We start from the raw sequence: 56013 nt of genomic DNA on the forward strand, positions 1-56013 counted from the left end.
GAAACAATCAAACTGACTTGAATCAATAAAAAATTTCAAAGGAATCCGCCACAAAACAACAAACAACCCACCACCCAAGATCGAAGACCAAGGGCAGGAGAGTCATCCAATGCCTGTGAACGGGGATAAAACAAATTTCGGCATTGACTTTCGGCACGCTGTTGAGTTCTCAAGAATCGGACGCACACCGCATCCCGACCTTTCGGCCAAGGATTCCGGGGCAACCTGCGTTACTCTACCGGAGCAGATCCACCGAGTCAAGACCCGATTTTTCTGGCCCTCCACCCATGTGACAGCCACCGGCCCGAGTCAGACAACGCGGTTCGGCTCAGCTAGCCTTGGGGGGTTCGGAGCGACCGGCCGCTTTCGCGTCCCGCGCCTCGCTCCAACAAGAAGAACATTACGTGGCTTCGAGGTGGCCGGTCAAATCGGTTCCCGGTGGGCAGGATCACACGGTTGTAATTTGCTCTCGGCATCCACTTTGTGGGAGTGCGGCGGGAGGCGCTGAGGCACCTCCCACACGCCGGCAGTCCCACGGCACCGGCAAGGTCAGCTACCCGCCGACGACGCCAGAACCCCTGCAAACGAACGCTTTCCGCGTCGCAGCACCAGCACTCCACCCGGCAGCAGGTCGTCGGACCCCGGTACGTACTCGGCGTCCTTCACCTTCTCGTTGTTGAGGTACCCACCGCCTTCGGCGACCGTCCTGCGCGCGGCCGACTTGCTGGCGACCAGACCGGCCTTCACGAGCAGGTCGCCGTACGTCGGCATCGGTTCGCCGGCGCCTAGTTCGACATGGGGTGCTTCGCGGAGCGCGGCGACCAGTGTGGAGCCGTCGAGGGATGCGAGCTCCCCCTGGCCGAAGAGCGCCTTCGACGCCTCCTGCACACTCCTGGTCTCCTGCTCGCCGTGCACCAGCGTGGTGATGTCCTCAGCGAGCAGCCTCTGGGCCTCACGTGCGTGTGGTCGTTCCGCGGTCGCCTGCGCGAGTGCGGCGATCTCCTCCGCTGTCCGGAAGGTGTAGAAGCGCACCAGCTGCATCACGTCGCGGTCGTCGGTGTTGAACCAGAACTGGTAGAAGGCGTACGGCGATGTCAGCTCCCGATCCAGCCACACCGTGCCGGACTCCGTCTTGCCGAACTTGGTGCCGTCTGCCTTGGTCACCAGTGGTGTGGCCAGTGCGTGTGCTTTACCGGCATCGGCACGACGAATGAGCTCCACACCGGCCGTGAGATTGCCCCACTGGTCGCTGCCGCCCGTCTGCAGTGTGCAGTTGTGCCGGCGGTAGAGCTCCAGATAGTCCAGTGACTGCAGTAGTACGTAGCTGAACTCGGTGTAGCTGATCCCCTGCTCCAGCCGGGCCTTCACCACCTCGCGCCCGAGCATCCGGTTCACCGGGAAGTGCTTGCCGATGTCGCGGAGGAAATCGAGGGTGTTGAGGTCCTTGGTCCAGTCGTAGTTGTTGACGATGCGACCGGGGTTGGGCAGGGCCGCGTCGAAGTCGATGAACCTCTCCACCTGGCCGCGAACCCTCTCGACCCACTGCTGGACGACGTCCTTCGGGTTCAGCACCCGCTCGGAGCTCTCCTTGGGGTCGCCGATCAGACCGGTGGCGCCACCGACGAGGCCGATGGGGTTGTGGCCGGCCAATTGGAGCCGGCGCAGGGTCAGCAACTGCAGCAGGTTGCCCATGTGCAGGCTGGGCGCGGTGGGGTCGAAGCCGACATAGGAGGTGATCGGTCCGGCCGCCATCGCGGCCCGCAGGGCGTCTGGATCGGTGGAGTGCGCGATCAGGCCGCGGCTCCCCAGGTCGTCGAGTACCTGGGTGCGGCGTTCGGTCCCGCTGTCGGTCACTTGTCTCTCCTCGAGTACGTCGGTCAGCTACAAGTGTCCTGTATCGACGGGCGGCGAGGGCGACGCGGGGTGGGCCGAGCCTAGGTAGGGTCCGGCCGGGTCAGGACGGCTTGGAGCTGAGGACGCAGCGCATGGCCGTCGGGCGCATGGACCGTGGCGGCAGTCGGACGGTGCGGGTCGTGAGCGCCCGGGTCCGTGTTGGGGACCGGGAGACCGTGCGACAGCACCTGCTCGGCCGGGGTGAGCTGGCGGATGCCGATGGCCCGGACGTGATCCGGGTGGGTCTGTGCGAAGTCGCCGTACAGCTGTGGGTCGTGCTGGCCGTCGTCACCGATCAGTACCCATCGGACGTTCGGGAACTCGGCCGCGAGGCGGCGAAGCGCCGAGCGCTTGTGCTCCTGCCCGCTGCGAAACCACCCGGTGTTGGTCGGCCCCCAGTCCGTGAGCAGCAACGGCCCGGCCGGGTACCCGTGCCGCGCCAGGAAACGGGTGAGCGTGGGTGCGGTGTTCCAGGCCCCCGTGGAGAGGTAGAAGATCGGCGCACCCGGGTGGTCTGCGAGGAGCTCGGCGTACATCTCTGCCATGCCTGGTACGACGCGACGCGCCTGCTCGTCGCGGACGAACGTGTTCCACGCAGCGATCATCGGACGCGGCAGCATCGTCAGCATGACCGTGTCATCGATGTCGCTGACCAATCCGAGGGCGGCGTCCGGGTCCGGGACGTAGACGCGGGCGCGGGCCTGTCGCTCGCCGTGCACGCCCAGGTTGACCTCGTGCCAGCCCGGAGGCAGCACCACCGGTACGGAGAGGTCGACGAAGCCGCCGCGGTCGGTCAGCGCCTCGAACGTCTGCCCGCTCACGGTGACAGTGACCTTCACCTTGGTCGCCGGCGCGGTGACGAAGACGCGCCAGCCGCGCACCACCTGGTCCTCGTCGAACCGGGGCTGGTTGCGCGGATCCCTGCTCAGTACGACGCGCGCGAGCACGCGGACGAACTGAGTGGTGCCGTAGCCGACGTGCGGGATGATCCGTTCCCGCCAGCCGCGACGCCGCAGGATCGCCTGCACCCCGATGTTGAACCAGTCCTCGAGACGGGACGCATAGTGCGGACGGGCCATAGTCCGAAACCTACCCGGAGCCGGGGCCGATACGCCTGCTGAACCGCTGCCTGGGAACACCTTTACCGAACTGCCGGAACTCCCTTTGAGAACTGTCGGCGGCGACCTCTACGGTCTTCGCATGACACAGACCTCTGCCGCTCTCGGGATGTGCTTCCCGCGGACCTACCCCGCTGCCCTGGTGACCGACGTGGCCCGCCGCCTGGACCAAGGCGGCGCGGACGAGCTGTGGATCATCGAGGACTGCTTCTACACCGCCGGTCCGTCGCTCGTGTCCGCCGCCCTGACGTCGACCGAGCAACTCACGGTCGGCGTCGGCATCCTGCCGGCGGTCGCCCGGACCGCGGCCGTCACCGCGATGGAGTTCGCCACCCTGGACGCGCTCGCGCCCGGCCGGTTCCTGCCCGGTATCGGCCACGGCGTACAGGAGTGGATGGGCCAAATGGGTGTCCGGCCCAAGTCGCCGCTCACCGCACTGGAGGAGGTCACCACCGCCGTCACCAGGCTGCTCGCCGGTGAGACCGTGAGCGTCGAGGGCAAGACGGTCTACCTGCAGGACGTGAAGCTGGACGCGCCGCCGGTCGAGCCGCCGCCGATCCTGCTCGGGGTCATGGGTCCGAAGTCGATGGCACTGGCCGGGCGGGTCGGAGGCGGGCTCGTCCTCGCCGAGCCGGCCACTCCGTCGTACGTGCGGCAGTCGGTTGAGTACGCCGGTTCGCCGGAGGGCTTCGTGGTCGCGGTGTTCAGCGCGTTCTGTGTGCGGAGCGACCGCAAGACGGCGTACGAGTGGACCGCACCGTGGCTCGGGTGGCGGATCGATGACAACCACCCAGGTTTGAAGGCGCTGCCGTTCTTCGACGACCTGAAGAAGCTGTACGACGAGTCCGGTACCGAAGGTCTGGTCGGGATGCCGGTCGACTGGTGGACCGAGATCGGCGCGGTCGGCACGCTCGATGACGCGGCGGCACACATCGAGGCGCTGGAGGCCGCCGGCGTGCACCACATCGGCCTGTTCCCGGACCCTGAGGTGGAGCACGGGCTCCCACAGCTCGACCACGTGCTGGAGCTGGCCAACCGCTGATCGAGGCCGCGGCCGAGGAGCGCGTTCAGCTGCGGCGTTTGGGGACGTGCGGGCGGTACGGCGAGACGGTCGGATCATCCGGGATCCAGAAGCGCCATGGACGGTCGGCGGCCTCGCGAAGGCCGACCCGTGGTCCGGTGGACGGTTCGCCGTCGAAGCCGGGGCCGGGCAGCAGTTGGACGTGGGAGGTCCTGGACAGCAGGTCGACGCCGTTGTCGTCCCGGCCGATGCCGAGGGCAACGCACATGCGGGCCGGACCGCGAGCGAGATCGCGGTCCGGATTCCCGTTCGGCCGCTTGGCGACAGGACCCAGCAGCACGCTGGCCGACTGAGCCCCAGCCGACTGAGCCCCGCCCGATCGCGCGCCGGTTGACCGCACTTCGGCCGACCGAGTCGTACCCCCGGACTGGTTGAACTTGCCTTCCGGGAGGCTGGGTAGGCGGCGGACACGGGCCAGCTCGAGACCTTCGACGATCTCGCCGGCCCGAAGCAGGACGGCCGAGGGGCGTCCGTCCGGGCCGGCGCTGATGTTCATGCAGAAGTGCATGCCGTAGGTGAAGTACACGTAGAGGAACCCGGGCGGGCCGAACATCACCGCGTTGCGGGGTGTCTGGCCGCGGTACGCGTGCGAGCCGGGGTCGGACGGGCCGTCGTACGCCTCGACCTCGGTGAGGCGGACCGCGACCGTGCCCTCGTCCGTGGTGCTGCGCAGGACCATGCCGAGAACCTTCGGAGCCACGTCGAGGACGGGGCCCGCGAGCAGCGAGCGGCGTACAGGCATGCGCAGCACCCTAGGCGAACAGCCGTCAGGCGAGGCGAGCAGTGTGCGCGGCGGCCCGCCCCCGGAGCTCGGCGAGCTGCTCAGTCACGCGCTCCCCTGCCGTACCGCCCCGGGTGTTGCGGGACGCCAGCGAGCCCTCGACCGTCAGCACTGAGCGAACGTCCGGAGTCAGCGACGGCGAGATCGCGGCCAGGTCGGAGTCGGTGAGGTCCCACAGCTCGATCCCGCGCTTCTCGCACTCCTGGACGCACGCGCCGGCGACCTCGTGAGCGACCCGGAACGGCACCTTCTGCCGGACCAGCCACTCGGCGATGTCGGTGGCGAGGGAGAACCCCTGCGGCGCCAACTCCTCCAACCGCGCCGTGTTGAAGCGCAGCGTCCGGATCATCCCGCTGAACGCGGGCAGCAGCACCTCGAGGGTGTCGATGGAGTCGAAGACCGGCTCCTTGTCCTCCTGCAGGTCCCGGTTGTACGCGAGCGGCTGCGCTTTCAGCGTCGCCAGCAGGCCGCTGAGGTTGCCGATCAGCCGGCCGGCCTTGCCGCGCGCGAGCTCGGCGATGTCCGGGTTCTTCTTCTGCGGCATGATGCTCGACCCGGTCGAGAACGCGTCGTCCAGCTCGACGAACCCGAACTCCTTCGTCGCCCAGATGATCACCTCTTCGGCCTGCCGGGACAGGTCGACACCGATCTGCGCGGTGACGAACGCGAACTCCGCCACGAAGTCGCGCGCCGCGGTCCCGTCGATCGAGTTCGCCGAGGAGTCGGTGAAGCCGAGCTCGGTCGCGACGTACTGCGGGTCGAGGCCGAGCGAACTGCCGGCCAGGGCACCCGATCCGTACGGCGAGTCAGCGGCCACGCGGGCGTCCCAGTCGGCGAGCCGGTCGAGATCGCGGATCAGCGGCCAGGCGTGAGCGAGCAGGTGGTGTGAGAGCAGGACCGGCTGCGCGTGCTGCAGGTGGGTCCGGCCAGGCATTGCGACACCGAGGTGCTTCTCCGCCTGCTCGGCCAGCGTGTTCACCTGGTCCAGCACGAGCCGGCTGATGATGCGGCCATGCTCGCGCAGGTAGCCCTTGAACAGTGTGGCGACCTGGTCGTTGCGGGACCGGCCGGCCCGGAGACGTCCGCCGAGCTCGGCACCGAGCCGATCGAGCAGACCGCGCTCCAGCGCCGTGTGCACGTCCTCGTCGTCCTCGGCCGGCAGGAACTTCCCGGCCAGTACGTCGTCCAGCAGCCCGTCCAACCCGGCCAGCATCGCGGACAGGTCCTCGTCGGTCAGCAGCCCCGCTCGGTGCAGCACCTTCGCATGCGCCTTCGAACCGGCGATGTCGTACGGCGCCAGTCGCCAATCGAACTGTGTCGACTTGCTCAGCGCCGCCAGGGCATCCGCCGGTCCGCCTGTGAACCGGCTACCCCACAGGCTCGCACTCTCACCAGAACTCACACCAACATCCTCTCAGTCACTTGCTCAAAGCCGTCCGCCAGGTCGCGGCGGTCCTTGCGTCATACGTGCGGCTGAACCCGCAGCCCCACGCGATGGGGCCCTTCCAGGGCGCGCTGGATCCACTGAGCGACTCTCCGGAGATCAGCAGCCGGCTGCCGATCCAGTAGCGCTGCCCCGACTCGCTGGTCGGGTCGTCAGAGCCGGCGGCCGGCGCCATCCACATCCGGATCTTCACCTGATCGCCGCCGGTCGGACGGAACCACTCGTGCACCTGGAAGGTCACCGTGTAGGTCTCTGGGGCACCGGTCCTCGGGTCCTTCACGGCGGACAGCACGGTGCCGTCGAAGGCGAAGGCCCGGTTGCGCAGCTCGGCCGCCGAGTAGCCGACGACGCAGGAGGCCGCGCCCTGCTCGAGCGGGCGACTGGTCGAGGGCGCGCCGCCGACCCGGGTCGGCGTAGTGCTCGGGCCGGCGGCTGGGACTGGGGTGGAGCCGGTCTGGTAGATGGCGACTGCGCCGACGACCACGGACGCTGTGCCTGCTGCCGCGAGTACGGAGACCACGAGACGGCGCCGATGGGTGCGGTGTGACTTGGCGGCGACCGTGTCGAGTTGGCGCCTGGCGTGGGCGAGGACTTCGGGTGACGGGGGTGGGACCTGGCCGGCGGCCTTCAGGTCGTCCCAGTGGTCGGTGCTCATCGGTCGGCCTCCTGTCGGTTGGGTTCGTCCTGTGCTTGGGGCGAACCGGAGAGGCGTTCGTCCATGCGTTGCCGTGCGCGGTGCAGCCGGGAGCGGGCGGTGCCGGCCGGGATGCCCAGGACCTGCGCGGCCTCGGTCGGCGTCAGGTTCTCCCAGGCGACGAGGAGAAGCAGCTCGCGTTCGACGGCCGGCAACTCCCGGAGTCCCTGCGTGAGCTGCGGAGCCAGCGCGGCCGCGTCCAGGCGGGCGTCGACTGCCGCGGTCTCGTCGAGCGGGCGATCGATGCCGACAGCGCGGGCCACGGCGGTTCGGAGGCGGTGCTTGCGGTAGTAGCCGTGCAGAACATGCCGGGCGACTCCGAACAGCCAGGCCCGCGCGGAGCCGAGGTCGGGGTCGAACCCGGACCGGCCGGAATACGCCGCCACCCACACGTCACCGAGCAGATCGTCCGCGATCCCGTCTATCGTTCGCCGGCTCAGGTAGGCGTGGATATCCGCGCCGTGCTGCTCGACCTGTGCCACGAACCAGTCGTCCATGCCCGCTCCCCTCCGCCGACTGCCGTCGTCTCCTACTTGGCGGCAGTGGTCCCGAGCGTTCGGCCTACTTGGGTTCGGAGCGGGCGGCGAGCGACAGGAACCGCGTGGCCAGGGCCGGGCCGCCGGTCGGGTTCCGGGAGACGACCATCACGGTGTCGTCGCCTGCGATGGTGCCGAGTACGTCGTCCAGTCCCACGTGGTCGATCGCCGACGCGAAGTACTGGGCCGCACCCGGCGGGGTTCGCAGGATCACCAGGTTGGCACTACCTTCCGCCGAAACGAGCAGCTCCGACGCAACCCGGGCCAGCCGGGCCTCGAAGGCGGCGGCTTCACCGGCTCGCGGCGTACGGTCACCGCCTTCACCTGGTACGGCGTACACGAGCTGCCCGCTCGAGTCGCGGACCTTCACCGCACCGATCTCGACCAGGTCGCGCGAGAGTGTCGCCTGCCCGACGACGAGCCCGGACGCTGCGAGCAGATCGGCGAGCTCGGTCTGCGACCGGACCGGCTGCCGCCCGAGCAGATCCACGATCCGCTGCTGGCGAGCCGTCTTCGTTGTCGGTACGGCGAGACTCATGAGCCGAAACTCCTTGCCAGCAGCCACGACATCAGCGCCTTCTGGGCGTGCAGCCGGTTCTCCGCCTCGTCCCAGACGACCGACTGCGGGCCGTCGATCACGGCCGCCTCGATCTCCTTGCCCCGGTACGCCGGCAGGCAGTGCAGGACGATCGCGTCGGCGCTTGCCTTCGACATCAGTTGCTCGGTCACCGCATACGGGACGAACGGTGCCTCCCGCAACGATGCCTCGCCCTCCTGGCCCATCGACACCCAGGTGTCGGTGGCCACGACATCCGCGCCGTCGACGGCCGCGTAAGGATCCGCGGTCCAGGCGGCGGATCCGCCGGTCTGCGAGGCGATCTCAGCGGCCCGGGCCACCACGGCGGGATCCGGCTGATACTCGGCAGGCGACCCCACGACCACATGCATCCCGGCCGTGACACCGCCGAGCAGGTACGAGTGCGCCATGTTGTTCGCCCCGTCGCCGAGATACACCAGCTTCAGCCCGGCCGTGGGCCCCTTGTGCTGCCGCACGGTGAGCAGGTCGGCGAGGATCTGGCACGGGTGGAACTCGTCGGTCAGCGCGTTGATCACCGGCACCTTCGAGGCCGCGGCCATCTCCTCGATCCGGGTCTGCGCGAACGTCCGCCACACGATCGCCGCGACCTGCCGGTCGAGCACCCGCGCGGTGTCCGCGATCGGCTCGCCACGGCCCATCTGCGACGTCTGCGCGTCGATGATCAGCGGTGCGCCGCCCAGCTCGGCGATCCCGACCGCGAACGAGATCCGGGTCCGGGTCGACGTCTTGTCGAAGATCACCGCGACCGTCTTCGGTCCGGCCAGCGGCTGATGCCCGAACCGGTCCCCGGCCAACTGCAGCCCCAGCGTCAGAACCTCGTCCTGCTCGACCGGGCTCAGGTCGTCATCCCGCAGGAAATGTCTCGTCATCCCGCCCCCACTTGGTCGAGCAGCCCGGGGAGGGCCGCGACGAAACTGTCGGCATCAGCCTTGCTCAGGATGTACGGCGGCGCCAGCCGCAACGCGTTGGGGATCGGGTTGTTCACCACGAACCCGGCCTCCAGCGCGAGGGCCGCCACCTGGTCGGACACCGGCTGGGTGAGCTCGATCGCGAGCAGCAACCCGCGGCCGCGGACACCGGCGATCAGCGGATGGTCGAGGGCGATGATCGACGACGCGAGGTGGTTGCCGACAGCATTCACGTTGGCCAGCAGCCCGTCCCGCTCGATCACGGTCAGGACGGCGAGCCCGGCGATCGCGGCGACCGGGTTGCCGCCGAACGTCGTCCCGTGGTTGCCCGGCTGCAGCAGGTCCGCGGCCGGGCCCAGCCCGATGCAGGCACCGATCGGGATCCCCGCGCCGAGGCCCTTCGCCACCGTCACCAGGTCCGGCGTGATCCCGTCGGCCTCGTAGGCGAACCACGTCCCGGTCCGCCCGATCCCGGTCTGGATCTCGTCGATCCACAGCAGCGCGCCGTGCTCGGAGGTGATCCGCCGGGCCGCCTGCAGGTATCCGGCCGGCGGTACGACGACGCCGTTCTCCCCCTGGATCGGCTCCAGGATGACGGCCGCCGTCTCGTCGTCGACCGCGGCGGCCAAGGCGTCGGCATCGCCGTACGGGACGAACTCCACGTCACCCGGAAGCGGCTCGAACAGCTCCCGGTACGCCGGCTTCCACGTCACGGCGAGCGCGCCCATCGTCCGGCCGTGGAAGGCGCCGACGGTGGAGACGATCTTGGTCCGGCCGGTACGACGGGTGATCTTGAACGCGGCCTCGTTCGCCTCGGTGCCCGAGTTGGTGAAGAACACCTTGCCGGGCACATCGAAGAGCCCGAGTAGCTTCTCGGCCAGCGCGATCTGCGGCGCGGAGGCGAAGAAGTTCGACACGTGCCCGAGGGTGGCCAGCTGACTGGTCACCGCGGACACCACGAACGGGTGCGCATGGCCGAGACAGTTGACCGCGAGCCCACCGAGCAGGTCGAGGTACTTGTTGCCGTCGGCATCCCACAGGTACGCGCCCTCACCGCGGACGAGCACCCGCTTCGGAGCGCCGAAGGTGTTCATCAGCGCGCCGGTGTAGCGCTCGGTCAGCGCGGCCTGACTGCCGTCGACGGTTACCAGTTCGGTCATGACGGAATCACCTGTGTCCCGCTTCCGGCGTCGGTGAAGATTTCTAGGAGCAGTGAGTGCGGCACCCGGCCGTCGATCACGGTTGCCCGGGACACGCCCGACTCGACCGCGCGCAGGCAGGCCTCCATCTTCGGCACCATTCCGGACGCCAGCGACGGCAGCAATTCGGCCAGTTCCGCGGCGTCGATCTGAGTGATGATCTCGTCGCTCTCCGGCCAGTTCCGGTAGACCCCGGCCACGTCGGTCAGGACGACGAGCTTCTCGGCACCGAGCGCCACCGCGAGGGCGGCCGCGGCGGTGTCCGCGTTGACGTTGTGCGCCTGGCCGTCCTCGTCCGGCGCGATCGTCGACACCACCGGGATCCGGCCCGCGTCGATCAGGTCGACGACCGCCTCCGGCCGTACGTCGACCACGTCGCCGACCAGCCCGATGTCGACCGACTCGCCGTCCACCATCGCCGTACGGCGCTCAGCGGTGAACAAACCGGCGTCCTCGCCGGACATGCCGACCGCGAACGGACCATGCGCGTTCAGCAGGCCGACCAACTCGCGGCCGACCTTGCCGACCAGGACCATGCCGACGACATCCATCGCCTCGGGTGTGGTGACCCGCAGCCCGCCGCGGAACTCGCTGTCGATGCCGAGCCGGCCGAGCATGTCGCTGATCTGCGGCCCACCGCCGTGCACGACGACGACGCGGACCCCGGCGTACCGGAGAAAGACGATGTCCTCGGCGAACGCCTGCTTGAGTTCCTCGTCCACCATCGCGTTACCGCCGTACTTCACCACGACGGTCTTGCCATGGAACTGCTTCAGCCAAGGCAGCGCCTCGGTCAGAACAGCAGCCTTCTCAACCGCCTGGGCGTGACTTGCGGTAAGGCTCATGACGAGTACGCCGAGTTCTCTTCGACGTACGCGTGCGACAGGTCGGTGGTGAGCACGGTCGCCGAGGCCGGGCCGGCGTGCAGGTCGATCACGACGTCGATCTCGAGACCGCTCAGGTCGGCCTCGGACCGGTCGACACCCTTACCGCCGGCCACGCAGATCGGTGCACCGTTCAAGGTGATGTCGAGGAGCGACGGGTCGAATGCGGTGGGCGCGTTACCGACCGCCATCGCGATCCGGCCCCAGTTCGGGTCGGAGGCGAAGAACGCGGTCTTGCACAGGTTGTCCTCGGCAACGATCTTCGCGGCGGCGACCGCCTCGGACTCGGTGGCCGCACCGCGCACTGTGATGCTGACGTGCTTGGTGACACCTTCCGCGTCGGCCTGCAACTGCTTCACCAGGTCAGCAGCCAGAGTCGTGAGCGCGGCTTCGAAGGCCTCAGGTGTGACCGTGACCCCGGATGCGCCCGAACTGAGCAACAGAACGGTGTCGTTGGTCGACGTACCGCCGTCGACGTCGAGCCGGTTGAATGTCTTGCCGACCGCGTTCCGCAGCGCGTGGTCGAGGTGCGGCTGGTCCAGTACGGCGTCGGTCGTGAGGACGCTGAGCATCGTCGCCATGTTCGGCGCGCACATGCCGGCACCCTTGGCGAACCCGCCGATGCTCCAGCCGTCGGCGTGTTTCAGCACAGCCTGTTTCGGCACGTTGTCGGTCGTCATGACCGCCGTTGCGGCCGCCAGCCCGTGCTCGGGGCCGTTGCCCAAAGCATCCACCGCGGAGGAGATCCCGGGAATGAGCTTGTCCATCGGCAGCCGCTCGCCGATCAGACCGGTCGAGCAGACGCCGATCTCGGCCGCGCCGACACCGAGCACCTCGGCCAGCTTCTCGGCGGTCTTGTGGGTGTCCTGGAAACCTTCCGGGCCGGTGCAGGCGTTGGCGCCGCCGGAGTTCAGCACGACGGCCTTCAACTTACCGGCGGTCAGAACCTGCTGGGACCACAGGACCGGCGCCGCCTTCACCTTGTTGGTGGTGAAGACGCCGGCGGCGACGTCGTACGGGCCGTCGTTGACGACGACGGTGAGATCCGGCGTGCCGGCCGGTTTGATCCCGGCGATCACCCCGGCCGCACGGAAGCCGGCCGGCGCGGTGACCCCGGCGTCCCGATCGACTTGAGTGTCCGAGGTGACTGCAACGGTCACGGTGCGACTCCGATGAGGGGAAGGGCCAGGGTCTCGTCGAGCCCGGTGGCCAGGTTCATGCACTGCACGGCTCCGCCGGCGGTGCCCTTGGTGAGGTTGTCCATCGCGGCCACGATGACGGCGCGGCCGGTGCGCTGGTCGAGGGCGAGCTGCAGTTGCACGGTGTTCGCGCCGAGGGTGGCCTGCGTCTGCGGCCACTGCCCCTCGGGCAGCACCTGCACGAACGGCTCGTTGCGGTAGGCGTCCTCGTAGGCCTTTCGCAGCACGGCCAGGTCGGTGCCGTCGGCAATCGGTGCGCTGCAGGTGGCGAGGATGCCGCGGGACATCGGCACCAGGACCGGGGTGAACGAGACGCTCACCGGCTGGTCGGCGTACGGCGTGAGGTTCTGCTCGATCTCCGGGGTGTGCCGGTGGACGCCGCCGACGCCGTACGCGGTGGCCGAACCCATCACCTCGGCGCCAAGCAGATGCGGCTTCGGTGCCTTGCCGGCGCCCGACGTACCGCTGACCGCGACCACCACCAGCTGGCCGGGATCAACGAGACCGTTCTGTACGGCGGGCAGCAGGGCGAGCGTGGAGACGGTGGGGTAACAGCCTGGTACGGCGACCCGGTTCGTACCGCGGAGTTTCTCACGCTGACCGGGGAGCTCCGGGAGCCCGTACGGCCAGGAGCCGGCGTGCTCGCCGCCGTAGAACTCGGTCCACACCTCGGCCTCGGTCAAGCGGAAGTCCGCGCCGCAGTCGATCACGGTGACGTCCTCGCCGAGTTGCTCGGCGATTCCGGCGGACTGTCCGTGCGGAAGGGCCAGGAACACCACGTCGTGACCGGCGAGATTCTCCGCCGTGGTCTCGACCAGGGTGCGCCCGGCCAGTGGCACAAGGTGTGGATGGTGCTGCCCGAGCGCCGTACCGGCGTTCCCTCCGGCGGTGAGCGCGCCGACCTCGACGTCGGGATGCGCACTCAGCAGCCGAAGCAGCTCACCCCCCGCATATCCGCTGGCCCCGGCCACCGCCACCTTCACACTCATATGAATGAGTATGCCATGAGGTGGATGAGTATTCAAGAACGACCCCCGCGCTGCAGATCATCTACCCACTCTGGCCAGCTAGAACCTGCTGTGATCCAGGTCATGTCACACGTCGGGTGTTGGGGCGTGTCCGAGAGGGGGACGACGAACGGTAGGAGGTTGTGATGGCTCGGATCACGCTGGAGCACAAGCGGACCTGGTTTGTCCGGCTTTCGGAGTGGGGCAGCCGGCGGAAGTTCGGGAAGGTGCTGGACCCGGGGCAGGCGGCGATGCACAACCGGCGGGTGCTGGTGTCGATGATGCTGATGGAGGGGTCGGCCACCCGCTGGAACAAGCTCGACCCGACCCTCAAGGCGCTCGCGGTGATGGTGTCGTCGGCGCAGATCGGGTGCACCTGGTGCATGGATTTCGGCTATTGGGAGTTCCACCACCAGGGTGTCGATCCGAAGAAGCTGCGCGATGTGCCAGGGTGGCGGGACAGTGACGCCTACACGGATCTGGAGCGCGCGGTGATGGAGTACACCGAGGCCATGACGGCGACCCCGCCGCAGGTCACCGACGAGCAGGTCGAGCGACTGCGCCATGACCTGACCGACGAGCAACTGGTCGAGCTGACCGCATGGGTCTCGCTGGAGAACTACCGCTCCCGCACCAACGCCGCGCTCGGCCTGACCAGCCAGGGCTTCAAGGAGTTGTGCGAGCTGAGGCCGGCGTGACCGGTGAGGCAGACGAGCAGCTCGCGCAGGAGTTCGACGAGCACCGGGCGGTGCTCGTCGGTGCGGCGTACCGGGTGGTCGGCAGTGTCACCGACGCTGAGGACGTGGTCCAGGAGGCGTGGCTGCGCTGGGCCACGGTCGACCACGCGGAGGTGCGCGATCCGCGCGCGTACCTGATCCGGATCACCACCCGGCTCGCACTCAACCGGCTGCGCCAGCAGAAGGCACGGCGGGAGGAGTACGTCGGTCCGTGGCTGCCCGAGCCGATCCCGGCGACGTCCGACGACCCGGCTGACGCCGTGGAGCTGGCGGACTCGGTGAGTATGGCGATGCTCGTCGTACTCGAGACGCTGTCACCGCTCGAGCGGGCGACATTCGTGCTGCGCGAGGTGTTCGACCTGCCGTACGACGAGATCGCGGACACGCTCGGCCGGTCGGAGAGCGCCGTACGGCAGCTGGCGCACCGAGCCCGCGAGCACGTGCACGCGCGGCAGCCTCGGCACCGGGTGGACAAGGAGCGGCACAACGAGCTGACGATGCGGTTCATGGCCGCGGCGGGGTCCGGCGACTTCGACCAGGTCGTGTCGCTGCTGGCACCGGACGCGGTGCTGATCAGCGATGGCGGCGGCAAGAAGAAGGCTGCGCTGCGCCCGATCCAGGGTGCGGAGAAGATCGCCCGCTGGATGTTCGCGGTGATGGCGGACAACCCGAACTTCGAGATCCGGCTGGCCACGCTGAACGACGAGACCGCGTTCATCGCGTACTTCGACGACCAGCCGGACACGGTCACCTTCTTCCAGACCACCGACGGCCTGATCACCGACCTCTACCTGATCCGCAACCCGGACAAGCTGCACACGGTCCCAACGCTCCACGAACTCAGCTGAGTCGTGCTCTCTCCGGCAGCCGGTACGCCGGTACGGCGACTGTGGGGTCGTGTGCTCCGGTGAGACGAGATGTGGATGCGGTGCTTCGGGCTGCTTGATCGTGGTGGCGTGCGTCAGGGGCGCATCACCGGGACCTAAGACAAGAAGCCGTGGGCCAGGACAGGCTATTTACTGTCTCAACCCACCACAGGGTGTCTCAGCCACCCGAACCGCCCCGCAACCACACCCACCGACCGGAGCACCCCCAACCACAGGCCGCCGTAGACTAGATGCAACTCAGTCGCAGGTGGAGGTGTTGTGAAGTACCTGGTGGTGGAGGCGGACGAGGTGCTCGAGCCGGGGTTGCGGGCGGATCTGCTGGACACGTGGATCGCGGCGACCGACGCGGGTGGTGCAGTGGGGTTCACGGCACCGGCTCCGGTGGAGTTGGTGGCGGAGACGCTCGACGAAGCGCTGGGGCGGGTCGCGGCCGGGCTGGATCTGCTTGGCGTGCTGCACAACGGTGAGCGTTACGTGGGCATGGGCCTGCTCGTGAGTCGGGGCAGCGCGTTGCAGGCTCACTGGCGCACGGTGCTGCGGCTGATGGTCCACCCGAAGTACCAGGGCGGCGGCGCCGGGCGGATGCTGATGGAGGGGTTGCGCGGTTCGGCGGTCGACCTCGGGCTGGAGCAGTTGCAACTCACGATCCGCGACGGTCTCGGCCTGGAAAAGTTCTACGAGCCGCTCGGCTACCGGGTTGTCGGCCGTCATCCGCGTGCGGTCCGTGCCGCGGCGGACGACTACCGCGATGAGGTCATGCTCGTCCAGGACCTCTAACGGACGGATCATGGACCCGCCCCGTCCTCTGGTCAGCTCCAGCACCCGGTCGAGCGGGACGAATTCACGGATCGCTGACGGACGAGGTCATGGACCCGCTAGCGAGACCGGCGGCGCGAGATCGCGGCGAGCGTCGCACCGAGGGCGGTCAGCAGCGCGCCGAGCGTCAGCAGGATGGGTGGCGGACCACCGGTCGCCGGGATCTGGGCCCGGTTGACCGATCGCAGATCCGCGGCCGGCTGAGCACCGACCGTGAACTTCACCGGCGCCGCAACCGTGCCGCCGGTGGCATCGGTCTGCTGGTAGATCGCCTTGGCGTTGCCGGTGAACCCGGCGGCCGGTGCGAGGCTGATGGTCCCGTCTTGCGCGACGGACCAGGTGCCCGTCGCATCGGTGAGCCGCTTCGAGCAGGTGGCCGGTCCCGTGCGCAGGCAGACCGTACTCGGATCAGGTGCACCACTGTCGTTCAGCAGCGGGTTGACCGCGACCGGACTCCCCGGAGTACCGGTCGCGGTGTCGGTCGTCGCCTTGGCCAGGATCGGACCGGCGACGGTGACCTCGACCAGCGCGGAGTTCGAGGTGCCATTGGCGTCGGTGACCCGGTAGGCGACGGTTCGCGTCGTACCGATGAAGTCCTTCGCTGGGGTGAAGGTGATCGTGCCGTCCGCGCCGGCCATGAAACCGCCCTCGTCCGGAACGGTCACCGACTTCTTGTCCTTACCGTCCGCCGGATCCCGCAGTACGACGGACGCCGGCACGAGCGGCGCAGACGCGTCGCCCGGCTTGTCGTTGCCCAGCACGGAGACGACGACCGGCTTGCCGAAGCCTGTCCGGGCGCTGTCGTCGGCAGTGACCGGACGCACCGGCGCCACCGTCACGGTGATCGTCGCGCGGGCGGCATTCCGGTTGCCGTCCTTGACGACGTACGCCGCCGGCCGGGCCGTCCCGGTGAACCTCGCCACCGGACTGAACGTCACCTTGCCCTTAGCCACAACCCAGTCGCCTTCGCCCGCGACTGTCACCTGGCCGACCAGAGCTGCGTCCGGACCGATCAGGAGCAGTGTCTCCGGATCCAGCGACGCTCCCGGGCCGGGCTTGTCGTTGGCCAAGGGATCCACCGTCACCGGCACGTGTTGCTTCGTCCGGGCCGCATCCGGTGCCGCCACCGGTCGCGCCTGGACCGTGACCGTCAACAAAGCCGACCTGACCGTCCCGTTGCGGTCGGCAACCTGGTACCCGACCGGCGTCGCCGCGCCGACGAAGCCGTCCACCGGTGCGAACCGGATGCCGCCGTCAGGCTGCACCACGAACGTCCCCTGACCCGGGACATCCAGCGACGGGACCGCATCACCGGTCGCCGGATCGATCAGTCGCACCTCGCCCAGCGGCGCCGACGCATCACCCGGTTTGTCGTTCTTCAGCACGGCCACGGTCACGGCGGTGTCGTATGGCGTCGCGATCGCGTCGTCCGCCGCCACCGGCACGATCGGCTGGACCGTCACCGCGATCGTCGACGCGGCCGTGTTCCGGCTCGTGTCCGTCACCCGGTAGGCGATCGAGGTGACACCGCGGTACGTCGGCGCCGGGTCGAACGTGATCCGCCCGGTCACCTCGTTCACCGTGAACACACCCTGCCCGGGGATCGTCGCCGTCCGCCCCCAGCTCCGCGCCATCACGCCGTACAACTGGACCGACGTCATCTCGAGCTGCGCATCGGTCCCCGGCTCGTCGTTGGCGAGTGGGTCCACCGTCGTCGTGACGTTCTGCTTCGTCGTGGCGGTGTCGGCGGCGGCCTGCGGCCCCGTACCGACGGTCAGGAAGAGCAGCCCTTCGGCGGTCGCCCCGTTGTCGTCGGTGATCCGGTACGTCGCCGGCGTCGTCACACCCTGGTAGTCCTTCAGCGGCGTGAAGGTGATCGACCCGTCGTGGGCCGCGGTGTACGTGCCTTCACCTGGTTGGGTGACGGTCTTGCCGTACCCGCCGGCCGAGGACTTCAGCACCAGGCTCGACCGGACCAGCGGCGCGGACGGGTCACCGGCCTTGTCGTTGGCCAGCACGTTCACCGTGATCGCCTGGTTGTACGACGTGATCGCCGAGTCGTCCACAGTCACCGGCCAGATCGGCGTGACGTTCAGGGTCAGCGTCGAGGCGGCGATGTTCTGGTTCGAGTCGGCGACGCGGTAGTTGATCGCGAGCGTCTTCCCGCGGAAGGCCGGCAGCGGATCGAAGACCACGCCACCGCTCGGCTGGACCGTGTACGTGCCCTGCCCTGCGACCGTCACCTTCTTCAGGTAGCCGGCCGTCCGGGCGGCCGGATCGAGCAGGCCGACCGACGACGGGTCGAGCTTCGCATCGGTGCCCGGGCTGTCGTTCGACAGCAGGTTCACGGTGACGCTGACGTCCTGCAGCGTCGACGCGGTGTCGGCGACCGCGACCGGCGGCAGCCCGACGGTGATCCACAGCTTGGCCGTGGTCAGCGTTCCGTTGCTGTCGGCCACTTGATAGGTCAGCTGGGTGCCGGGACCGCGGAAGGTCGCACCCGGATCGAAGGTGACCACTCCCCCGGCGGCGGTGTAGACACCTTCGTTGGGGATCGTGACCGTTGCCTTGAGCAATCCGTCGGCCGGGTCGGTGAGCAGCAGACTGCCCGGCATCAGCGGTGCCGACTTGTCCCCCGGCTCGTCATTCGTCAGCACCTTCACCGCGACGGTCTTCTCGTACGGCGTCTTCGCGACGTCGTCGGCCGCTACCGGAGTGACCGGCGTGATCGTGACGGTGATCGTCGACCGCGTCGCCTGGTCGAACCAGTCCGACACCCGGTAGGTCAGCGTGGCCGCCGTACCGGTGAAGCCCGGCAGCGGGTCGAAGATGACCGTGCCCTCCGGGTTCACCTGGTAGCTGCCCTGGCCCGGGACCTTCACCAGCTTCTTCATCGATCCGTCGGCCGGGTCGATCAGCACCAGGCTGACCGGATCGAGCCCGGTGCCCTGACCGGCTGTGTCGTTGGCGAGCGGATCGAGCAGCAGCCGCACATTCTGCTTGCTCGTGCCCGTGTCGGGCTTGGCGGTCGGCGCCGGCGGCTTCGCGATGGTGACGGTCAGCGTTGCGGTGGCGAGTGTGCCGTTCACGTCGGACACGCTGTAGGTGATCGGCGCCGCGACGCCGGTGTACGTCGACAGCGGGTCGACCTCGATCTTCCCGTCCGGTTTCACCAGGTACGACGCCTCGCCGTCGACGACGACCGCCGTCTTGGGCTCTTGAGTCTTCGGGTCGAGCACCCGCACACTGCTCGGGACCAGCGGCACGGCCGGGTCGCCCGCGCTGTCGTTCGTCAGCACCGCCACGGTCACGTTGGCGTCGTACGCCGTACCGGCCGTGTCGTCCGACGCATCCGGCTGCACCTTGGTCACCTTGACCGCGAGGGTCGACCGGCCGACCGCACCGTTGCCATCAGCAACCTGGTAGGTCACCGGCTTCGCCGTACCACTGAAGACCGGGACCGGTTCGAAGAGGATCTTGCCGTCCGGCTTCGCGGTGTACTTGCCCTGACCAGCCACGATCAGCGTTGCGACTGGCTCACCACGCGTCGGCGGGATCAGCCGAACGCTGTCCGGTACGAGCGCCGACCCAGTCGGCCCAGCCTTGTCGTTGTCCAGTACGGCGACCACGACCGAGCCACCCTGGAGCGTCGTGATTGCGTCCGGGTTCGCCACCGGCGGACCGGGCGCGTCGACGGACACGGTGAGCTCGGCCCGCGCAGGCGTGCCGTTCTTGTCGAGCACCTGATAGGTCAGCGGCGTACCAACACCGTTGAACCCACGCGCCGGCTGGAAGGTCACCTTGCCGCTGGCAACCAGGTACGACCCCTGTCGCGCGGCAGTCACCTTGTCGACCAGCTTGTTGCTGACCGGATCGACCAGCCGGAGACTGGCCGGATCCAGCGGAGCATCGGGCGACCCGGGCAGGTCGTTCTCCAGCACTGGTACGACGACATCCGTGTCGAACGCGGTCGACACCGAGTCGCCGTTCGCGGTCGGCGTGACCGGTGTGACCGTGACGGTCAGCGTGGACTCGGCGGTCTGCTTCGTGCTGTCGGTGACGCGGTAGCCGAGTTGGGTGCCGACGCCGGTGAAGCGAGGCAGCGGCACGAAGTCAACGCTGCCGTTCGGCTTGACGACGTACTGCCCCTCGCCCGCGATGACGACCTTCTTCTTGAAGGTGGCGTCGGCCGGGTCGCGGAGGACGACCGAGGCGGGGACCAGCTTCACGCCGGGTGCCGGGCGGTCGTTGCCGAGCGGCTTGAGCGCGAGGCTGACGTTCTGCGGGGTGGTCGCGGTGTCCGGGGTGGCGACCGGCCGGGCCGGGAGGGCGACGGTGAGGGTGAGCTTCGCGGTCGCCGTCGTCCCGTTGCTGTCGGCAACACGGTAGGTGACCGGCTTGGCCGGACCGAAGAATCCGGGCACCGGTTCGATGTCGATCTTGCCGTCCGGCTTGGCGACGTACTTGGCCTGGCCGACCACGTTCACCATCACCACGCACGTGCCCTCGTCGACGAGACACAGTGAGCCGGGCTTGAGCGGCGTCCCCGGATCGCCGGGCTGGTCGTTGCCGAGCACATCGACCGTGAGACCGGTGTTGAACGCGGCCGTCGCCTTGTCGTCGAGCAGGATCGGCGGAGGCGGCGGCGCGATCAGGATCGGGTGGTCCTCGGCCTCACCGGAGTCGGCCGCACCGGTCGGTTTGTCGATCTGGGCGTTGTTGTAGCCGACCCGCACCCGGGCGTACGACGCTCCGGCGGTCGGGCGGGCGTACTTGGCCCAGTTGAGAGTGACGGCGCTCTGGCCGGAGGCGAAGGTAGCGCAGGCGCGTTCGGCCGGCTCGAAGGTCCCGTCGCGGTCGAGGTCGATCCAGGCACACGCCCGGCCGGCCTTCGACGCACCGGCCAGGGCCAACTCGGCGGAGTACGACGTGGAGTTGGTTCGCAGCGGTTTGAAGGTGACGCCGTCGTCGGCCTGGTCGGGAGTCGTCGGGCCGGTGGTGCCGTTCGCGACGGTCGCGTTGTCCTCGGTGACGTCTTTGCCGAGCCGTACGTCGGTGAGCACCGACCAGGCCGCGCCGTACGACGCCGGGGCATCGCCGAAGTCTTCGCCGGTGGACGCGAGGACGGAGAAGGTTTCACCGGAGGACTCGGTGTTGAACGCCGGGAGCTTCGGGTGCTTGGTGAAGAGCGCGGTGATGTCGAAGGTGATCTTCGTGGCGACACCGTTCACCCGGACCGAGCCGCAGGCGGCCGTCGCCGAGGCGTCGGGGCCGGTGCCGGTCTTGTTGTTGACGCAGTTCGGGCCCGCGTCGTGGTTGGTGGCGGTGACGGTGTCGCTGGTGACGGTGAGGTTGTTGCCCGCACCGACCTTTGTGAGGCTGAGGCCGGCGGTGGTGAGCTTGAGAACCGAGTGCAGCTCGGACTGAGCGATGGGTTTGCCGCTGACCGTCTGGGTGACGGCACCGCCGATGCCGGCGAAGTGCAGGACCGGGTTGCGCACCGGCTGGCTGAACGCGATCGTCACCGTGCCGCGATCGCCGCAGCCCCCGGTCGAGGCGCAGGTCCCGGTGTTGACCAGGAGATCCTGCGCGGGCGTCGTACGCGCGATCGGAGGCGCGTAGGTCGTCGGGCCGGTGCCCCGGACGCCCGCGGTGGTTGCGTCGAGCAACTCGGTCTGGCCGGTCACGGTGATGGTCTGCTTGAGCCCGGACCCCGGCATGGTCGCCGTCGCGGTGTCGCCCTGGGTGAAAGGTGCCGAGGGCACCTGATAGGCCGTCGCATCGAGGGTGGTGAGCGAGACCAGGCCGGCAGCCAGCACGATGGACAGGCTCGGTCGTGTTGCCCGCATGTAGCCGCCCTCCCGAGCATTCACGTCGTGCGCGTGCGTCGGCCACGGGGCGGGCGGGCCAGCGTAGAGGTAACGGTCTACGCCGACTCGATGTTACGGGGTAATCACTCTCCGAGGTCGTAGATCCGGACCTTGCCGACGCTGTGTCGCAGCTCGGCCAGCCGGTCCAGCGCCGGTGACACGGTCCCGTCGCGTGCGTCGGCGTACAGCCAACGCACGTGATACAGCTGCCGGAGCCACCGCAGCAGGTCCGGCGTCGGCGCGGCGAGGACCTCGTTCGTCAGCGCGACCCGCTCCGGCCACGGCGACGGCTGCTCGGTGTACCGCCGCCCGCCGACACCCTGCTGGGCCATCGCCTCGTTCGTGTAGGCCCACCCCTCGATCAACGTCCGGCGACCGGCGAACCCACTCACGATGTAGCCGCGCGCGTCACATCCGGACGTCTGCTTTCCGGCTGGACGGCACCAGGTGTTCGCGGCGACGACATCGGTCGGCGCGGAGTTCTTCCCGAGCCACAGCGCCGCCGACACCTCGTCCGGATACACCCACCACCGGGGAGACGTGAACCTCTGCGCCCGCTCGCTGTCACCATGGACGACGCTCTGCCCGAAGGACTTGATCGGCACAACAGCCAGCAGAGCCAGTACGACGACCAGCCCTGCGCCAGACCGTTGTCGCAGCAACCACCAGAGCCCGGCCAGCACGAGTATCACCAGCAACGGCCGAGCGACCAGGAGCAGTTGGTGCCGCTGGGAACCGACCGGCTTCGCATCGGCGACCAGCATCAGCCCCGCGCAGACCGTGCCGAGCACCAGCGCGCTGACCAGCGAACGTGTCCTGGTGCGCGCTGGAAGGTCGCGAACCAGCGTCGCGGCCAGCCACCCAGCCGCGGCCAGACCGAACGGGATGGCGGTATAGATGAAATAGGACTCGCTCACCGACGGATGGTCGATCAGCAGGTACCCCGCCCACCCCGCGATCAGCCCACCGATCAGGAACCAGGCGACCGGCTCCCGCCGATGCTTCCCGAGTGCTCCGAACCCGACCAGGGCAGTTGCCTGATGAATCAGCAGCACACAGAGCAGCACCAGCGTTCCGACCACCGCGCCCTGCGCCAGCGCCGGCACAATCAGACCGCCCTCCCCGGCCGGCGTCCTGTCACCGGTCGCGGCCGCGTAGTCGCCGCTCGACTTCAAGATGGCGAGGAACTGCAGGCCCGAGCCACTGGTGCTCCCGGCAACCGTCAGCATCGTCGCGGCCCCGATCGCCACCAGCAGCGCCCCGGCCACGACCACCCGCGCCGGCACCCGCCGCGTCTGCACCAGCAACACCACCGAAGCCAACCCCACCGCCCCGACCAGAACCGGCAACACCGTCGGCTTCGACCCACCCCCCAGCACAACCACCGCGAAGGCGACGACCCACAACCAGCCCCGCGCACCCTTGAACAGCAACTCGATCAGGAACACCGCCGCCGCGACGCACGCGACCATGCCGAAGGTCTGCGACGGACTGAGGAAACTCAACGGTGCGGACAGGTTCACACTCGTGTCGAAGAACAGGTGCAGCTGGGGCGCAGCCAACGCGCCGGCCGCGAGTACGCCGGTCCACCACGTGCGACTCACAGTCCGCGCGAGCGTCGCGGACACCAGCAACGCGACCACGAGCCACGGCAGCAGCCACAGCCGGAAGAGCACGATGATCGGCGTCAGCCGAGTGATGTCCACCGCCGCAGCCATGTCAGCGTTGGCGAACCAGTGGTACTCCAGCCGCTCCCCCGCCACCTGCGGCAGCTCCGGAGGCACTGTCCGCATGAGCTCGTTCACCATCGACAGGTGGTAGAGCAAGTCCTGGTAGTACGCCGATCCCTGCGGCGGCGGCTCGTGATATGCCATCACGCCCAGCGTGGTCGCACCTAGCACCACCGTCGACGCGACCGCGAGTCCCCACGTCCAGGCGACGGGCAAGGGCGTCGGCTGCGTGATCCGCCAGTTGCTGCGCAAGCGTCGTACCGAGGCGAAGGCGACGAGCACCAGCGCGGGCCAGACGATGAGCCAGCGCTGCCAGCCGAGCGCGGTGAACACGGCCCAACCGATCAGCTGCCAGGTCGCGCCGACGACGGAGCCGAGCCCAAGATCCTCGGCCCAGTTGCCCGTGCTGCGCCAGGCCGCGCGCAGGAGGAGCGTGCCCGGGAGGGCGATCGCGAGCGCGAAGTAGACGCAGTACTTGACGATGGGTCCAGGCGGTACGTCGATCGCGATGAGCCCCAGCGCCGCCACCACCAACGGCAGCAGCCACGGAAGGGACCGCCTCATCGGTGGTGAACCGGTTCCTGATGCCCTTGGTCTTCGAGGCTGTCGTAGCCGACGAGGAACTGCGGCCGGCGCTGACTCGATTGGAAGAGCCGCGCGACGTACTCACCCAGCAGGCCGAGACAAAACAGCTGGATCGCGCCGATCACGCTCACGGCCAGCACGGTCGACGTCCAGCCCGGGATGCTGCGACCGGTCAGTTTGACGATCAGCGCACCGACGACGAACAGCCCGGACGTGACGCCACCGAGCAGACCGAGCCAGGTCGCCAACCGCAGCGGCGCGGCCGAGAATGCGGTCACGCTGTCGAAGGCCAGCCGGAGCATCTTGGAGAGGTTGTACTTCGTCGTACCGGCAGCGCGCTCAGCCCGGACGTACTTCACCTCGGTGCTCGGGAAGCCGAGCCACGGGATGACGAGCCGGAAGACCCGGCCGTCCTCGGGCAGAGCGTTGACCGCGTCGACCACGCGGCGCGAGACGAGCCGGAAGTCGGCCGCGTCGAACGGGATGTCCTTGCCGACCAGCCGGCACATCAGCCGGTAGTAGAGCCGGGCCGTCGTCCGCTTCGCCCACGAATCGCTCGACCGGTCCGACCGCACGCCGTACACGACATCGACATCCTCGTCGCGCGCCGTCGTCAGGAAGTCCGCGATGACCTCCGGCGGGTCCTGCAGATCGGCGTCGATCGTGACGACGTACCGGCCGCGGGCCCGGCGGAAACCGGCCGACTGCGCCGCCTGGTGACCGCTGTTCCGCAGCAGGCGGACGACGCGCAACTGCGGCCAATCCTTGGCGACCTCGAGCAGCAATGCGGCCGTCTGGTCCCGGCTGCCGTCGTCGACGACCAGCAGCTCGTAGGTGATCCCGAGGCCGTCGAGCAGTGGGTGCATCCGCTCGAAGAAGATCGGCAGCACTTGCTCCTCGTCGTACATCGGTACGACGACGGAGAGCTCGGGGTCCGTGTCCCGCATGCTGCAGACCTCCAGTTCAGGGCGTCGAGGGGATGACCTTACTAACGACGCAGTCGGTTGATGGGCACGATCAGAGTGGCGGCGAGATCGCGACGGCTCCGGTACGCCGTGGATCCCCGACCGCGACCAGGCCGTCGGCCGGATCCCAGATGGCGGCCGCGACTCCACCGAAGTACATCGAATGCGGCGGCATCGGACGGGTCGGCAGCGCGGTCGAGCCGGAGACCGGCAGCTCGTCCTCGTAGTCGACCACCACGTCCTGCCGGACCCGCACGTGCAGCCGCGGATGCTCGACCGCCTCCGCCAGCGGCAGCCCGCCGTGCGTATAGAGCGCATAGACCTGTGCCAACGCGGTCGGGATCCGGTCCGATCCGGGCGAGCTGATCGCGAGCACCGCGCCGTCGCTCTCCCGGCGGGCGACGCTCGGCGCCATGTTCGAGGTCAGCCGCGTGCCCGGCGCCAGGCTGTGCGGCCCGCCGTGGAGCAGCTCCTGCTCGCCGAGCGCGTTGTTCAGCCAGATCCCGGTGCCTGGTGTCAGCACGCCCGAGCCGTAGCCGGACGACACGGTGATCGCGCAGGCGTCGCCCTCGTCGTCCACCACCGAGACAGTCGCCGTACTCGGTGAGCTCAGCGCGCGCAGATCACCGGACGCGGCAAGGTCGAGCAGTCTCTTGCCCTCCAACTGCCGCTGATCCTCCCCGTCCAGCTCAGCCAACCGCTGCCCGAGTACGGCGTGCTGCACCTCGATGAGCCGCTCGAGTTCCGGCTGGGTCCAACTGCCGTCAGCCGGTACGCCGTCCAGCAGCGCGAGCATCGCGGCCACGGCGACTCCCCCGACCGCGGGCGGCGGGTTGGTCGCGAGGCGCCAGCCGTTCTGCCGGACGATCAGGGCCGGGCGTACGACGGCCTCGTACGCAGCGAGGTCCTCGGCGGTGAGAATGCCTTCGTTCTCGGCCATGTCACGGATGAGCAGCTCGGCCAGCTGGCCGGTGTACATCGTCTCGGCGCCGTCGCGGGCGATCAGTTCGAGCGCCTCGGCCAGCTCGGGGATGACGACCGTACTGCCGGCCTTGATCACCGAGCCGTCGTCGGCGTGCACGACCTGATGGCTCGGCTGGTGCCAGCCGAAGATGATCTCGTGGGTGTACCCGAGGTAGTAGCCCGACGTCCGGCTCAGTGGGAAACCGTACCGGGCGACGTCGATCGCGGGCTGGACCACCTCACGCCACGGCGCCTTGCCGGATCGCCGGTGCGCGAGGTCGAGTGCCTTCATCCCGCCAGGAGTGGCGACCGAGCCGTGGCCGACCGTGGTCGTCGTCCCGCCGCCGTAGTCGGTGGTGATGTCCCAGACGCCGCGGCCGAACCGATCGGTCGACAGGCCGCGGCCGGGCATCTCGACCCAGCCGTCGATGGTGACGGCCTCGCCGCCGGCCACCTGCAGCGTGACGAAACCGCCCGAGGCCGGCGACACCACGCCGATCTCGTTCACCATCGTCACCAACGTGGCCGCGATCGCGGCATCGACCGCGTTCCCGCCCTCGGCCGCGACCCGGACGCCCGCCTCGGCCGCCGCCGCGTTGGGCGCCGCGACCGCCACCCGCGGGTGACCGCCGGTCATTGGGCTACCCGACCCGTTGGACGGCGCCGAAGCGCTCGACCGCGACCTGGACCGCGGCCTGCCGCGCGTCCGCCACCTCGTTCTCCTTCAAGGTGCGGTCCGGCGCCCGGAAGCGGAGCGCGAACGCGAGCGACTTCTTGCCCGCCCCGATCTGCTCGCCGGTGTAGAGGTCGAACAGCCGGATCGACTCCAGCAACTCGCCCGCACCCTCGACCAGCGCCGCCTCGACCTCCGCCGCGGCCACGTCGGCCGGGACGATCAGCGCCACGTCCTCCTTGGCCACCGGGTACGACGAGAACGGCGTGGCCGCGATCGACGCCGGACCGGCCGCGATCAGCGCGTCCAGGTCGAGCTCGACCGCACCGGACCGCGCGGGCAGCCCGAACGCCTGGCACACCTTCGGATGCAGCTCACCAGCGTGACCGACCACCGTGCCGTCGATCGAGAACTCCGCGCACCGGCCCGGGTGCCACGGCGCCAGCTCGACGTTCCGCAGGACCGGCTCGACACCGACCGCAGACGCCACAAAGCGGCCGATCTGGACGGCGTCCGACCAACTGGTCGGCTGACCCTTGCCCCACCAGCCGGTCTCCGTCCGCGCACCGGTCAGCACCGCACCGAGGTGAAGCGGCTGGTCCGGCAAAGCGTCGTACAAGGACTGGATTTCGGCGTCGCTCGGGCGCTGCGCCACGGACAGCAGCGGCGCGGACTTGGACTCCGACTTGGGCTGGAAGACCAGGCCGGTCTGGAAGATCGCCAGGTCGGTGTTGCCGCGGCCGACGTTGCGCTCGGCGGTCCGGAGCAGCGTCGCGAGCAGGGTGGTCTGCATCGAAGGCTCTTCGTCGGACAACGGGTTCACGAGCTTGACCGTCGTACGGCGTGAGTCGTCGGCGGGCAGGCCCATCGCGTCGAAGTCGGCGTCGCCGGTGAACGGGTACGAAACGACCTCGGTCAGGCCCGCACCGACCAGCGCGGTCGCGATCCGGCGGCGGCGCGTCTGCGAGACGGTCAGGCCCTGACCACCCGGCGCCGACGGCAGGACCGACGGCACGTTGTCGAAGCCGAACAGCCGGATGACCTCTTCGGCGAAGTCGTTCGGGTCGCGCAGGTCCGGCCGCCACGACGGCGGCGTCACCGTCAGCAGGTCGTCGCCCGCCAGCGTCGAGGTCTCCCCGGCAACCAGGGCCGGCGCGTGGGCCCCGGCAGCCAGCGGAGCCGGGGTCGCGTCGGACGCGGCCGGCTCGACCTTGCAGCCGACCGACTCGAGGTGACGGACGGTCTCCTCGATCGAGATCGGCGCACCGGCGACCCGGGCGGCGTGGTCGGCCCGGAACGTCACCGGCTCCGGCAGCGGGTGCACGTCGATGAAGGTCTCGGCCGTCTCGATGGTGCCACCGGCCAGGTCGCGGAGCAGGTTCGCCACCCGCTGCGCGGCGTACCGCGGCAGTCTCGGGTCGACGGACCGCTCCCAGCGCTTCGAACCCTCGGTGGACAGCTTGTGCCGGCGCGAGGTCCGGGCGATCACGATCGGGTCGAAGTGCGCCGCCTCGATCACCACGTCGCGCGTGGTCGGCGACAGCTCGGTGGTCGCGCCGCCCATCACCCCGGCCAGGCCGATCGGGCCGGAGCCGTCGGTGATGAGCAGGTCCTCGGGGTCGAGCTCGCGGGTCTGGTCGTCGAGCGTGACCAGCTTCTCCCCCGGCTGCGCACGCCGTACCACGATCTCGCCGGACAGCAGGTTCTGGTCGTAGCCGTGGATCGGGTTGCCCAGCTCGAGCATCACGTAGTTGGTGATGTCGACCGCGATCGAGATCGGCCGCATCCCCGACGCGAGCAGCCGCTTCTGCATCCAGCGCGGCGACGTCGCGTCCGGGTCGATGCCGGTGACGGTCCGGGTGACGAAGGTGGAGCAGCCGTGCTCGTCCTCGATCCGGACCGGGTAGCCGCCCTTCTGGTCCCCGTCGAGCTCCAAGTCGGCCGGGTCCTTGAGCGGTACGCCGTACGCCGTCGCGGCCTCGCGCGCGACACCACGGATGGACAGACAGTAGCCACGATCCGGGGTGACCGCGATGTCCAGTACGTCGTCGTGCAGCGAGAGCAGCTCGATCGCGTCGTCACCCGGCACGGCCTCACCCGGCTCCAGGACGACGATGCCATGCGAGCCGTCGTCGCCCAGGCCGAGCTCCGAGCTGGAGCAGATCATGCCGTTGGAGACGTGGCCGTAGGTCGTCCGCGCGGAGATCGCGAAGCCACCCGGCAGGACCGCGCCCGGCAGTACGACGACGACCAGGTCGCCGACCTCGAAGTTGTGCGCACCGCAGACAACCCACTGCGGCTCGTCCTTGCCGATGTCGAGCGAACACCAGCGGATGGTCTTGCCGTTCTTCTGCGGCTCGTTCTCGTACGTGAGCACCTTGCCGACCACCAGCGGGCCGGTCAGGTCCGACTCCTCGACGGTCTCCACCTCGAGGCCGGCCCGGATCAGCTTCTCCCCGACCTCGCGACCGCTCACACCGGCCGGGAGGTCGACGTACTCACGAAGCCATGACAGTGGGACCCGCATCAGATCTCCATCCCGAACTGGCGGCTGAACCGCACATCACCCTCGACCATGTCGCGCATGTCCTCGACCCCGTTGCGGAACATCAGCGTCCGCTCCAGGCCCATGCCGAAGGCGAAACCCGAGTACCGGTCGGTGTCGATGCCGCAGGCCTGCAGGACGCGCGGGTTCACCACGCCGCAGCCGCCCCACTCGATCCAGCCCTCGCTGCCACAGGTGCGGCACGGGCGGTCCGGGTTGCCGACGGACGCGCCGCGGCAGACGAAGCACTTGAGGTCCACCTCGGCCGACGGCTCGGTGAACGGGAAGAAGTTCGGCCGCAGCCGGGCCTCGAGGCCCTCGCCGAACATCGAGACGACGAAGTGGTCGAGGGTGCCCTTCAGGTGCGCGAGCGTGATCCCTTCGTCCACGACCAAGCCCTCGACCTGGTAGAAGACCGGCGTGTGGGTCGCGTCCAGCTCGTCGGTGCGGAACACGCGGCCCGGGCAGATCACGTAGATCGGCGGCTTGCGGGTCAGCATCGAGCGCGCCTGCACCGGCGAGGTGTGGGTCCGCAGCACGGCGCCGGAACCGGCCGGCTCGACGAAGAAGGTGTCCTGCATCTGCCGGGCCGGGTGGTCCGGCTGGAAGTTCAGGGCGTCGAAGTTCAGCCACTCGGCCTCGATCTCCGGGCCTTCGGCGACGTCCCAGCCGAGCGCGGTGAACACATCCGCGACCTGCTCGGAGATCAGCGACAGCGGGTGCCGGGCGCCGAGCTCGGGCGTGGGCCAGGGCAGCGTCACGTCGACCCGCTCGGTGGCGAGCATCCGCTCCTCGTGCTCGGCCTCGAGCACCGCGAGCCGGGCCGCGAAGGCCTCGTTGATCGCCTTCCGGGCCGAGCCAATCCGCTGACCGGCCTCCTTGCGGCCCTGCGGCGGCAGCGCGCCGATCTCGCGGTTGGCCAGCGCGATCGGCGACTTCTCCCCCAGATGCGCGACCTTCGCCTCCTGCAGGGCGGCCAGATCGGCCGCCTCGGCAAAGGCCTTCAGCGCCTCGTCCCGGGTCCGCTCCACCTCTTCGGCATGCAACGGCGTCACTTCGACCGGGTCGTAATCAGTGTTGGGACCGGACATGGCTCGCTCTCGGGGTTCGGAACTTCTGCGGAAGCAGTCTAGGAACCTCGGCCGCCTAACCGTGAATCGGCTATCCACAGCCCGACCCGTGACCACTCCGCTCACCGTAGGCAACCACCCGAACCCGATCGAGTCGCGGACCACACGCAGCCACTCCCGGCGCACCCCTGCCCGGCCCAACCCCCAACCCCAGCGGCCAACCCCCAACCCCAGCGGCCAACCCCCAACCCCAGCGGCCAACCCCCAACCTCAGGGGGCAACCCCCAACCTCAGTGGTCAACCCCTGAGCTGGAGGGTTGCCCCCTCGGAATGTGAGGGGGCAACCCTCCAGCTGCGTGGGCAAGCGCCAGGCACCAGGCGTCAGGCGTCATGCACCAGGCGTCAGGCGTCGGAGGTGGTGGCGAGTTCGGGCTCGGGGACCGGGTCCGACTTGCGGCGGGGCAGGGCGATGATGGCGACCAGGGCTCCGGCCAGGGCACCGACCAGGCCGGCGGTCATCGCGATCGACATGGCGTCGGTGAAGGCGCTCCGGGCGGCGGCGACGAAGTCCGGGCCGAGGGCGAGCGTCTCGGCGATGGAGTTCCGGGCGACTTCCGGAACCGAGTCCGGTAGAGACGAGGAGTACGCCGCGGCAAGGACGCTCCCCAGGACGGCGACCGACAGAGCGGCACCGGTCTGCTGGACGGTGTCGTTCATCGCCGAGCCAACGCCGCGGTGTTCGGCCGGCACCGACTGCATCAGCAGGGTGTACGCCGCTGGGCCGGCCAGCCCACCGCCGATACCCATCACCAGCAGCCCGATGATCAGCAGGCCGTAGCCGGACGTCGTACTGACCTGAGTGAGGATCCCGAAGCCCGCCGCGATCACCACCAAGCCGGTCGCGATCAGCGTCCGGTCGGCCAGCTTCTTACCCAGCGTCGCGCCGAGACCGTTGAACAGCATCGCCGAAGCGGCGTACGGGATCAGGGCCAGGCCGGCCTTCAACGGGCTGTACCCGAGCACGAATTGCAGGTACTGCGTCAGCGCCAGCAGCAAGCCACCAGCGGTGAACGACAGCAGCACGATCGAGAAGCTGGTGCCGCTGAAGTTCCGGTCGCGGAACAACGCGAGCGGCACCATCGGGTGCGCACTCCGCTTCTCCCACAACGCGAACCCGGTCAGCGCGACCACACCGACGGCCAGACCGCCGAGCACCTTCGCGGAGCCCAACCCGTCGGCAGGGATGGAGATGATCGCCCACACCACCGCGGTCATGCCAACCATCGACAGCACCGCGCCACCCGGGTCGATCGCCCGCGCCGGTCCACGGGACTCCGGGATCAGCGCGAGCGCACCGATGATCGCCAGTACCGCGATCGGCACGTTCAGCAGGAAGATCGAGCCCCACCAGTAGTGCTCGAGCAGGACGCCGCCGACCGTCGGACCGGCGATGACGCCGACCATCGCGACGGTCGACCAGCCGGCCATCGCCTTGCGCTGCTCCTCCGGCGGGAACACGGTGAACAGCAGCGACAGTGTGCTCGGCATCAGCAGCGCTCCGCCGACGCCCATCAGCGCCCGGCATGCGATCAACTGCTCCGGGTTGGTCGCCAGCGTGGCCAGCAGGGACGCCAGCCCGAACAGCACCAGCCCGATGATCAGAATCTTCCGCCGGCCGAACCGGTCGGACAGGCTGCCCGCGGTCAGCAGTAGGCCGGCGAACGCCAGGATGTAGGCGTCGATGATCCACTGCACGTCGGCAGGAGTGGCATCCAGGTCGCGCATCAGCGACGGGATGGCCAGGTTGAGCACGGTGTTGTCGACGACCAGCACCATCAGTGCCAGGCAGAGGATCAACAGGATCCACCAGCGTCGCGGATGACCGGTCGCTGAGGCGGACTCGAACGGTGTACTAGTCACTCGCACACTGTACGACAAACTCGTACGGTGTGCGAGTCCGGCGTAGGATGACCCCATGAAGGAATCGATCTGGACCCGGACCCGGGCCGCCGCACCCGTCCGGGAGACGCTGAGCCGGGAGCAGATCGTGCAGGCCGCGATAGAGACCCTGGACGCCGAGGGCGTGGCCGGGCTGAGCATGCGCAAGCTGGCCGCCAAGCTCGACGCGGGGGCGACCAGCCTCTATTGGCACGTCCCGACCAAGGACGATCTCATCGACCTGGTCATCGACGAGACGTACGGCGAGGTCGACGTACCGGAGCCGGAGCTGGCCGGCTGGCGCGCCGGTGCGCTGCTGTTCGGGCACAGCTTGCGCGCGATGGTCCTGCGCCACCCGTGGCTGCCCGAGGTCATCTACACCCGGCCGAGCATCGGTCCGAACGCCACCTCACTCGGCTCGCGAGGGCTCGTGCTGTTCGGTGCCGCCGGCTTCGCCGACCGCGACGTCGACTTCGCGATGGGCAGTGTGATGTCGTACGTGTTCGGTACGGCGAACGCCGAGGTCGCCGTCCACACGGCGATCAGGAACTCGGGCCGGTCGACTGATGAGTGGGTCGGCGACGTGCTGGAACAGGCCCGCGTCGCCACCGCGAACGACCCGCAGATGCAGGAGTCCCTGCGACGCCGCTCGAACCGGGATCTCGCCACGATGCACACCGAGTCCTTCGTCTTCGGCCTCGACGCTCTCCTCGACGGCCTTGCAACCCGGGTGAAGAAGTGACTCAGTCGGTACGACGCTGGGCTCGGGCCGACGCGTAGAGGCAGATAGCGGCAGCCGTGGCCAGGTTGAGGGACTCGGCCCGGCCGTAGATGGGGACCTTGACCGAGTGGTCGACGATGGCGTCGTACCCGTCGGGGAGGCCGTGAGCCTCGTTGCCGAAGAGCCAGACCGTCGGCTTGGCGAGCGTGCCGTCGTCGATGCAACTGTCGAGGTCGGTGGCGCCGTACCCGTCGGCCGCGAGGACCTGCAGGCCTTGGTCGCGCCACGACTTGGCGGCCCCGGCGACGTCCACGTCGACGGAGATCGGCAGGTGGAAGACGCTTCCGACGCTGGCACGGACCGCCTTCGGGTTGTGCGGGTCGACGGACTCGGATGACAGTACGACGGCATCCGCGCCGGCGGCGTCGGCCGTACGGATGAGGGTTCCGACGTTGCCGGGATCACGGACCTGGACGCCGACCGCGACCAGTCGGGCAGTACGTCGTACCGCTTCGTCCAATCCGACATCGACCAGCGAGCAGATGGCGACCACACCTTGGGAGGTGACGGTCTCGCTCAACGCCTCGATCGCCGCGCGATTGACCTCGAACCACGACACCTCGGCGGCGCGCGCCAGGTCGCGGAGATCGCGATGGCGGGTGGCGACGTCGGGTTCGGCGTACACCTCGAGGACGCGTTCACGGTGCTCGAGGGCTTCCCGGACGGCCTGTGGGCCTTCGACCAGGAAGCGTCCGGACTTGCGCCGGAACGCACGAGTGGCGAGCCGCCGGGCCTGCTTGATCCGCACGGATTGCGGGGTCAGCAGACCAGGGCTCGCCACTTCGTGTGTGCTACTTGGAAGGTCTTGCTCAGGCCGCGGCGTCGCTCTTGGGCGCGTTCACGTCAGCCGGCAGCGCCGCCTTGGCGACCTGGACCAGCGCGGAGAACGCGGCCGGGTCGTTGACGGCCAGGTCGGCGAGGATCTTGCGGTCGACCTCGACCTCGGCCAGCCGCAGACCCTGGATGAACCGGTTGTAGGTCAGGTCCTCGGCGCGGACCGCGGCGTTGATGCGCTGGATCCACAGCTTGCGGAAGTCGCCCTTGCGCGCCTTGCGGTCCCGGTAGGCGTAGACGAGCGAGTGGGTGACCTGCTCCTTGGCCTTGCGGTACAGCCGCGAGCGCTGACCGCGGTAGCCGCTGGCCTGCTCGAGTACGACCCGGCGCTTCTTGTGGGCGTTGACTGCCCGCTTCACGCGTGCCATGAGGTGTTACTCCTTGTATTTCTGCGCCGGAGACAGATGGTGCCCACTCGGCGGGGGTGTTCGGGGGAAGGGATGGGAGGAAGATCCAGCACTACGGGTGCCGAAAATCCAGCACTCAGAGGCCGAGAAGCTTCTTGGCCTTCTTCACGTGCGACGGCGCGACCTCGACGGTGCCGGACAGGCGACGCTTGCGCTTGGTCGGCTTCGCCTCGGCGAGGTGACGCTTACCGGTCTGCTCGCGGCGCAGCTTGCCCGAGCCCGTGATCCGGACGCGCTTCTTCATCCCCGAGTGGGTCTTCATCTTCGGCATGGCTGTTGTGCTCCTGATTATCTTTCGTTGACTCGATCTTCGGTTGACGGTGCTCCGGCCTCACGACCGGAGCGATTCGTCACTCCGGGTCGAGGTTGTCTGCCGGACCCTTCGGCTTCTTCGTGGAGCCGGCGGCGCGTTCGGCCTCGTGAGCCTGCACCTGCTCGGCGCGCTCGGCGCGCTCCGCCTCGTGCTCGGCGTCACGCTCGGCCTGCTTCTTCGCCTTCTCGGCCTCCACGTCCACGCGCGCCTCGGACTTCTTCTTGTGCGGTCCGAGCACCATGATCATGTTCCGGCCGTCCTGGCGCGGCGAGGACTCGACGAAGCCGAGCTCGCTCACGTCCTCGGCCAGCCGCTGCAGCAGCCGGAAGCCGAGCTCCGGGCGGGACTGCTCACGTCCGCGGAACATGATGGTGATCTTGACCTTGTCCCCGGCACGCAGGAACCGGACGACGTGACCCTTTTTGGTCTCGTAGTCGTGCGGGTCGATCTTCGGCCGCAGCTTCATCTCTTTGATGACCGTGTTGGTCTGGTTCCGGCGGGACTCGCGCGCCTTCTGCGCGGTCTCGTACTTGTACTTGCCGAAATCCATCAGCTTGCAGACCGGAGGGCGGGCGGTTGCCGCGACCTCGACCAGGTCGAGATCGGCCTCCTGTGCCAGCCGAAGTGCATCTTCGATCCGGACGATGCCTACCTGCTCACCGTTCGGTCCGACCAGTCGCACCTCGGGAACGCGGATGCGCTCGTTGACGCGCAGTTCAATGGTGATGGGTCCTCCTGGGTTGTGCTCGTTTTCGTGCCACCTCGCGTCCGCCGCGGACCTCCGGGAATGACAAAGGCCCTCGTGCGATCACACGAAGGCCCAATTCCCAGATCGACGGCGCTCCAACCCTTGCGGGAGGTACGCCGTACGATCGCCGAGACACCCGGAAGGCTTCCGGAATCTCAGCGTGACCGGGACCCGCCGACTGTGCATCGACTGGGTGGGAGGTGGCCCTCCGCTTAGACCAGAACCGTTGGCGTCCCTCGAGTATTCCTCTCAGGGGGCACCACCGGACCAGGTCGGTCGCCGTGTAAGAGTAGCAGCATGACCGACGAACTCTCCACTTCGCAGTCCGAGCCCACCGCCAACCGGCCGGACCCGATGTCCACGGTGTCCCGCGACATCGCCGACGTACCCAGCGTGGAGATCATCTCGACCGCGGCACTGCACCTGATGAGCGCGGCCGCGGTCAATCTCGGTCTGGCCGAGGACCTGCCCGAGCACAAGGACCTGGACGAGGCCCGCTCCCTCATCGACGCCCTGGCCGGCCTCCTCGACGCCTCCGCCGCATCCCTCGGCCACCACCACGCGGCCCCCTTGCGCGACGGCCTCCGCTCCCTCCAACTCGCCTTCAAGGAGTCGTCGACGATCCCCGACGAACCCGGCCAGGGCCCGGGCGAGAAGTACACCGGCGCAGTCCACCCCTCCGCCGCCCGGAGGTGAATCCTTAGACCGATTGGGTGTCGGCCGGCGAGTTGCCGGCGGTGGCTGATTCGTCGTCGATCCATTCGAGGAGGTCGCCGGGTTGGCATTCGAGGACTCGGCACATGGCTTCCAGGGTGCTGAAGCGGACGGCTTTGGCGCGGCCGTTCTTCAGGACCGCGACGTTGGCCGGGGTCAGGCCGATCTTCTCGGCGAACTCGCCGACGCCCATCTTGCGCTTCGCCAGTTCGACGTCGATGCGCACCACGATGGGCATCAGATCACCGCTTCCATGTCGGCGGCCAGCGTGGTCGCCTGCCGGAGCAGGGCGCGCATGACGACCATGAGCAGCACGAGCACGCCGCCGACCAGAACCATCCCGAACATCAGGATCGGCAGCCCGGGGTCGTTGGCCAGGAAGCCGAGGTAGAGGAACACACCGAGGAACAGCACCCAGCCGACGCCGAGGGCCCAGATGATCGCGTCGACCCAGGCGAATGCTTCCTCGCTGAAGATCCGGTCGGAGGCGACCAGGGTGAGCAGCTTCCAGGTGCAGACGATGACGACCTGGATGCAGAGCAGCTCGAGGATCGACCAGATCGTCAGCGGCCAGCGCAGGTACGCCATGTCGGGCTCTTCCCGCGCCATGTATGCGAACTGACCCGGCATGCTCATCACCTGCGCCACCACCAGCCCGGCGAACAGCATCACCAGCAGGACCCGGAGCGGCACGACCACCCGATGCACCAGATTCATGCATCGACTATCGACCGCCATCTATCGAAAGTCAATAGACGCTAGCCTTTGACGGCACCCTCCTCGACGCCCTTGAAGAAGAACCGTTGCAGTGTCGCGAACACGATCACGATCGGGATGAAGGCGATCATCGTGCCCGCGGCGATGAGCCGGGGGTTGTTGCTGAAGGTGCCGGACAGGTACTGCAGGCCGACGGTCAACGTGTACTTGTCCGGGTCGGTGAGCACGATCAACGGCCAGAGGAAGTCGTCCCACGCACCGATGAACGCGAAGATCGCCACCACGCTGATGGTCCCCCGCACCGACGGCAGGCCGATGTAGACGAACCGCTGCCAGGCGTTCGCGCCGTCCACGATCGCAGCCTGGTCCACCTCGACCGGCAGCGACCGGAACGCGTTGTACATCAGCAGCACATTCAACGCGCCGATCATGCCCGGCAGCGCCACACCGAACAGCGTGTTCGCCAACCCGAACTCCCGCACCGTCACGTACTGCGAGATGATCGTGACCTCACCCGGCAGCACCAGCGTGGCCAGGAACAGCCCGAGCACCAGCCGACGCCCGCGGAACTGCAACCGGGACAACGCGAACCCTGCCAGCGACGCCCCGAGGACGTTGCCGCCGACAACCAGTACGGCGACCACCAGAGAGTTCTTCGCGTAGTCCCAGACCGGGATCGTGTCGGCCACCGCACCGTAGTGGTCGAACGTCGGCTCGGCCGGCAGCAGCCGCGGGATCCGGGTGTAGATGTCCTCCCCGGATCCCTTCAGCGACGTGGACAGCTGCCACAGGAACGGCCCGATCGTGATCAGCAGGACGAACACCAGCAGTACGTACCGGACCACCTTCTCGCGCCGCGAGACAGTGTTGAACCCAAAAGATCCACGCCGGCGATCAGGCGGCGTACCAGGCTGAGTTGGTACGGCGACCGGCCGCGCCGGATCGGTGACGACACTCATGCTTCCGCTCCTCTCCGGTTCAGCCGGGCCAGCACCAGCATGGGTACGACGGTCACGAAGAACAGCACGATCGACAGCGCCGACGCGTACCCGAGGTTGCCCTCGAAGCCCTGGCTGTATTGCTGGATCAGCATCACGACCGAGTTGTCGCGGCCGCCGGGACCACCCTTGCCGCCGGTCAGGATGAACAGCTCGGAGAAGACCCGCAGGGCCGACACCGAGATCAGGATCGAGATCAGGATCATCGTCCCGCGGACCCCCGGCACGGTGATGTGCACGAACCGCCGGAACGGCCCGGCCCCGTCGACCGCGGCCGCCTCGTGCAGCTCGCGCCCGACGTTCCCGAGGGCGGCCAGGTAGATGATCATGTAGTACCCGAGCCCCTTCCAGATCGTCAGACTGATGGCGCTGAGCAACAACAGCCACTGGTCGCTGAGGAACGGCAGCGGCCCGGAGATGACGCCGAGCTTCTCGGCCAGGCCGTTGACCAGACCGCGGTCGTCCAGGATCCACTGCCAGATCAGCGCCACCACCACGGCCGAGGCCACCACCGGGGTGTAGAACGCGGTCCGGAAGAAGGTGATCCCGGGCAGCTTCTTCTCCACCAGTACGGCGAGCAGCAGCGGCAGGACGGTCAGGAACGGCAGGCAGACGACCATGTAGATGACGCTGTTCAGCAAGGCCCAGCGCAACTGCTCGTCGTGCAGCAGGGTCTCGAAGTTCTTCAGCCCGACGAATGTGCCGCCGCCCAACGGCTTGGCGTTGGTGAACGACAGGATGACGGTGTTGATCGACGGCCAGAGGTTGAAGACCAGCAACCACGTGAGTGCTGGAATGACCAGCACCCACGGGGTGAACCAGCGTTGGTAACGCATCACTGGGTAAGAAGCTGGTTGGCCTTCGCCACCGCTGCGTCAAGAGCCTGCTGGGACGAGATCTTGCCGGAGATCGCGAGTGAGATCTGCTGCCCGATGAAGTCGTTGGTGGCGCCGCTGATCACCGGCGGCTGCAGCACCTTGGCCTTGGCCAGCGACTCGAAGGCGAGCACCTTCGCGTCACTTTCCGGCGTACCGTCGCTCTTGGAGAAGTACGGGTCGCTCGCGGACGCCTTGGTGGACGGGAAGATGTTGACGATCTTGGCGAACGCGGCCTGGTTCTCCGCGTTGGTGACGAACCGGGCCAGTGCGATCGCGGCCGCCTGGTTCTTGGTCTTGGCCGACACCGACAGGCCCTGCACGTACAGCGGCGGGGTGTCCAGCGCGGGCGACGGGACGACCTTGCCCTTCAGCGACGGGTTGTCCTTGACGAAGTCCTGGATCGCGTTGCCGCCGCCGGTGGTCCAGGCGACCTTGCTCTGGGTGAAGAGCTTGGAATTGCCCAGGTACTCCTGGGTCAGGATGTCGCGCGGCAGGTAGCCGGCCTTGTACGCGTCGCGGTACTTGTCCAGCAGCGCGGCGGCCTCGGGAGTGTTGAAGACGAACTTCTTGCCGTCGTCGGACAGGATCTTCACGCCGGCGTTGGTGAAGTCACCGATACCGGGCAGCCGGCTCATCAGGTACTCCTTGCCGGCGGTCTTGTCGTGCATCACCTTGGCGGCCGCGAGCAGCTCGTCGAAGGTCTTCGGCGGGTTCTTCACATCCAGGCCGGCCGCGGCGAACTTGTCGGAGTTCCAGTAGTCGATGTCGGTGTTCAGGTACCACGGATAGCCGAAGGTGCCATTGAGGCCCTGGTACTGGTACGCCTGCACACCGCCCTCGACGTACTCCTCGTTGATCTTCGGGTCCGCGGCGCCGACGTCGAGCAGCATGCTCTGCTTGGCCAGCGAGAGGGCGAAGTCCGGCGGCAGGTTCGTCACGTCGGGCAGCTGACCGGCCGAGGCCTGGCTCAGCACCTTCTTGTCGTAGCCGTCGCCGGGCTGGTCCAGCCAGGTCACCTTGGTGCCCGGGTACTTCGCCTCGAAGGCCTTGATGACGCCCTCGACGTACGAGGTGAACTTCGGCTTCAGCGCCCAGGTCTGGAAGCTGACCTCACCGGTCACGGCTGCGTTCGCATCGACGGTCGGCGTGGCGCCGCTGCCAGAATCCTCGGTCGAACCGAGGCCGCAACCAGCAAGGGTGAGAGCCGCGGCGGCCAGAGCTGCCACCGCTGCCGGACGACGTCTACGCATGGAAATCTCCTGGGTTGATAAACCGGTATAGCTCCTGCACTATCCGGGATCGTAGAATCCGCTGTCAAGGGAAGAGGGTGTATGGGAACTCTGCGCCGGGGCGAGCAGGCGCTCGGCGGAGTGCAGCGCAAGGCCGAGGACAAGGCTCGGAGTGGGTTTCTCCGTGCCTTGTCCTCCAACGCGGCGCTGTGCCCGCCGAGCGCCGCGCAGTAGGCGCAGAGTTCCCATACACCCTCTGAAGGGAGGTACCAGTGGCGAGACCGACGATCGCCGACATCGCGAACCGGGCCGGTGTGTCCAAGGGCGCGGTGTCGTTCGCGCTGAACGGGCGGCCCGGGGTCAGCGACGCGACCCGGGAGCGGATCCTGCGGATCGCCGAGCAGATGAGCTGGCGGCCGCACAGTGCCGCCCGCGCGCTCGGCGCGTCCCGGGTCGACTCGGTCGGGATGGTGATCGCCCGGCCGGCCCGCACCCTCGGCGTGGAGCCGTTCTTCGCCCACCTGCTGTCCGGCGTGCAGTCCGGGCTGTCCGCGGAGTCGATCTCGCTGCAACTGCTGATCGTCGAGGACTCCGCGGCCGAGATCGAGGTGTACCGCCGGTGGACCTCGGAGCACCGGGTCGACGGCGTGATCCTGGTCGACCTGACCGTCAAGGACCCGCGGGTCGACGAGCTGAAGGCGCTCGAGCTGCCGGCCGTGGTGATCGGCGGCCGCGGCGGTAAGGGCGCACTGCCCTCGGTCTGGGCCGACGACCGTGAGGCGATGCTGTCGATCGTGGAGTACCTGGCCGCCCTGGGTCACCGCCGGATCGCCCACGTCGCTGGTACGCCGAACTTCCAGCACACCCAGCGCCGGATCCGGGCACTCCGCGACGCCGCTCCCCGGCTGGGCCTCGCTGACTCGCCGTCGCTGACGACCGACTTCAGCGACGCGGAGGGGGCCGCGATCACGCGCAAACTGCTGTCGCAGTCGCAGCGTCCGACCGCGATCGTGTACGACAGCGACGTGATGGCGGTGGCCGGGCTCGGGGTCGCGATGGAGATGGGCGTCTCGGTGCCGGGCGACCTGTCGATCGTTGCCTTCGACGACTCGATCCTGACCCAGCTGATGCACCCGGCACTGACCGCGCTGTCCCGCGACACCTTCGACTTCGGCCGCCAGGCCGCCGAGGTGCTGCTCGAGGTCATCGCCGACCCCACCCAGATCATCAACCGCCGCACCCCCGACCCGGTCCTCACCGTCCGCGAGTCCACCGCACCCCCCGCCTGAGGGGTTGCCCACTCAGCTGGGGGGGTTGCCCACTGAGAATCTCGGTGGGCAACCCCCGCTCCGAGGGGGCAGCCGCAGAAGTTGCCCGGATTCCTAAACCGTTTTAGCATCGTCGGCATGCATCCCGTCACGCCCCGGTTCGGCGCGAACTACGTCCCCTCGGCCGGCTGGTTCTACAGCTGGCTCGACTACGACGGCGCCGCGGTACGACGGGACTTCGCCGACCTGGCCGGGATGGGCCTGGACCACGTCCGGGTGTTCCCGGTCTGGCCGTGGATCCAGCCGAACCGGGCGATCATCCGCGAGCGCGCGATCGAGGACCTGCTGGACACCATCGACGCCGCCGCCGAGCACGGGCTGTCCGTCGCGGTCGACCTGATCCAGGGCCACCTCTCCAGCTTCGACTTCCTGCCGTCCTGGGTGCTCACCTGGCACAAGACCAGCCTGTTCGAGGACCCGACGGTCCGCGACGGCCTGACGTCGTACGTCGAGACCGTCGCGCGCGCCCTGGCGGAGAAGCCGAACGTCTTCGCGATCACGCTCGGGAACGAGGTGAACAACCTCTGGCCGGACAGCGCGACCAGCGCCGAGAGCTCGACGAGCTGGGCACAGGAGCTGCTGACCACGGTCAAGAACGCGGCGCCCGACGTACTGGCCCTGCACTCGGTGTTCGACGACGCCTGGTACAAGGTGGACCATCCGTTCCATCCGGTGGACGTGGTGGATCTGGGGGATCTGAGCACTGTCCACTCGTGGGTATTCAACGGGGTCTCACGGGTGGACGGTCCACTTGGTCCAGCGACGCTCAGCCATGCGGACTACCTGGTCGAGCTGGCCGCGGCGGCGTCGCTGGATCCGGCGCGGCCGGTGTGGCTGCAGGAGATCGGCGTACCGGGGCCTGACATTCCGGTGGACCTGCAGGCGGAGTTCACCCGGCGGACGGTCGAGCTGGTGCTGGCCAACCCGGCGTTGTGGGGTGTCACCTGGTGGTCGTCGCACGACATCGACCGGCGGTTGCTGGACTTCCCGGATCGTGAGTACGACCTTGGGTTGTTCACTGTCGATCACCAGCGCAAGCCGGCCGCGCAGGCGTTGGCCGACGTGATCGCCGAGGTCCGGTCCACCGGGATCAGCCCTCAGCCGGCGACCACGCTCACGTGTCCCGTCGACCTGCGGACCGAGCCGCACCGTCGGCCGGAAGTTGCCCCCGGCAGCGAATTTCACCTGCAGTGGGTCGCCGCCCGCGCCGCAGGCCCGGTCCGGATCGTTCTGCCTGGCTAGAGCTCGATCAACTTCTGCAGGCCGTCGAGGATGCGGGTGAGACCGAAGTCCAGATCGTCGTCGACCTCATCCTCGTACTCCTGGTTTGTGTAGAGGGCGGCCACCATCTCGAAGCCGGCCTCCCGGAGTCGCGGCACCAGGAATGCGCCGACGGCCGGCGCCTGGACCGGTACGTCGACATTGGCGGTCAGCTCGCGCACCATCGCCGAGTAGCTGCGGGCGTAGCCGGACAGCAGCACCGCACAGCCGAGTGCGTCGTGCTGACTGAGCGACGTCTCCGCCAGCACCCGGAGCAGCACCTCCAGCCAGTGCAGCTGGTTCGGCGTCGTCGGCGCACCCCGGATGGGTACGTCGAGCAGCCAGGGACGCTCGGCGTACCGGTCGACGGCCGCGTGCACCCACGCCTCGGAACCCGCCCGCCAGCCACCGGCCGCGAGGATCGAGTCCGGTGCGCGACCGAGCGCCTTGTCCTGGACCAGGACGATCAGCTCATCCTTGGACCGGACGTAGCGGTACATCGCGTTCGTGGTGACGCCGAGGTGCGCCGCGATCCGCTGCAGTGAGATCGCCTCGAACCCGTACCGATCGCCGAACTCGATCCCGGTGTCGACGATCTGTTCCACCGACAACCCCGGCTTGGGCCCACGCCGCTGCACCGGCTGCACACCCCACGACAGGGCCAGCCCCGGCGGCAGTCCCCCGCGGTCCTCGGTCATGACTCCCATCCTCGCGTACGGCGGCCGACAGGGGTGCTAGCACCACCCACAGATCGGGTCCTCGGCACCCTGTGGCGAAACTGTTCAATCCTTACGCTATTTCATCAAGAGCCCGAGAACACGCCCTCCGGGGCGCCTGAGCAGAAAGCAGGTACTCCTGATGAACACCGTCTTCGACCCGCTGTTGATGCCCGACCAGGTCTGCCTCTCCGACACCGACCGGCAGACCGCCGCCGCCAAGCTGGACCACGCCGTCCGGTACGGCACCCTCACTCCGCCGCAGGCCGTCGTCCGCCGGGACCTCCTGCACACCGCCCGCAACCGCGGCGAGCTCCGCCAGGTCTTCGACGGGGTCGACGGCGCTGTCCCGTCCGACGGTCTCACTGTCGCGTTGCGCGTGGTCACTGCCGTCTGGCTGGTGACGTGCGTGGTGCAGTTCGTCGTCTGGCTGACGATGGCGGCCTTCGGGAACCTCGACTGGCCGTGGTGGCTGTTCTCCGATGCCGGACTCGGTCTCGTCGTCGGCATCCTCTGGTGGACCCACGAGTCGTACCACCGCAAGACCGACGTACAGGTGGAGCGGTGAACGCGGCGGTCCAGCTCACCGAGGTCAGCAAGGTCTACGGCACCGGTCCCGGCTCGGTCACCGCGTTGGACGGTGTCACCCACGGCTTCGCCGAGGGCACGTTCACCGCGGTGATGGGCCCGTCCGGGTCCGGCAAGAGCACGCTGCTGCACTGCGCCGCCGGACTTGATTCGCCGACGTCCGGCGACGTACAACTGGTCGGCCGGTCCCTGCGTGGACTTAACGAGACCGCGTTGACCGAGTTGCGCCGTGAGCACGTGGCTTTCGTGTTCCAGTCGTTCAATCTGATGCCGACGCTGACGGTGCGGCAGAACGTCGTACTGCCGCTCACGTTGGCAGGGAAGTCGCCGGACCGGGCGTGGGTCTCCGAGGTGATCCAGCGTGTCGGGCTCGGCGACCGGGTCCGGCATCGGCCGAGTGAGCTGTCAGGTGGTCAGCAACAACGAGTGGCGATCGCGCGGGCGTTGGCAGCGCGGACGGCGATCACGTTCGCCGACGAGCCGACCGGAGCGCTGGACACGGCCACCGCTCTTGAGGTGCTGTCACTGCTCCGGGACCAGTCGCGGGCTCAGGGCCAGACGATCGTGATGGTCACCCATGACCCGGTCGCGGCGTCGTACGCCGATCGCGTGGTCTTCCTGGTCGACGGCCGGATCGTCTCCGAAGCCGCCCGGCCGACGCCCGAGTCTGTCGCGGCACAACTTGCCCAGCTCTCGTCCCGATCGAAGGTCTCGCCATGATCCGCCTCGCCTTCTCCAGCCTCCGCCACCGGGCGGCGGCGTTCCTCGCGATCCTTGTCGCGGTGACCCTCGGCAGCGCTCTGCTCTGCGCCGCCGGCGGCCTCCTCGAAACCGGACTCCGGCTCAACGCACCGCCACAGCGACTCGCCGCCGCACCGATCGTCGTCACCGGCGACCCGGCGTACCACCCACCCAACGGCTCCGGCTCCGTCGCCTTCCCCGAACGGCACCGCGTGGACGCAGCCCTCGTCACCAAGCTCGCCGGTACGACGGGAGTCGCACAGGTGATCCCGGATCGTTCCTTCCCGGCCATGGTTGCTGGGAGCAAGGACGTGATCGGTGGGCATGGGTGGAGCTCGGCCGCGTTGGCGCTGTACCAGCTGATCGCGGGCCACACGCCGGCGAGCGGCGAGGTAGTGGTCGACGCCAAGCTCGGTCCTCAGTTGGGTGATCGGATCAGCGTGATCGTCAACGGAGAGCCGCAGGCTGTCACCGTCGCCGGAGTTGCGGCGGCCAAGGTGGACCTGCCCTCGGTCTTCTTCGCCGACGCGGATGCCGCCCGGCTGGCTCCGCGGGGGTTCGACGCGGTCGGAGTGTTCCCGGCACCGGGGGTTTCGGCTCGTGAGCTGGTACGACGACTGGAGCTGCCGGACGGCGTAGCGGCGTACATCGGGGATGACCGGGGCGTCGCGGAGTACACCGGGATCGCGACGAGTCTGCCGCTGATCATCATGTCCGGCGTCTTCGGTGGGATGGTGGCCGTGGTGATGGCACTGGTCGTGTCGGCCACGATCGGGCTGTCGGTGCGCCAGCGACGGCGTGAACTGGCGTTGCTCAGGGCCAGCGGCGCGACCCCGCGACAGGTCCGCCGGATGGTGGTCACAGAGACGATGGTGGTCGGCGTGATCGGCCTGGCGCTCGGACTGTTGTCCGGCCGGGTCGCGGGCGACTGGATCTTCGGGATGTTGACCGGCAACGGGATCGTGCCGTCGCAGTTGCGGTTCGACCAAGGGCCGTTGCCGTTCGCGGGCGCCGCGCTGCTGACGTTCGTGGTGTTGCGGACAACGGTCGGCTTCGCGGCCGGACGGGCGGCGCGGATCCGGCCGATCCAGGCGCTGGCAGAGGCCGCCGTACCGGCTGGGGTGATCGGCCGGCCGCGGCTCATTGTCGGGGCCGTGTTCGCGATCGGGACCGGGTGCATCGCGGTCTCGACCATGTTCATGAGTCCGGTGAACGCGGCGGCGATCGGTGGGCCGGCCGGGCTGACCGGTTCGATCGCGGTCGCGATCCTCGGACCGCTGGTGATCCGGTCGGCACTGGTGCCGCGGGTGACGGCGCTGCTCGAGAAGCGTGGCTCCAGCGGGTTTCTCGCCGTGATCAACCTTCGGGTGCGGGCGGCGCAGTTCACCGCGATCCTGGTGCCGATCACACTCGCCTCGGCGATCGCGCTGGGCAACATCTACGCCCAGACCACTCAGCAGAAGGCAGCGGTCGAGGCGTACACTGACAACCTCTCCGCCAACGTCGTCGTGACGAGCCCCGCAGGCGTCACGCCCGGACAGTTCGAGGAGCTGCGATCGCTGCCGGGAGTCACCGCAGCATCCGAACTGGTCCGCAGCAAAGGTTGGATCGAGGAGCCGTACGACACCTCGCACACCAGCGATCCATGGCCGCTACTGGGTCTCAACGGACCGGTCTACAAGGGCAAAGTGAAGGCGGGATCGCTCGAAGACCTCACCGGCTCGACCGTCGCGTTGCCGCCGGACGCCGCTCGCAAGCTGAAGGTGGGCGTCGGTTCCGAGCTCGGCCTCCGCCTAGGCGACAACGCGCTGGTGAAGGTCAAGGTGGTCGCGCTCGCCGAGGGTCCCGACGGCTATGAGTCACTGTTGTTGCCCTCGGCGCTGCTGGCCGCGCACACCACGACCGGACTGCCCGCACAGGTGTTGTTGCGGGCTGAGCACCCCGATCAGGTGATCGCGGCGGCCGAGTTGCCTGGGGCAACCGTCGGCGGGCGCGACGTGCTCGGGGCCGGGTACGACGCGGGGCTCGGGATCGACGCCTGGATCGGGTACCTGCTGGCCGGGATCGCGATCGCGTACACGGCGATCGCCTCGATCAACACGATCGCGGTCGCTGTCCTCGACCGGCGGCGGGAGTTCGGTCTTCAACGGCTGACGGGCTCGACCCGGCGGCAGGTGAAGGCGATGCTCTACCTGGAGCACCTGGTGATCGCAGCACTCGGCCTGGTCCTCGGTGTCCTGGCCGCGGCCTGCGCGGTGCTCCCGATCGCGGTCGCGACGCGCGGCTGGCCGATCCCCTCCGGCTCGCCCTGGGTCCTGCTCGGCTGGATCGCCGTCGTACTGCTGCTGGTCCTGCCCACCACCGCCGTCACCGCGCGACTCGCCATGCGCCCCAAGCCAATGGATGCGCTCAGCTCACCGATCGGGTGAGGTTTCCGGAAGAAAGGTGCTCTGTGACGCCTAGGTTCCGGAAAGCGGAGGTGGTTCGATCCACGCGTAGCCGCCGTCTTCCAGGCGGATCACCTGGAGGCCGGCGGCGAGGCGTCGTACGTCGTCGGTCTCGATCACCCCGGCGGCGGGGCCGGCGATGTCGAGGACGATCGCGGCGGCGCCTTCCTGGACTGTCGCGGTCGCGACCAGCTGGGACTGCGCCGGCATCGGGCGGGCGTCCGGGCTCCAGCGGGCCAGGCTCTCGGTGCCGGTGAAAGCGAGCAGGGCGTTGCGGCCGTCCTGGCCTTGGAGCAGCGCGACCGCCATGTCCGAGGTCTTGTCGTGGGCCAGCCCGTTCTCGTCGTACTCGACCTCGCCGAGCATCGCCACCACCGGCACCAGCAGGCGGGCCTTGGTCAGCGCGGCCAACACTGCCCCGTGGTCACCCTCTGCGAGCGCCTTCGCCAGCGCGGGGTCGGCCGACCCGTCGTCGTTGTCGAAGCCGGTGAAGGCCAGGCGGCGCTCTGGTTGCATGCCCCGTATTCTCCACTCGGCCTCCCCGGGGTGGGGTTTCAGGGTGGTACCAGGGCTGTTCCCGGCTTGGTTCCGCGGGGGACTGTGCGAGCCTGGGTATGTGCCTGACTTCAACGATCTGACGCTGCTGCCGTTCTGTGTGGGCCTCACGCTGCTCGGCCTGATCGGCTCGTGGACCGCCTGGCGGCGCCGCGGGGCGGCGGCCGGTACCCGTGGCGTGGCCTGGTCCCTGTTGCCGGTCTCGCTGTACCTGACCGGCCTGCTCGAGTTGGTCTGGGATGTGGTGCGCTCGACCGTCAGCTGGGTCACCCACCTGATCTTCTCCCCCACCGTGTGGGCCGGGGTCGCGCTGTTCGGCGTCTCGGTCGTGCTGTACGTCGTTTCGGGTGTGGCCCGCGGCCGTGGGGGGAACAGGGCACCAAAGGACAAGACACAGTCAAAGCCCGCCTCGCCCGCGGGTGAGCTGACCGCGACGGGTCCCGAACCCGCGTCGGCCGCTCCCGCCAAAGCTGCCAAGCCTGCCAAGGGGTCGAAGGCGAAGCAGCAGGAATCGTCGGAGTTCGACGAGATCGAGGACATCTTGAAGCGCCATGGAATCAACTGACACGAAAGCCACTGCCACGCTGACCGTCGACTCCCTGCTGGACCACGTCCAGGCCGCCCCACCCCGGCTCGGCAAAACCCGGCTGATCAGCATCGACGGACCGGCCGGCTCCGGTAAATCCACCCTCGCGGCGACGATCGCGGCCCGCGCCGAAGCCCGCGGACTCCACACCCGCGTCATCCACATGGACGACCTGTACGACGGCTGGACCGGCGCCGTCCGTGGATTCGGTCTGTTGCGCGACCACGTACTACAGCGGATCGCGGACGGCCGCGAAGGACGGTACCGGCGCTACGACTGGCACGTCGGTGCGTACGCCGAGCTCCACGTCGTACCCGTGACCGTCGAACTGCTGATCGTCGAAGGCGTCACGTCATGCGACCGCGACGCCGACCACTGGCAGTCACTGCGGCTGTGGATCGAGACGTCGAACGAGGTCCGCCTGGATCGCGGGATCGCCCGCGACGGCGAGGCACTGCGCGACCACTGGCTCGAGTGGATGCGTTGGGAGCGCGACCATTTCGCCGATCAGGCGACCCGCTCCCGGGCTCATGTCATCGTCGACGGCGACCCGTCGACGCCGCACGACCCCGCTCTCGAGCTCGTCACGAAGTCGGTGGCGCTGCCGCCGCACGACTCAGCGGCTTCCTGACCACGATCAGCCGCGCTCGCGGATGGTGGGTCCACTCCCCCGCGGGTGCCTTGGCCACGAAACGTGCCCGGAGTTCGGCGATGTACGCGTCACCCCGGGCCAGCGCTAGAGCTCTCATCGGCCCGGCGTGATCGGCGGCATCGAAGTACGTCGCCGCGTCCGGATGGGTCATCGGGTAGGACACCAGCTCGTCGCGTTCGATCACGGCCTCGTCGAGCGCACCGACGAGCCGGTCCTCCCACGAGTAGTCGCTGCGTTCGCCGATCACCTTCCCCATCAAGGCGAACGGACCGTCCTCTTCGGTCTGGCCGGGCCAGTAGACGACGCACATCCGACCGCCTGGAGCCAGCGCACCCAGCCACGACCGAAGGGCACCTTCCGGGTCGGGCAGTTGCTGCAGCCCGAACACCGATACGACGGCAGCACACCGGCCCGACCATCGTGCGTCGAGCGTGGAGGCATCGGCCTGCACAACCTCCACGCTGGCATACGCCAGACGAGCCGCTCGCTCGCGAGCCCGACGAACCATCCCGCCGGACAGGTCGATCCCCGCAATCTCCCGACCCGGAAACCGCCCAACCAACAAATCCAGCTCGGGAAAAGTCCCACAGCACGGCACCAGAATCGGCCCTCCAGGCACACGGCCGATCGCATCGACGGCGGCCATCACCCAGGGGGCGAAGCGAGGGACGAAGTACTGGTCGTAGCCGTCCGCGGCTTCGTCCCAGCCTCGGGCGACGCGGGCCAGGCGTTCTTCTGTCACAGGCCCGCCGTGATGCGGTCTGTTGCGGAGCCGGAGGCAGTGGTCAGGCACGCTGGGCGGCCGGTTGCCTCGACCCAGGCAAGAATCTTGGGGTCGGTCATGGCTTGGTCTCCTCCGTGACCGCCGCCAGCCGGCGGCGCAGGTGGGCTCGATCGGGTTCGGTGCCGGCCAGGGCAAGGGCTTGTTCGTACGCCGCTGTTGCCTCAGGCAAGCGGCCGAGGCGATGCAGCAGATCCGCCCGGGCCATCGGGAAAGGGTGGTAGTCACGCAGCCGCGGCTCGTCGGACAGTTCGTCGAGCAGCGCCAGACCCGCCTCGGGTCCGTCGCGCATCGCGATCGCGGCTGCCCGGTTGAGGGCGACCACCGGCGACGGGTCGATCGTGATCAGGATGTCGTACAGGGCGACGATCTGCGGCCAGTCGGTGCCGGCCACATCGGCCGCCTCGTCGTGCAGGGCGGCGATCGCGGCCTGGACGCCGTACGGTCCGGCCGTGCCGCCGGTGAGTGCGGCGACGACCAGGTCGCTGCCCTCGGAGATCTGGTCGCGATCCCAGCGGCTGCGGTCCTGATCGTCGAGCAGGACGATCTCGCCGTCCGGGCCGGTACGGGCGTCGCGCCGGGCGTGGATCAGCAGCATCAGGGCGAGCAGACCGGCGACCTCGCGTTCGTCCGGAAGCAGCCGGCGCAGGATCCGGGCCAGCCGGATCGCCTCCTCGGCGAGGTCGAGGCGCTGCAGGAACGGTCCCGAGCTGGCCGCGTACCCCTCGGTGAAGACCGAGTAGATCACCTGCAGGACGCCCGGCAGGCGTTCCGGCAACTCGTCCGCACCAGGCACCCGGAACGGGATCCGCGCGTCCTTGATCTTCTTCTTCGCCCGGACGATCCGTTTGGCCATCGTCGCGGTCGGGACGAGGAACGCCCGGGCCACCTCCGGTGTGGTCAGCCCGGCCAGGCACCGCAGCGTCAGCGCACCGCGGTCCTCGGCCGCCAGGGCCGGATGAGCGCAGGTGAAGAACAACTGCAGCCGCTCGTCCGGCAGCTGATCGCCCTCGGTCGCAGGCGCGGCCCGGTCGGCCTCGACCTGCAGGATGGCGAGTTTGGCGGCGTACACCTGGTCGCGCCGCAACCGGTCGACCGCCTTCCGCCGCGCGGTGGTCATCAGCCACGCACCCGGGTTCGGCGGCACGCCGTCGACCGGCCACCTCACCAGCGCCGCCTCGATCGCTTCCGAAGCGACCTCCTCGGCCAGGTCGAGGTCACCGAACCTCCGGGCGAGCGCGGCCAGCAACCGCCCGCGCTCCTCCCGGAACACCGCCTCGACCTGTGCGTGCATCGTGGATCAGGCCCCCGGGAACTCGGCGACCGGACGGACGTCGATCGAACCGCCGCCCCGGGAGCCGGGGCACTTGGCCGCCCACTCGAGCGCGACATCCAGGTCCGGGACGTCGATCACGTAGAAACCACCGAGGACCTCCCGCGTCTCGGCGAACGGCCCGTCGGTCACGGACCGCTGGCCGTCGTTCGCGACCTGCACCCGGGTCGAGGTGACCAGATCGGCCAGCGACTCGGCCGAGACCACGACTCCGGCGTCCTGGATCTCCTTGTCGAACCGCATCCAGTCCTCCGGCTCACACCCGACCGCACCGCCACTCAGGTCGAGCTCACCGGCATTGATCAGCAGCAGATACTTCATCTCGGATCCTCCTGTTGGCGTGTTTACAGCATCTCCACGAACGGGTCAGCCTGCTATGGACACGCCCGCCGGAGAATCTTGTGACGGGTACCGAACGACAGGAGGTATCCGGGCCGGAACCGGCCTCCGGCGGAGCGCACAGGCGGAGGCCGCGGGGACGTGCCGCTTTACCTCCTGTCATTCGGTACCAGTGACGGCCGAACGGACCGGTCCGTTGATGGGTGAGGATGGGGATATGAGCGCACAGGTTCTGCCCTCCGGGGAGCAATGGGTCCTCACCGCCGACGGGTACGCCGCGACGGTGGTGAGCGTTGGCGGCGGACTCCGCGGGCTCACGTACGACGGGCGCGCGGTGCTGCTCGGGTACGGCGAGGACGAGCCGGCGCAGGCGGGGATCGGGCAGCACCTGTTCCCGTGGCCGAACCGGATCACCGACGGGAAGTACACGTTCGAGGGTGTCGATCAGCAACTGGACCTGACCGAGCCGGAGCGCCAGAACGCGATGCACGGCCTGACCCGCTGGGCGAACTGGGAGCGGGTGGACGACGGCACCGACCCGGCGGTGGTCGAGGTCGCTCACCGGCTGCACGGCCATCCCGGGTACCCGCATCAGCTCGATCTCCGCCTCACCTACCAGCTGGTCGACGGGCTCACTGTGACCGCCACCGCGACCAACGTCGGCACGAGTGATGCGCCGTACGGGTATGGAATGCATCCCTATCTGAGCGTCGGCCGGGCGATCGACGAGTGCGTGCTCGAGTTCCACGCGGCCGAGTGGCTGGAGGTGTCACCGGAGCGGATGACGCCGATCGGGTTGTCGCCGGTGACCGGTTCGCCGTACGACTTCCACCAAGGCCGGGTGATCGGGGATCTCGACATCGACAACGCGTTCACCGGGCTGGGCGGCGGCTCGTGGTCGGTGACGCTGACGGATCCGGACTCCGGCAACCGCTCGGTCCTGACCAGTGACACGGTCTGGATGCAGCTCTACACCGGCGCCGCGATCGGGCGTACGGCGCTCGCTGTCGAGCCGATGACGTGTCCGCCGAACGCCTTCATCACCGGCCAGAACCTGGTGGTCCTCAAGCCTGGCGACTCACACGCGACCAGCCTCACGGTGTCCGTCTAGGTCCGGCCCCTTGGTCGCGGGCGACGGCGGCCAGCTCCTTGGCCGCCCGACTCGCCCGGGCACCCTCGGCGGCCTGGACCGCGAGGATGCCCAGCCGGTTGCCGTCGGCGTCGAACAGCTGGAGCCACGCGTCCCCCGGCCGGAAGCGCAACGCGGTCACCGAGTCCCACGGCAGCGTGTAGGACTTGAAGACGTTCCGCACCCGCAGATGGTCCGGGTACGCCGACACCCGCAGCGTCGTCATCCGGTACAGGATCCACAGGATTGCGCCGAAGAACGCCAGCAACGTCAGCCGCTGGAACCAGCTGAACGTGTCCCGGGAGTCCTCCGACAACCGGAACCAGATCACCCCGAAGACCGCGATCAGCGACAACCCCATGCCACCGGACATCACCGCGACGATCCGCGGATGGAAGGTGTACAGCCGCTGGTCGCCCCTCACGTCAGATCCGGCAGGCGTGGATGTCAGTGGTGAGGATGGCACGCGCGCCCACCTCCCACAGCTGGTCCATGATGCGCTGCGCGTCGGCCCGCTGCACCATCACCCGGACGGCGACCCAGCCCTGGCGGTGCAGCGGCGACACCGTCGGCGACTCCAGCCCCGGCGCGACGGCGGTGGCCGCGTCGACCTGCTCGGCCCGGATGTCGTAGTCCATCATCACGTAGTTGCGCGCGATCAGGACGCCCTCGAGCCGGCGGACCAGCTGCTGCAACCCGTTCGGCGGGGTCTCCACGCCGTGCCGCTTGATCAGCACCGCCTCGGACTTCAGGATCGGGTCGCCGAACACCTCTAGTCCGGCCTGGCGCAACGTCGTACCGGTCTCGACGACATCCGCGATCACGTCCGCGACGCCGAGCTGGACGGCCGACTCGACCGCGCCGTCGAGGCGGACCACCGAGGCCTCGACCCCGTGCTCGGACAGGTGGTCCTGCAGCACCCCGGCGTACGAGGTGGCGATCCGCTTGCCGGCCAGGTCCTTGATCGAGTCGGCGGCCCCGGGCGGACCGGCGAACCGGAAGGTGGACCCGCCGAACCCGAGCTCGAGGATCTCCTCGGCGTCGGCGTGGGAGTCGAGCACCAGGTCACGGCCGGAGATGCCGACGTCGAGCGTGCCCTCGCCGACGTACACGGCGATGTCGCGGGGGCGCAGGTAGTAGAACTCGACCTCGTTCGCGGCGTCGGCGAGCACGAGGTCCTTGGTGGACCGGCGCTGTTTGTAGCCGGCCTCGGTCAGGATTTCGGTGGCGGCCTCGCTCAGCGAGCCCTTGTTGGGTACGGCGACGCGCAGCATTGCACTGCCCTTTCTGAAGAAGAAGTGAACCGGTGTCCGCGGGATCGACTCCTACAGATGTCGGTACACGTCGTCGAGGTCCAGGCCGAGCGAGTGCATCATCACCTGCGCGTGGTAGAGCAGCTGGGACAGCTCCTCCGCGGCCCGCTCCTTGCTCTCGTACTCGGCAGCCATCCAGGACTCGGCGGCCTCCTCGACCAGCTTCTTGCCGATCGCGTGCACGCCGGCATCCAGCGCCGCCACGGTCCCGGATCCCTCCGGCCGCGTCAGCGCCTTCTCACCCAGCTCGGCAAACAGTTCCTCAAAGGTCTTCATCGCGCGCCCAGCCTAGATGCCCGGCGCGACTCCCCCGCCCCCAGGTCCGCTAACCGGACTCCGCCAGGGCCTCCGAGAGCCGGCGCGGAGATGAGTGAGCATCGATGTACCAGGAGTGACGTTCGTTCAGCAGTCGCTTGATCAGGCCGTAGTCGACGGTGTCCTCCGGACCGCGGAGGTGGAACGGCGGCGGGTAGAAGGAGTCGCCGAGGAGGATGACGCCCGAGTCCATCGCGACCAGCGAGTCCGGCGCGTGGTTCCCACCGACATGACGCAGTACGACGCCCGTCGGCAGTGTGAGCGTGTCCTCGAAGGTCAGGTCCGGGAGGACGACCCGGAAGTCGGTCCAGTCGGGTACGGCGAGGGCACGCGCCCGGAATGAAGGCCCGAGTTTGGGATTCGCCTCGACCTGGTCGCGGAGGTACCGGTGACTCCAAGGGCGCTCGGCTTCCTCGGCCAGGATTTCGACCGCCGCGGTGTGGGCAACAACCGTCACATCGGGCCAGGCACAGGCACCCCAGATGTGGTCCCAGTGGTGGTGCGTGTAGACCAGCCACCTCGGCGCCGGCAGTCCGGCCTCTGCGATCGCCGCCTGGATGGCCCGGGCGTGTTCAGGGCTGTTCCCGGCGTCGATCAGCACGCTCCCCCGATCGTCCGCGATCACCGCGACCGACGGACGGATCGCGTCCGGGTCTGGGTCGTGCGGGTAGAGCCACACCCGGTCGTTCACCTGTTCCAGCACCTGGCCGACGATAGCTGCCATGCAAACTCCCCGGAGAGTCCGCGACCTCGGCGTCACCGTCGGCACGCTGCCGCCCGGCCCGCTCAACGCGATCACCGACGTACCAGGGGTGCGCGTCGGCCAGACCACGATCTCCACCGGCGACCTGAACACCGGGGTGACCGCGATCGTGCCGGACGGCTACGCGGACGGTCTGCCGGCCGCGGTTGCGGTCGGCAACGGGTACGGAAAGCTCGTCGGCTCGAGCCAGGTGGACGAGCTGGGCGTGATCGAGACCCCGGTACTGCTGACCGGCACGCTGAGCGTCTTCCGGGTCGCCGACGCGTTGCTCACCTGGCTGCTCGACCGGGACCCGAAGGCGACCAGCCTCAACCCGGTCGTCGGCGAGACCAACGACGGTCACCTCTCCGACATCCGCCGCCGCCCGATCACCCCTGAGCACGTCCACGCCGCTCTCGACTCGGCCTCCACCGACCTGCCTGCCGAGGGCTGCGTCGGCGCCGGCACCGGGACCGAGGCCCTCGGTTTCAAGGCCGGCATCGGTACGGCGTCCCGCACGCTCGACTCGGGCACGATCGGCGTGCTGGTCCAAGCCAACTTCTCCGGCACGCTGACCGTTCTCGGCACCCCGATCCCGGCGCAACCGGTCCCGGCGCAATCGGACCCGGCGCAACCGGTCGATGGCGACGGCAACTCCTGCATGATCGTCGTCGCGACCGACCTCCCCCTCGACGCCCGCCAACTCGGCCGCGTCGCCCGCCGGGCCGTCTTCGCGATGGGGCGCGTGGGCTCCGACTTCGGCCCCGGCAGCGGCGACTACGCCATCGCCTTCACCACCAACCGACGATCGGCCTTCGTCGACCGCCAGCTCCGCGGCCCCTTCCAGGCCACCACCGAGTCCGTGGAGGAAGCCCTCCTCAACTCGTTGACCATGGCCACCACCACAACCGGTTTCCGGGGCCGAACCGCCCACGCCGTCCCCCACGACCTCATCCGCTTGAGATAGTCGCCCGATGCATCATCGCTCCCGTACCTGGGTACGACGCCGGTTGCGGTCGCTCGCGCTCTGGGAACTCGCGAACATCCCGCTGCAGTTCGTGATCTGGTTCAGCCTGATCGGCTTCCCGGTGACGGCGCCCAACCTGACCGGCTTCGCCCTGTTCGCGATCCTTCTCGTCCAAGGAGCGGCGTACTGGACGGCCAAGCTCCGCCAGCCCGCGCGGTCGCCGCTACCCGGCTTTGCGGACGGCTCGACTGTTCCGCTTACTGTCAATGACCGGTAGGTTGACGGACAGTGAGCGGTCTAGGCCGCGGCTAGGTGTGCGGGGGATGGGCCGGGTTCGACTCCTGGCGGCACCGCAATTCCGCCCCGTTCGGGGTGGAAGCAAGGGGAATCATGTTGAACTCGAAGAACCGCCTCGCGGCGGCAGGATCCGCATTCACGCTGGTTGTCACCGCTGTCGGTATCTCGGTGCTCGGTGGTGGTG

General features: G+C 68.8%; 55 protein-coding genes (1 of these 55 only partly in view). 18 read left to right on the forward strand and 37 right to left on the reverse strand.

Features of this window, described 5'->3' with window-relative positions:
* Positions 1–549: 549 nt before the first annotated feature.
* Together tyrS and EV652_RS04820 are read right to left on the reverse strand one after the other, a co-directional pair.
* Positions 550–1854, reverse strand: coding sequence for a tyrosine--tRNA ligase (tyrS, locus tag EV652_RS04815; protein ID WP_132207783.1), 1305 nt, complete (start codon positions 1852–1854; stop codon positions 550–552).
* Between the two features lie 80 nt (positions 1855–1934).
* A complete protein-coding gene (locus EV652_RS04820; protein WP_132207784.1) occupies positions 1935–2972 on the reverse strand; it encodes an App1 family protein phosphatidate phosphatase in 1038 nt (345 codons plus the stop codon).
* A 121-nt stretch (positions 2973–3093) separates the two neighbouring features.
* Here EV652_RS04820 and EV652_RS04825 point away from each other — a divergent pair, with 121 nt between their 5' ends.
* Complete coding sequence (locus tag EV652_RS04825; RefSeq protein ID WP_242001568.1) at positions 3094–4053, forward strand: LLM class flavin-dependent oxidoreductase; 960 nt, start codon at positions 3094–3096, stop codon at positions 4051–4053.
* 25 nt (positions 4054–4078) lie between these two features.
* Here EV652_RS04825 and EV652_RS04830 read toward each other — a convergent pair whose 3' ends face one another.
* The 10 genes from EV652_RS04830 to argC all read right to left on the reverse strand — a co-directional run bounded on the left by EV652_RS04830 (position 4079) and on the right by argC (position 13324).
* Positions 4079–4834: a DNA-3-methyladenine glycosylase gene (locus EV652_RS04830; RefSeq protein ID WP_132207785.1), complete on the reverse strand. Its 756-nt coding sequence runs from the start codon at positions 4832–4834 to the stop codon at positions 4079–4081.
* Positions 4835–4859: 25 nt separating this feature from the next.
* Positions 4860–6275 carry an argininosuccinate lyase gene (gene argH, locus EV652_RS04835; protein WP_132207786.1) on the reverse strand — a complete coding sequence of 472 codons (1416 nt, stop codon included), beginning with the start codon at positions 6273–6275 and terminating at the stop codon, positions 4860–4862.
* Between the two features lie 16 nt (positions 6276–6291).
* The gene (locus EV652_RS04840) at positions 6292–6972 is read right to left on the reverse strand and encodes a hypothetical protein (protein ID WP_132207787.1); all 681 of its coding nucleotides are present in this window, start codon (positions 6970–6972) and stop codon (positions 6292–6294) included.
* Entirely contained in the window at positions 6969–7508 is a 540-nt protein-coding gene (locus EV652_RS04845) for an RNA polymerase sigma factor (protein ID WP_132207788.1), read from the reverse strand. The genes EV652_RS04840 and EV652_RS04845 overlap by 4 nt, the downstream gene beginning before the upstream one ends.
* Positions 7509–7572: 64 nt before the next feature.
* The gene (locus EV652_RS04850; RefSeq protein WP_132207789.1) at positions 7573–8085 is read right to left on the reverse strand and encodes an arginine repressor; all 513 of its coding nucleotides are present in this window, start codon (positions 8083–8085) and stop codon (positions 7573–7575) included.
* Positions 8082–9014 (reverse strand): ornithine carbamoyltransferase, encoded by a 933-nt coding sequence (gene argF, locus EV652_RS04855; RefSeq protein WP_132207790.1) that lies wholly within the window; start codon positions 9012–9014, stop codon positions 8082–8084. Before argF ends, EV652_RS04850 begins: the two co-directional genes overlap by 4 nt.
* On the reverse strand, positions 9011–10213 hold the full coding sequence (locus tag EV652_RS04860; RefSeq protein ID WP_132207791.1) for an acetylornithine transaminase: 1203 nt from the start codon (positions 10211–10213) through the stop codon (positions 9011–9013). Before EV652_RS04860 ends, argF begins: the two co-directional genes overlap by 4 nt.
* Positions 10210–11097 carry an acetylglutamate kinase gene (gene argB / locus EV652_RS04865; RefSeq protein WP_132207792.1) on the reverse strand — a complete coding sequence of 296 codons (888 nt, stop codon included), beginning with the start codon at positions 11095–11097 and terminating at the stop codon, positions 10210–10212. The genes EV652_RS04860 and argB overlap by 4 nt, the downstream gene beginning before the upstream one ends.
* Positions 11094–12296, reverse strand: coding sequence for a bifunctional glutamate N-acetyltransferase/amino-acid acetyltransferase ArgJ (gene argJ, locus EV652_RS04870; RefSeq protein WP_132207793.1), 1203 nt, complete (start codon positions 12294–12296; stop codon positions 11094–11096). Before argJ ends, argB begins: the two co-directional genes overlap by 4 nt.
* The gene (argC, locus tag EV652_RS04875; RefSeq protein WP_132207794.1) at positions 12293–13324 is read right to left on the reverse strand and encodes an N-acetyl-gamma-glutamyl-phosphate reductase; all 1032 of its coding nucleotides are present in this window, start codon (positions 13322–13324) and stop codon (positions 12293–12295) included. The genes argJ and argC overlap by 4 nt, the downstream gene beginning before the upstream one ends.
* 164 nt (positions 13325–13488) lie before the next feature.
* On the opposite strand from argC, the gene EV652_RS04880 reads away from it, so the two are divergent.
* The 3 genes from EV652_RS04880 to EV652_RS04890 all read left to right on the forward strand — a co-directional run bounded on the left by EV652_RS04880 (position 13489) and on the right by EV652_RS04890 (position 15743).
* Entirely contained in the window at positions 13489–14040 is a 552-nt protein-coding gene (locus EV652_RS04880) for a carboxymuconolactone decarboxylase family protein (RefSeq protein ID WP_132207795.1), read from the forward strand.
* Positions 14019–14927 carry an RNA polymerase sigma-70 factor gene (locus tag EV652_RS04885; RefSeq protein WP_242001569.1) on the forward strand — a complete coding sequence of 303 codons (909 nt, stop codon included), beginning with the start codon at positions 14019–14021 and terminating at the stop codon, positions 14925–14927. Before EV652_RS04880 ends, EV652_RS04885 begins: the two co-directional genes overlap by 22 nt.
* A 297-nt stretch (positions 14928–15224) precedes the next feature.
* Positions 15225–15743 carry a GNAT family N-acetyltransferase gene (locus EV652_RS04890; RefSeq protein ID WP_132207797.1) on the forward strand — a complete coding sequence of 173 codons (519 nt, stop codon included), beginning with the start codon at positions 15225–15227 and terminating at the stop codon, positions 15741–15743.
* 98 nt (positions 15744–15841) lie between these two features.
* Here the strand turns inward: EV652_RS04890 and EV652_RS04895 are convergent, their stop codons facing one another.
* The 7 genes from EV652_RS04895 to EV652_RS04925 form a co-directional block, all read right to left on the reverse strand.
* Complete coding sequence (locus tag EV652_RS04895) at positions 15842–21631, reverse strand: Ig-like domain-containing protein (protein WP_132207798.1); 5790 nt, start codon at positions 21629–21631, stop codon at positions 15842–15844.
* Between the two features lie 104 nt (positions 21632–21735).
* Entirely contained in the window at positions 21736–23946 is a 2211-nt protein-coding gene (locus EV652_RS04900; RefSeq protein WP_132207799.1) for a hypothetical protein, read from the reverse strand.
* The gene (locus EV652_RS04905; RefSeq protein WP_132207800.1) at positions 23943–24914 is read right to left on the reverse strand and encodes a glycosyltransferase family 2 protein; all 972 of its coding nucleotides are present in this window, start codon (positions 24912–24914) and stop codon (positions 23943–23945) included. Before EV652_RS04905 ends, EV652_RS04900 begins: the two co-directional genes overlap by 4 nt.
* Before the next feature lie 70 nt (positions 24915–24984).
* On the reverse strand, positions 24985–26532 hold the full coding sequence (locus tag EV652_RS04910; protein ID WP_132207801.1) for a gamma-glutamyltransferase: 1548 nt from the start codon (positions 26530–26532) through the stop codon (positions 24985–24987).
* Between the two features lie 4 nt (positions 26533–26536).
* A complete protein-coding gene (locus tag EV652_RS04915) occupies positions 26537–29095 on the reverse strand; it encodes a phenylalanine--tRNA ligase subunit beta (protein ID WP_132207802.1) in 2559 nt (852 codons plus the stop codon).
* A complete protein-coding gene (pheS, locus tag EV652_RS04920; RefSeq protein ID WP_132207803.1) occupies positions 29095–30204 on the reverse strand; it encodes a phenylalanine--tRNA ligase subunit alpha in 1110 nt (369 codons plus the stop codon). The genes EV652_RS04915 and pheS overlap by 1 nt, the downstream gene beginning before the upstream one ends.
* Positions 30205–30585: 381 nt before the next feature.
* Positions 30586–32103, reverse strand: coding sequence for an MFS transporter (locus EV652_RS04925; protein ID WP_242001570.1), 1518 nt, complete (start codon positions 32101–32103; stop codon positions 30586–30588).
* A gap of 55 nt (positions 32104–32158) precedes the next feature.
* Here EV652_RS04925 and EV652_RS04930 point away from each other — a divergent pair, with 55 nt between their 5' ends.
* A complete protein-coding gene (locus EV652_RS04930) occupies positions 32159–32863 on the forward strand; it encodes a TetR/AcrR family transcriptional regulator (protein ID WP_132207805.1) in 705 nt (234 codons plus the stop codon).
* 1 nt (position 32864) lies between these two features.
* Here the strand turns inward: EV652_RS04930 and EV652_RS04935 are convergent, their stop codons facing one another.
* The 4 genes from EV652_RS04935 to infC all read right to left on the reverse strand — a co-directional run bounded on the left by EV652_RS04935 (position 32865) and on the right by infC (position 35183).
* Positions 32865–33683 carry a TrmH family RNA methyltransferase gene (locus EV652_RS04935; RefSeq protein WP_132207806.1) on the reverse strand — a complete coding sequence of 273 codons (819 nt, stop codon included), beginning with the start codon at positions 33681–33683 and terminating at the stop codon, positions 32865–32867.
* Between the two features lie 28 nt (positions 33684–33711).
* On the reverse strand, positions 33712–34104 hold the full coding sequence (rplT, locus tag EV652_RS04940; protein ID WP_131367113.1) for a 50S ribosomal protein L20: 393 nt from the start codon (positions 34102–34104) through the stop codon (positions 33712–33714).
* A gap of 115 nt (positions 34105–34219) precedes the next feature.
* Complete coding sequence (rpmI, locus tag EV652_RS04945; protein ID WP_132207807.1) at positions 34220–34414, reverse strand: 50S ribosomal protein L35; 195 nt, start codon at positions 34412–34414, stop codon at positions 34220–34222.
* Positions 34415–34493: 79 nt separating this feature from the next.
* Positions 34494–35183 carry a translation initiation factor IF-3 gene (gene infC, locus EV652_RS04950; RefSeq protein WP_132207808.1) on the reverse strand — a complete coding sequence of 230 codons (690 nt, stop codon included), beginning with the start codon at positions 35181–35183 and terminating at the stop codon, positions 34494–34496.
* Positions 35184–35501: 318 nt separating this feature from the next.
* Between infC and EV652_RS04955 the strand changes: the two genes are divergently transcribed.
* The gene (locus EV652_RS04955) at positions 35502–35900 is read left to right on the forward strand and encodes a DUF1844 domain-containing protein (protein WP_242001571.1); all 399 of its coding nucleotides are present in this window, start codon (positions 35502–35504) and stop codon (positions 35898–35900) included.
* 4 nt (positions 35901–35904) lie between these two features.
* On the opposite strand, the gene EV652_RS04960 is transcribed toward EV652_RS04955, so the two are convergent.
* From EV652_RS04960 to EV652_RS04980, 5 genes are read right to left on the reverse strand one after another with little or no spacing between them, the layout of a single operon-like run.
* Positions 35905–36156: a helix-turn-helix domain-containing protein gene (locus EV652_RS04960; RefSeq protein WP_132207809.1), complete on the reverse strand. Its 252-nt coding sequence runs from the start codon at positions 36154–36156 to the stop codon at positions 35905–35907.
* On the reverse strand, positions 36156–36635 hold the full coding sequence (locus tag EV652_RS04965; protein WP_132207810.1) for a DUF2975 domain-containing protein: 480 nt from the start codon (positions 36633–36635) through the stop codon (positions 36156–36158). Before EV652_RS04965 ends, EV652_RS04960 begins: the two co-directional genes overlap by 1 nt.
* 41 nt (positions 36636–36676) lie before the next feature.
* Entirely contained in the window at positions 36677–37594 is a 918-nt protein-coding gene (locus tag EV652_RS04970; protein WP_132207811.1) for a carbohydrate ABC transporter permease, read from the reverse strand.
* Positions 37591–38469 (reverse strand): carbohydrate ABC transporter permease, encoded by an 879-nt coding sequence (locus EV652_RS04975; RefSeq protein WP_132208446.1) that lies wholly within the window; start codon positions 38467–38469, stop codon positions 37591–37593. The genes EV652_RS04970 and EV652_RS04975 overlap by 4 nt, the downstream gene beginning before the upstream one ends.
* Positions 38469–39761, reverse strand: coding sequence for an ABC transporter substrate-binding protein (locus EV652_RS04980; RefSeq protein ID WP_132207812.1), 1293 nt, complete (start codon positions 39759–39761; stop codon positions 38469–38471). The genes EV652_RS04975 and EV652_RS04980 overlap by 1 nt, the downstream gene beginning before the upstream one ends.
* 81 nt (positions 39762–39842) lie before the next feature.
* On the opposite strand from EV652_RS04980, the gene EV652_RS45715 reads away from it, so the two are divergent.
* From EV652_RS45715 to EV652_RS04990, 3 genes are all read left to right on the forward strand, one after another.
* Positions 39843–39974, forward strand: a complete 132-nt coding sequence (locus EV652_RS45715) for a hypothetical protein (RefSeq protein WP_255512570.1) — start codon at positions 39843–39845, stop codon at positions 39972–39974.
* Between the two features lie 38 nt (positions 39975–40012).
* A complete protein-coding gene (locus EV652_RS04985; RefSeq protein WP_132207813.1) occupies positions 40013–41029 on the forward strand; it encodes a LacI family DNA-binding transcriptional regulator in 1017 nt (338 codons plus the stop codon).
* A gap of 117 nt (positions 41030–41146) precedes the next feature.
* Positions 41147–42310, forward strand: coding sequence for a glycoside hydrolase 5 family protein (locus tag EV652_RS04990; RefSeq protein ID WP_132207814.1), 1164 nt, complete (start codon positions 41147–41149; stop codon positions 42308–42310).
* Here the strand turns inward: EV652_RS04990 and EV652_RS04995 are convergent.
* The gene (locus tag EV652_RS04995) at positions 42307–43026 is read right to left on the reverse strand and encodes a TetR/AcrR family transcriptional regulator (protein WP_132207815.1); all 720 of its coding nucleotides are present in this window, start codon (positions 43024–43026) and stop codon (positions 42307–42309) included. The genes EV652_RS04990 and EV652_RS04995 overlap by 4 nt on opposite strands.
* A 160-nt stretch (positions 43027–43186) precedes the next feature.
* On the opposite strand from EV652_RS04995, the gene EV652_RS05000 reads away from it, so the two are divergent.
* From EV652_RS05000 to EV652_RS05010, 3 genes are read left to right on the forward strand one after another with little or no spacing between them, the layout of a single operon-like run.
* Positions 43187–43612: a DUF1707 domain-containing protein gene (locus EV652_RS05000; protein ID WP_132207816.1), complete on the forward strand. Its 426-nt coding sequence runs from the start codon at positions 43187–43189 to the stop codon at positions 43610–43612.
* The gene (locus EV652_RS05005; RefSeq protein WP_132207817.1) at positions 43609–44352 is read left to right on the forward strand and encodes an ABC transporter ATP-binding protein; all 744 of its coding nucleotides are present in this window, start codon (positions 43609–43611) and stop codon (positions 44350–44352) included. Before EV652_RS05000 ends, EV652_RS05005 begins: the two co-directional genes overlap by 4 nt.
* Positions 44349–46802, forward strand: coding sequence for an ABC transporter permease (locus EV652_RS05010; RefSeq protein ID WP_132207818.1), 2454 nt, complete (start codon positions 44349–44351; stop codon positions 46800–46802). Before EV652_RS05005 ends, EV652_RS05010 begins: the two co-directional genes overlap by 4 nt.
* 30 nt (positions 46803–46832) lie before the next feature.
* Here EV652_RS05010 and EV652_RS05015 read toward each other — a convergent pair whose 3' ends face one another.
* A complete protein-coding gene (locus tag EV652_RS05015) occupies positions 46833–47336 on the reverse strand; it encodes an SseB family protein (protein WP_132207819.1) in 504 nt (167 codons plus the stop codon).
* 100 nt (positions 47337–47436) lie between these two features.
* Between EV652_RS05015 and EV652_RS05020 the strand changes: the two genes are divergently transcribed.
* The gene (locus EV652_RS05020) at positions 47437–47940 is read left to right on the forward strand and encodes a hypothetical protein (protein ID WP_132207820.1); all 504 of its coding nucleotides are present in this window, start codon (positions 47437–47439) and stop codon (positions 47938–47940) included.
* Positions 47927–48592 (forward strand): uridine kinase family protein, encoded by a 666-nt coding sequence (locus EV652_RS05025; protein WP_132207821.1) that lies wholly within the window; start codon positions 47927–47929, stop codon positions 48590–48592. Before EV652_RS05020 ends, EV652_RS05025 begins: the two co-directional genes overlap by 14 nt.
* Here the strand turns inward: EV652_RS05025 and EV652_RS05030 are convergent.
* The 3 genes from EV652_RS05030 to EV652_RS05040 all read right to left on the reverse strand — a co-directional run bounded on the left by EV652_RS05030 (position 48546) and on the right by EV652_RS05040 (position 51048).
* The gene (locus EV652_RS05030; protein WP_242001572.1) at positions 48546–49355 is read right to left on the reverse strand and encodes a class I SAM-dependent methyltransferase; all 810 of its coding nucleotides are present in this window, start codon (positions 49353–49355) and stop codon (positions 48546–48548) included. The genes EV652_RS05025 and EV652_RS05030 overlap by 47 nt on opposite strands.
* A 97-nt stretch (positions 49356–49452) precedes the next feature.
* Positions 49453–50688, reverse strand: coding sequence for an RNA polymerase sigma factor (locus tag EV652_RS05035; protein WP_132207822.1), 1236 nt, complete (start codon positions 50686–50688; stop codon positions 49453–49455).
* Between the two features lie 6 nt (positions 50689–50694).
* Positions 50695–51048: a YciI family protein gene (locus EV652_RS05040; protein WP_132207823.1), complete on the reverse strand. Its 354-nt coding sequence runs from the start codon at positions 51046–51048 to the stop codon at positions 50695–50697.
* 235 nt (positions 51049–51283) lie between these two features.
* Here EV652_RS05040 and EV652_RS05045 point away from each other — a divergent pair, with 235 nt between their 5' ends.
* Entirely contained in the window at positions 51284–52177 is an 894-nt protein-coding gene (locus EV652_RS05045; RefSeq protein WP_132207824.1) for an aldose 1-epimerase family protein, read from the forward strand.
* Here the strand turns inward: EV652_RS05045 and EV652_RS05050 are convergent.
* The 4 genes from EV652_RS05050 to EV652_RS05065 are packed head-to-tail and all read right to left on the reverse strand — an operon-like array spanning position 52161 to position 54547.
* Positions 52161–52619, reverse strand: coding sequence for a PH domain-containing protein (locus EV652_RS05050; protein ID WP_242001573.1), 459 nt, complete (start codon positions 52617–52619; stop codon positions 52161–52163). The genes EV652_RS05045 and EV652_RS05050 overlap by 17 nt on opposite strands.
* Before the next feature lies 1 nt (position 52620).
* A complete protein-coding gene (gene hisG / locus EV652_RS05055; protein WP_132207825.1) occupies positions 52621–53469 on the reverse strand; it encodes an ATP phosphoribosyltransferase in 849 nt (282 codons plus the stop codon).
* Between the two features lie 51 nt (positions 53470–53520).
* Positions 53521–53784, reverse strand: coding sequence for a phosphoribosyl-ATP diphosphatase (locus EV652_RS05060; protein ID WP_132207826.1), 264 nt, complete (start codon positions 53782–53784; stop codon positions 53521–53523).
* A gap of 49 nt (positions 53785–53833) precedes the next feature.
* A complete protein-coding gene (locus tag EV652_RS05065) occupies positions 53834–54547 on the reverse strand; it encodes an MBL fold metallo-hydrolase (protein ID WP_132207827.1) in 714 nt (237 codons plus the stop codon).
* On the opposite strand from EV652_RS05065, the gene EV652_RS05070 reads away from it, so the two are divergent.
* The 3 genes from EV652_RS05070 to EV652_RS05080 form a co-directional block, all read left to right on the forward strand.
* Positions 54546–55532: a P1 family peptidase gene (locus tag EV652_RS05070; RefSeq protein WP_132207828.1), complete on the forward strand. Its 987-nt coding sequence runs from the start codon at positions 54546–54548 to the stop codon at positions 55530–55532. The genes EV652_RS05065 and EV652_RS05070 overlap by 2 nt on opposite strands.
* Positions 55533–55539: 7 nt before the next feature.
* Positions 55540–55809 carry a hypothetical protein gene (locus tag EV652_RS05075; protein WP_132207829.1) on the forward strand — a complete coding sequence of 90 codons (270 nt, stop codon included), beginning with the start codon at positions 55540–55542 and terminating at the stop codon, positions 55807–55809.
* 113 nt (positions 55810–55922) lie between these two features.
* A protein-coding gene (locus EV652_RS05080) for a hypothetical protein (RefSeq protein ID WP_132207830.1) crosses the window boundary here: on the forward strand, positions 55923–56013 show its start. It continues 857 nt past the right edge of the window; the window shows 91 of its 948 coding nt (coding positions 1–91); its start codon is at positions 55923–55925; its stop codon lies beyond the right edge, outside the window.

It is taken from the genome of Kribbella steppae (assembly GCF_004342025.1).
Lineage (GTDB): Bacteria > Actinomycetota > Actinomycetes > Propionibacteriales > Kribbellaceae > Kribbella > Kribbella steppae.

Excerpts from the sequence above, each read along its gene's own strand:
- EV652_RS04820 (WP_132207784.1), bottom strand. The coding sequence starts at position 2,972 with ATGGCCCGTCCGCACTATGCGTCCCGTCTCGAGGACTGGTTCAACATC.
- EV652_RS04825 (WP_242001568.1), top strand. The coding sequence starts at position 3,094 with ATGACACAGACCTCTGCCGCTCTCGGGATGTGCTTCCCGCGGACCTAC.
- EV652_RS04830 (WP_132207785.1), bottom strand. The coding sequence starts at position 4,834 with ATGCCTGTACGCCGCTCGCTGCTCGCGGGCCCCGTCCTCGACGTGGCT.
- EV652_RS04840 (WP_132207787.1), bottom strand. The coding sequence starts at position 6,972 with ATGAGCACCGACCACTGGGACGACCTGAAGGCCGCCGGCCAGGTCCCA.
- EV652_RS04845 (WP_132207788.1), bottom strand. The coding sequence starts at position 7,508 with ATGGACGACTGGTTCGTGGCACAGGTCGAGCAGCACGGCGCGGATATC.
- EV652_RS04850 (WP_132207789.1), bottom strand. The coding sequence starts at position 8,085 with ATGAGTCTCGCCGTACCGACAACGAAGACGGCTCGCCAGCAGCGGATC.
- argF (WP_132207790.1), bottom strand. The coding sequence starts at position 9,014 with ATGACGAGACATTTCCTGCGGGATGACGACCTGAGCCCGGTCGAGCAG.
- EV652_RS04860 (WP_132207791.1), bottom strand. The coding sequence starts at position 10,213 with ATGACCGAACTGGTAACCGTCGACGGCAGTCAGGCCGCGCTGACCGAG.
- argB (WP_132207792.1), bottom strand. The coding sequence starts at position 11,097 with ATGAGCCTTACCGCAAGTCACGCCCAGGCGGTTGAGAAGGCTGCTGTT.
- argC (WP_132207794.1), bottom strand. The coding sequence starts at position 13,324 with ATGAGTGTGAAGGTGGCGGTGGCCGGGGCCAGCGGATATGCGGGGGGT.
- EV652_RS04880 (WP_132207795.1), top strand. The coding sequence starts at position 13,489 with ATGGCTCGGATCACGCTGGAGCACAAGCGGACCTGGTTTGTCCGGCTT.
- EV652_RS04895 (WP_132207798.1), bottom strand. The coding sequence starts at position 21,631 with ATGCGGGCAACACGACCGAGCCTGTCCATCGTGCTGGCTGCCGGCCTG.
- EV652_RS04900 (WP_132207799.1), bottom strand. The coding sequence starts at position 23,946 with ATGAGGCGGTCCCTTCCGTGGCTGCTGCCGTTGGTGGTGGCGGCGCTG.
- EV652_RS04905 (WP_132207800.1), bottom strand. The coding sequence starts at position 24,914 with ATGCGGGACACGGACCCCGAGCTCTCCGTCGTCGTACCGATGTACGAC.
- EV652_RS04910 (WP_132207801.1), bottom strand. The coding sequence starts at position 26,532 with ATGACCGGCGGTCACCCGCGGGTGGCGGTCGCGGCGCCCAACGCGGCG.
- EV652_RS04915 (WP_132207802.1), bottom strand. The coding sequence starts at position 29,095 with ATGCGGGTCCCACTGTCATGGCTTCGTGAGTACGTCGACCTCCCGGCC.
- pheS (WP_132207803.1), bottom strand. The coding sequence starts at position 30,204 with ATGTCCGGTCCCAACACTGATTACGACCCGGTCGAAGTGACGCCGTTG.
- EV652_RS04930 (WP_132207805.1), top strand. The coding sequence starts at position 32,159 with ATGAAGGAATCGATCTGGACCCGGACCCGGGCCGCCGCACCCGTCCGG.
- rplT (WP_131367113.1), bottom strand. The coding sequence starts at position 34,104 with ATGGCACGCGTGAAGCGGGCAGTCAACGCCCACAAGAAGCGCCGGGTC.
- rpmI (WP_132207807.1), bottom strand. The coding sequence starts at position 34,414 with ATGCCGAAGATGAAGACCCACTCGGGGATGAAGAAGCGCGTCCGGATC.
- EV652_RS04955 (WP_242001571.1), top strand. The coding sequence starts at position 35,502 with ATGACCGACGAACTCTCCACTTCGCAGTCCGAGCCCACCGCCAACCGG.
- EV652_RS04960 (WP_132207809.1), bottom strand. The coding sequence starts at position 36,156 with ATGCCCATCGTGGTGCGCATCGACGTCGAACTGGCGAAGCGCAAGATG.
- EV652_RS04965 (WP_132207810.1), bottom strand. The coding sequence starts at position 36,635 with ATGAATCTGGTGCATCGGGTGGTCGTGCCGCTCCGGGTCCTGCTGGTG.
- EV652_RS04970 (WP_132207811.1), bottom strand. The coding sequence starts at position 37,594 with ATGAGTGTCGTCACCGATCCGGCGCGGCCGGTCGCCGTACCAACTCAG.
- EV652_RS04975 (WP_132208446.1), bottom strand. The coding sequence starts at position 38,469 with ATGCGTTACCAACGCTGGTTCACCCCGTGGGTGCTGGTCATTCCAGCA.
- EV652_RS04980 (WP_132207812.1), bottom strand. The coding sequence starts at position 39,761 with ATGCGTAGACGTCGTCCGGCAGCGGTGGCAGCTCTGGCCGCCGCGGCT.
- EV652_RS45715 (WP_255512570.1), top strand. The coding sequence starts at position 39,843 with ATGGGAACTCTGCGCCGGGGCGAGCAGGCGCTCGGCGGAGTGCAGCGC.
- EV652_RS04990 (WP_132207814.1), top strand. The coding sequence starts at position 41,147 with ATGCATCCCGTCACGCCCCGGTTCGGCGCGAACTACGTCCCCTCGGCC.
- EV652_RS04995 (WP_132207815.1), bottom strand. The coding sequence starts at position 43,026 with ATGACCGAGGACCGCGGGGGACTGCCGCCGGGGCTGGCCCTGTCGTGG.
- EV652_RS05000 (WP_132207816.1), top strand. The coding sequence starts at position 43,187 with ATGAACACCGTCTTCGACCCGCTGTTGATGCCCGACCAGGTCTGCCTC.
- EV652_RS05010 (WP_132207818.1), top strand. The coding sequence starts at position 44,349 with ATGATCCGCCTCGCCTTCTCCAGCCTCCGCCACCGGGCGGCGGCGTTC.
- EV652_RS05015 (WP_132207819.1), bottom strand. The coding sequence starts at position 47,336 with ATGCAACCAGAGCGCCGCCTGGCCTTCACCGGCTTCGACAACGACGAC.
- EV652_RS05025 (WP_132207821.1), top strand. The coding sequence starts at position 47,927 with ATGGAATCAACTGACACGAAAGCCACTGCCACGCTGACCGTCGACTCC.
- EV652_RS05035 (WP_132207822.1), bottom strand. The coding sequence starts at position 50,688 with ATGCACGCACAGGTCGAGGCGGTGTTCCGGGAGGAGCGCGGGCGGTTG.
- EV652_RS05040 (WP_132207823.1), bottom strand. The coding sequence starts at position 51,048 with ATGAAGTATCTGCTGCTGATCAATGCCGGTGAGCTCGACCTGAGTGGC.
- EV652_RS05045 (WP_132207824.1), top strand. The coding sequence starts at position 51,284 with ATGAGCGCACAGGTTCTGCCCTCCGGGGAGCAATGGGTCCTCACCGCC.
- hisG (WP_132207825.1), bottom strand. The coding sequence starts at position 53,469 with ATGCTGCGCGTCGCCGTACCCAACAAGGGCTCGCTGAGCGAGGCCGCC.
- EV652_RS05060 (WP_132207826.1), bottom strand. The coding sequence starts at position 53,784 with ATGAAGACCTTTGAGGAACTGTTTGCCGAGCTGGGTGAGAAGGCGCTG.
- EV652_RS05070 (WP_132207828.1), top strand. The coding sequence starts at position 54,546 with ATGCAAACTCCCCGGAGAGTCCGCGACCTCGGCGTCACCGTCGGCACG.
- EV652_RS05065 (WP_132207827.1), bottom strand. The coding sequence starts at position 54,547 with ATGGCAGCTATCGTCGGCCAGGTGCTGGAACAGGTGAACGACCGGGTG.
- EV652_RS05075 (WP_132207829.1), top strand. The coding sequence starts at position 55,540 with ATGCATCATCGCTCCCGTACCTGGGTACGACGCCGGTTGCGGTCGCTC.